53 protein-coding genes (1 of these 53 running past the window's edge) are annotated in these 57671 nt (G+C 39.4%); 42 read left to right on the top strand and 11 right to left on the bottom strand.

Features of this window, described 5'->3' with window-relative positions:
- The 7 genes from IEY42_RS13110 to IEY42_RS13080 all read right to left on the bottom strand — a co-directional run.
- A protein-coding gene (locus tag IEY42_RS13110; protein WP_188925651.1) for a DUF885 domain-containing protein crosses the window boundary here: on the bottom strand, positions 1-1665 show its 5' portion. The gene continues 186 nt to the left of window position 1, outside the view; 1665 of the gene's 1851 nt are visible here — the first part of the coding sequence; its start codon is at positions 1663-1665; the stop codon falls past the left edge of the window.
- Positions 1666-1867: 202 nt separating this feature from the next.
- Positions 1868-3007, bottom strand: coding sequence for a radical SAM family heme chaperone HemW (gene hemW, locus IEY42_RS13105; RefSeq protein WP_188925650.1), 1140 nt, complete (start codon positions 3005-3007; stop codon positions 1868-1870).
- On the bottom strand, positions 3007-3639 hold the full coding sequence (gene rdgB / locus IEY42_RS13100) for an RdgB/HAM1 family non-canonical purine NTP pyrophosphatase (RefSeq protein ID WP_188925649.1): 633 nt from the start codon (positions 3637-3639) through the stop codon (positions 3007-3009). The genes hemW and rdgB overlap by 1 nt, the downstream gene beginning before the upstream one ends.
- Before the next feature lie 169 nt (positions 3640-3808).
- Positions 3809-4216 (bottom strand): DUF4426 domain-containing protein, encoded by a 408-nt coding sequence (locus tag IEY42_RS13095; RefSeq protein WP_373292840.1) that lies wholly within the window; start codon positions 4214-4216, stop codon positions 3809-3811.
- Between the two features lie 173 nt (positions 4217-4389).
- Positions 4390-4938 carry a YggT family protein gene (locus IEY42_RS13090; RefSeq protein WP_188916691.1) on the bottom strand — a complete coding sequence of 183 codons (549 nt, stop codon included), beginning with the start codon at positions 4936-4938 and terminating at the stop codon, positions 4390-4392.
- Positions 4939-5062: 124 nt separating this feature from the next.
- The gene (gene proC, locus IEY42_RS13085) at positions 5063-5881 is read right to left on the bottom strand and encodes a pyrroline-5-carboxylate reductase (protein WP_188925647.1); all 819 of its coding nucleotides are present in this window, start codon (positions 5879-5881) and stop codon (positions 5063-5065) included.
- 217 nt (positions 5882-6098) lie between these two features.
- A complete protein-coding gene (locus tag IEY42_RS13080; RefSeq protein WP_188925646.1) occupies positions 6099-6785 on the bottom strand; it encodes a YggS family pyridoxal phosphate-dependent enzyme in 687 nt (228 codons plus the stop codon).
- A 27-nt stretch (positions 6786-6812) separates the two neighbouring features.
- Here IEY42_RS13080 and IEY42_RS13075 point away from each other — a divergent pair, with 27 nt between their 5' ends.
- From IEY42_RS13075 to IEY42_RS12995, 17 genes are all read left to right on the top strand, one after another.
- Positions 6813-7850, top strand: a complete 1038-nt coding sequence (locus IEY42_RS13075; RefSeq protein ID WP_188925645.1) for a type IV pilus twitching motility protein PilT — start codon at positions 6813-6815, stop codon at positions 7848-7850.
- An 11-nt stretch (positions 7851-7861) separates the two neighbouring features.
- Positions 7862-8974, top strand: a complete 1113-nt coding sequence (locus IEY42_RS13070; protein WP_188916684.1) for a PilT/PilU family type 4a pilus ATPase — start codon at positions 7862-7864, stop codon at positions 8972-8974.
- 116 nt (positions 8975-9090) lie between these two features.
- Positions 9091-10194 (top strand): hypothetical protein, encoded by a 1104-nt coding sequence (locus IEY42_RS13065; RefSeq protein WP_188925644.1) that lies wholly within the window; start codon positions 9091-9093, stop codon positions 10192-10194.
- A gap of 114 nt (positions 10195-10308) precedes the next feature.
- On the top strand, positions 10309-10842 hold the full coding sequence (locus tag IEY42_RS13060) for a glutathione peroxidase (protein ID WP_188925643.1): 534 nt from the start codon (positions 10309-10311) through the stop codon (positions 10840-10842).
- 181 nt (positions 10843-11023) lie between these two features.
- Entirely contained in the window at positions 11024-12037 is a 1014-nt protein-coding gene (hemH, locus tag IEY42_RS13055; protein WP_188925642.1) for a ferrochelatase, read from the top strand.
- Positions 12038-12195: 158 nt separating this feature from the next.
- Complete coding sequence (gene yciH / locus IEY42_RS13050) at positions 12196-12525, top strand: stress response translation initiation inhibitor YciH (protein ID WP_188925641.1); 330 nt, start codon at positions 12196-12198, stop codon at positions 12523-12525.
- A 28-nt stretch (positions 12526-12553) separates the two neighbouring features.
- Positions 12554-13114, top strand: a complete 561-nt coding sequence (locus IEY42_RS13045) for a YqgE/AlgH family protein (RefSeq protein ID WP_188925640.1) — start codon at positions 12554-12556, stop codon at positions 13112-13114.
- A 180-nt stretch (positions 13115-13294) separates the two neighbouring features.
- A complete protein-coding gene (gene ruvX, locus IEY42_RS13040) occupies positions 13295-13714 on the top strand; it encodes a Holliday junction resolvase RuvX (protein WP_188925639.1) in 420 nt (139 codons plus the stop codon).
- A gap of 1565 nt (positions 13715-15279) precedes the next feature.
- Positions 15280-16137, top strand: a complete 858-nt coding sequence (locus IEY42_RS13035) for an HAD-IIB family hydrolase (RefSeq protein WP_188925638.1) — start codon at positions 15280-15282, stop codon at positions 16135-16137.
- 1 nt (position 16138) lies between these two features.
- The gene (locus tag IEY42_RS13030) at positions 16139-17359 is read left to right on the top strand and encodes a glycosyltransferase family protein (protein ID WP_188925637.1); all 1221 of its coding nucleotides are present in this window, start codon (positions 16139-16141) and stop codon (positions 17357-17359) included.
- 20 nt (positions 17360-17379) lie between these two features.
- Positions 17380-19122, top strand: coding sequence for a sugar phosphorylase (locus IEY42_RS13025; protein ID WP_188925636.1), 1743 nt, complete (start codon positions 17380-17382; stop codon positions 19120-19122).
- 280 nt (positions 19123-19402) lie between these two features.
- Positions 19403-19960 (top strand): DUF4136 domain-containing protein, encoded by a 558-nt coding sequence (locus tag IEY42_RS13020; protein WP_188925635.1) that lies wholly within the window; start codon positions 19403-19405, stop codon positions 19958-19960.
- A gap of 353 nt (positions 19961-20313) precedes the next feature.
- On the top strand, positions 20314-20805 hold the full coding sequence (gene rfaH, locus IEY42_RS13015; RefSeq protein WP_188925634.1) for a transcription/translation regulatory transformer protein RfaH: 492 nt from the start codon (positions 20314-20316) through the stop codon (positions 20803-20805).
- A 724-nt stretch (positions 20806-21529) separates the two neighbouring features.
- Positions 21530-23989: an SLBB domain-containing protein gene (locus tag IEY42_RS13010; protein WP_275974609.1), complete on the top strand. Its 2460-nt coding sequence runs from the start codon at positions 21530-21532 to the stop codon at positions 23987-23989.
- A gap of 64 nt (positions 23990-24053) precedes the next feature.
- Entirely contained in the window at positions 24054-24203 is a 150-nt protein-coding gene (locus tag IEY42_RS13005; RefSeq protein ID WP_229780051.1) for a hypothetical protein, read from the top strand.
- Positions 24204-24257: 54 nt separating this feature from the next.
- Positions 24258-25220, top strand: a complete 963-nt coding sequence (locus tag IEY42_RS13000) for a Wzz/FepE/Etk N-terminal domain-containing protein (protein ID WP_188925632.1) — start codon at positions 24258-24260, stop codon at positions 25218-25220.
- 195 nt (positions 25221-25415) lie between these two features.
- Entirely contained in the window at positions 25416-25604 is a 189-nt protein-coding gene (locus tag IEY42_RS12995; RefSeq protein ID WP_188925660.1) for an NUDIX domain-containing protein, read from the top strand.
- Between the two features lie 15 nt (positions 25605-25619).
- Here IEY42_RS12995 and IEY42_RS12990 read toward each other — a convergent pair whose 3' ends face one another.
- Complete coding sequence (locus tag IEY42_RS12990) at positions 25620-26813, bottom strand: IS4 family transposase (protein ID WP_188925659.1); 1194 nt, start codon at positions 26811-26813, stop codon at positions 25620-25622.
- Between the two features lie 57 nt (positions 26814-26870).
- Here IEY42_RS12990 and IEY42_RS12985 point away from each other — a divergent pair, with 57 nt between their 5' ends.
- From IEY42_RS12985 to IEY42_RS12865, 25 genes are all read left to right on the top strand, one after another.
- Positions 26871-27179, top strand: coding sequence for an NUDIX hydrolase (locus IEY42_RS12985; protein WP_188925631.1), 309 nt, complete (start codon positions 26871-26873; stop codon positions 27177-27179).
- A gap of 58 nt (positions 27180-27237) precedes the next feature.
- The gene (locus IEY42_RS12980) at positions 27238-28650 is read left to right on the top strand and encodes a mannose-1-phosphate guanylyltransferase/mannose-6-phosphate isomerase (protein WP_188925630.1); all 1413 of its coding nucleotides are present in this window, start codon (positions 27238-27240) and stop codon (positions 28648-28650) included.
- 9 nt (positions 28651-28659) lie between these two features.
- Complete coding sequence (locus IEY42_RS12975; RefSeq protein ID WP_188925629.1) at positions 28660-30093, top strand: phosphomannomutase; 1434 nt, start codon at positions 28660-28662, stop codon at positions 30091-30093.
- 138 nt (positions 30094-30231) lie between these two features.
- Positions 30232-31356: a GDP-mannose 4,6-dehydratase gene (gene gmd, locus IEY42_RS12970; RefSeq protein ID WP_188925628.1), complete on the top strand. Its 1125-nt coding sequence runs from the start codon at positions 30232-30234 to the stop codon at positions 31354-31356.
- Positions 31357-31364: 8 nt separating this feature from the next.
- Positions 31365-32291, top strand: coding sequence for a GDP-L-fucose synthase family protein (locus IEY42_RS12965; protein ID WP_188925627.1), 927 nt, complete (start codon positions 31365-31367; stop codon positions 32289-32291).
- Positions 32284-33459: a DegT/DnrJ/EryC1/StrS family aminotransferase gene (locus IEY42_RS12960; protein WP_188925626.1), complete on the top strand. Its 1176-nt coding sequence runs from the start codon at positions 32284-32286 to the stop codon at positions 33457-33459. The genes IEY42_RS12965 and IEY42_RS12960 overlap by 8 nt, the downstream gene beginning before the upstream one ends.
- An 11-nt stretch (positions 33460-33470) precedes the next feature.
- Positions 33471-34577, top strand: coding sequence for a hypothetical protein (locus IEY42_RS12955; RefSeq protein ID WP_188925625.1), 1107 nt, complete (start codon positions 33471-33473; stop codon positions 34575-34577).
- Position 34578: 1 nt separating this feature from the next.
- Positions 34579-35994 carry an oligosaccharide flippase family protein gene (locus IEY42_RS12950; RefSeq protein ID WP_188925624.1) on the top strand — a complete coding sequence of 472 codons (1416 nt, stop codon included), beginning with the start codon at positions 34579-34581 and terminating at the stop codon, positions 35992-35994.
- A gap of 78 nt (positions 35995-36072) precedes the next feature.
- Positions 36073-37218, top strand: a complete 1146-nt coding sequence (locus IEY42_RS12945) for an O-antigen ligase family protein (RefSeq protein WP_188925623.1) — start codon at positions 36073-36075, stop codon at positions 37216-37218.
- Positions 37208-38389, top strand: a complete 1182-nt coding sequence (locus IEY42_RS12940) for a glycosyltransferase family A protein (RefSeq protein WP_188925622.1) — start codon at positions 37208-37210, stop codon at positions 38387-38389. The genes IEY42_RS12945 and IEY42_RS12940 overlap by 11 nt, the downstream gene beginning before the upstream one ends.
- A complete protein-coding gene (locus tag IEY42_RS12935; protein WP_188925621.1) occupies positions 38389-39492 on the top strand; it encodes a glycosyltransferase family protein in 1104 nt (367 codons plus the stop codon). The genes IEY42_RS12940 and IEY42_RS12935 overlap by 1 nt, the downstream gene beginning before the upstream one ends.
- A gap of 1 nt (position 39493) precedes the next feature.
- The gene (locus IEY42_RS12930; RefSeq protein ID WP_188925620.1) at positions 39494-40624 is read left to right on the top strand and encodes a glycosyltransferase; all 1131 of its coding nucleotides are present in this window, start codon (positions 39494-39496) and stop codon (positions 40622-40624) included.
- An 8-nt stretch (positions 40625-40632) separates the two neighbouring features.
- Complete coding sequence (locus IEY42_RS12925; RefSeq protein WP_188925619.1) at positions 40633-41670, top strand: polysaccharide biosynthesis protein; 1038 nt, start codon at positions 40633-40635, stop codon at positions 41668-41670.
- Positions 41671-42780 (top strand): UDP-2-acetamido-2,6-beta-L-arabino-hexul-4-ose reductase, encoded by a 1110-nt coding sequence (gene wbjC, locus IEY42_RS12920; protein WP_188925618.1) that lies wholly within the window; start codon positions 41671-41673, stop codon positions 42778-42780. It begins immediately after the preceding gene.
- A 15-nt stretch (positions 42781-42795) separates the two neighbouring features.
- On the top strand, positions 42796-43926 hold the full coding sequence (gene wecB, locus IEY42_RS12915) for a non-hydrolyzing UDP-N-acetylglucosamine 2-epimerase (RefSeq protein ID WP_188925617.1): 1131 nt from the start codon (positions 42796-42798) through the stop codon (positions 43924-43926).
- Between the two features lie 3 nt (positions 43927-43929).
- A complete protein-coding gene (locus IEY42_RS12910; protein WP_188925616.1) occupies positions 43930-45141 on the top strand; it encodes a glycosyltransferase family 4 protein in 1212 nt (403 codons plus the stop codon).
- The gene (locus tag IEY42_RS12905; protein WP_188925615.1) at positions 45141-46091 is read left to right on the top strand and encodes a UDP-glucose 4-epimerase family protein; all 951 of its coding nucleotides are present in this window, start codon (positions 45141-45143) and stop codon (positions 46089-46091) included. The genes IEY42_RS12910 and IEY42_RS12905 overlap by 1 nt, the downstream gene beginning before the upstream one ends.
- Before the next feature lie 9 nt (positions 46092-46100).
- On the top strand, positions 46101-46655 hold the full coding sequence (locus IEY42_RS12900; protein WP_188925614.1) for a sugar transferase: 555 nt from the start codon (positions 46101-46103) through the stop codon (positions 46653-46655).
- 24 nt (positions 46656-46679) lie between these two features.
- Entirely contained in the window at positions 46680-47846 is a 1167-nt protein-coding gene (locus tag IEY42_RS12895) for a nucleotide sugar dehydrogenase (protein ID WP_188925613.1), read from the top strand.
- 325 nt (positions 47847-48171) lie between these two features.
- Complete coding sequence (locus IEY42_RS12890; RefSeq protein WP_188925612.1) at positions 48172-50106, top strand: polysaccharide biosynthesis protein; 1935 nt, start codon at positions 48172-48174, stop codon at positions 50104-50106.
- Between the two features lie 45 nt (positions 50107-50151).
- Positions 50152-51030 (top strand): UTP--glucose-1-phosphate uridylyltransferase GalU, encoded by an 879-nt coding sequence (gene galU, locus IEY42_RS12885; protein ID WP_188925611.1) that lies wholly within the window; start codon positions 50152-50154, stop codon positions 51028-51030.
- Positions 51031-51294: 264 nt separating this feature from the next.
- Positions 51295-51678 carry a type VII toxin-antitoxin system MntA family adenylyltransferase antitoxin gene (gene mntA / locus IEY42_RS12880; RefSeq protein WP_188925610.1) on the top strand — a complete coding sequence of 128 codons (384 nt, stop codon included), beginning with the start codon at positions 51295-51297 and terminating at the stop codon, positions 51676-51678.
- Positions 51675-52106: a type VII toxin-antitoxin system HepT family RNase toxin gene (hepT, locus tag IEY42_RS12875; RefSeq protein ID WP_229780050.1), complete on the top strand. Its 432-nt coding sequence runs from the start codon at positions 51675-51677 to the stop codon at positions 52104-52106. The genes mntA and hepT overlap by 4 nt, the downstream gene beginning before the upstream one ends.
- A 308-nt stretch (positions 52107-52414) precedes the next feature.
- Entirely contained in the window at positions 52415-53764 is a 1350-nt protein-coding gene (gene glmM, locus IEY42_RS12870) for a phosphoglucosamine mutase (RefSeq protein WP_188925609.1), read from the top strand.
- A 377-nt stretch (positions 53765-54141) separates the two neighbouring features.
- On the top strand, positions 54142-54402 hold the full coding sequence (locus IEY42_RS12865) for a hypothetical protein (RefSeq protein WP_188925608.1): 261 nt from the start codon (positions 54142-54144) through the stop codon (positions 54400-54402).
- A 92-nt stretch (positions 54403-54494) separates the two neighbouring features.
- Here the strand turns inward: IEY42_RS12865 and IEY42_RS12860 are convergent, their stop codons facing one another.
- The 3 genes from IEY42_RS12860 to IEY42_RS12850 form a co-directional block, all read right to left on the bottom strand.
- Positions 54495-55823: a HipA domain-containing protein gene (locus IEY42_RS12860; RefSeq protein WP_188925607.1), complete on the bottom strand. Its 1329-nt coding sequence runs from the start codon at positions 55821-55823 to the stop codon at positions 54495-54497.
- Between the two features lie 2 nt (positions 55824-55825).
- A complete protein-coding gene (locus IEY42_RS12855; RefSeq protein WP_188925606.1) occupies positions 55826-56116 on the bottom strand; it encodes a helix-turn-helix domain-containing protein in 291 nt (96 codons plus the stop codon).
- Positions 56117-56580: 464 nt separating this feature from the next.
- On the bottom strand, positions 56581-57594 hold the full coding sequence (locus IEY42_RS12850) for a hypothetical protein (protein WP_188925605.1): 1014 nt from the start codon (positions 57592-57594) through the stop codon (positions 56581-56583).
- Between the last annotated feature and the right edge of the window lie 77 nt (positions 57595-57671).

Genomic DNA, 57671 nt, shown 5'->3' with positions numbered 1-57671 from the left:
TGGCATAACAATATGGCGCTCAACCATTTTTATCGCGTCAGATTCGGCGTTAGGCGTGTTATCGACGTAATAAGTAATGGCTTGCTCACGAGTCCACTTTTTATCATGAATACCTGTATCGACGACTAGGCGACACGCGCGCCATAGTTCCATTGATAAGCGGCCAAAATCTGAATAAGGGTCGGCATAAAGGCCCATTTCTTTCGGAAAGTACTCAGAATATAAACCCCAACCTTCAATATAAGCAGTGTAACCACCAAATTTACGAAATTCTGGAACGCCTTGCAGTTCTTGGGCAATGGCAATCTGCATATGATGCCCTGGTATACCCTCATGGTAGGCTAACGCCTCCATTTGATATTTTGGCATTGCTTCCATTTTATATAAGTTAGCGTAGTAAGTGCCGGGTCGAGAGCCATCAGGAGCGGGTTGATCGTAAAATGCTTTACCTGCAGATTTCTCACGAAAAGCTTCAACTTGTTTTACTAATAATGCCGCCTTGGGCTTTATTTTAAAGACTTCGTCGAGGCGAGTTTCCATATTGTCGATTAGCGCTTTGGCTTCGGTTAAATAAGCTTGTTTACCGGCGGCAGTTTCTGGGTAATAGAACTGCTTATCATCACGCATAAAGGTAAAAAACTCTTGCAGGTTACCGGTATAGTTAACCTTTTTCATAATGAGGCGCATTTCATTATGGATGCGTTTTACTTCTGCTAAACCTAAGTCATGAATTTGGTTTGCGCTCATGTCTGTGGTGGTGGTGCGGGATAGGGCATTATTAAAAAAGGCTTCTCCGTCTGGGAGTTTCCATGCACCATCACGCGTATCAGCTCGGGCTTCTAAGGTTTTGGCATAAGCAATAAACTGCTGGTAAGCGGGCTTTACTTTAGTGATTAAAGCTTGTTTAACTTCGGCCAATAGGGCGTGTTTTTTGTCTTCACTAATGTCGAGCTTATTGATTTTACGGTTGGCATCAGCCCACAACGCATTGTCTTTATCGGTAGCGTTAAAGGGGGCGCCAGAGATAATGTTTTGACTGTCTGCAATCACATATGCAAACACAAACTTAGGGGCAATAATCTTTTTGTTGGCACGGATTTCAAGCGCTGTTTGTAATTGCGCCAATAATGTTTCGGTGGCATTAAGGCGGCTGATATAAGCCTTAGCATCACTTTCGTCGGTTATTTGATGTTGGTTAATTAATATCGATGCCACCATAGAATGCACGCCGTACATTTGGTTTACCGGATAGGTGTGATAACGCCACTTATCATCGGCAATCGTTTGCTCTATGCGTGCTTTGAGTAATTCAAAGCTTAAGGTGGTTTGCTCGTCGAGTTGAGCAATATCTATGGCATTTATGCGGGCAAGTTGATCTTTAGCACGGGCAAGCTCGGCATCTGCAGTCGCTTCTGATAAGTCATTCCACTTATCGTAATCTTGCTTAATGCCTAAGTAAGTTTGGTTAACGGGACTGGCCATCACGTTTTCTATAAAGATGGCTTCAAATAGCGCGTTTGCCTTAGCAGACTCAGTATTGGCGGTCTCTGCTTTGCTCTGCTGTGGGCTTAACTCAACTGCAGTATGTGAGTGCGCAACAGCGTATGTACTTAATAAGCTTGATAATGCCACGGCAATTAAGGTTGTTTTAGTTTTAAGGGACATCAATATCTTCCTAAACGACACAATTTATAGGCTGACATCCTAATCAAGCTTTTACTTAATGTGTTAAATTAAATGTTATAAAGTGTGTATCTTGTTACATCGAGCGTAGAGAAAGAGCACAGATAAACAGCGCAAAGAGTCAAAGGCGAGAATAGCGGCCCACAGCTAACGCAAATGGGCTCTTTACAGGAGTAAAGTCGGGTTAAATAAATTGCGACAGTAAGTCGTTAACAAACATGTGGCCTTTGGGCGTAAGCTGCCAATGCGTGTCGGTTTCTGTTAATAAACCTCTTTCTATCGACTTTTGCATGCCAACCTTGACGACGTCGGCAGATTGGCCGGTACGTTGTTCAAATTCTGTTTTAGCAATCGGGGTCATTAATCGTAAGCGGTTCATTAAGTATTCTAATGGACGATCTTCTTCAATCACATCAGAGGTTTCAAAGGTGTAGTTTTGTGCCGCTAAATAGCCTTTAGGGTGCTTAATTTTAACCGTGCGGATAATACGGTTGTCAGACGGCAGAGTTATTTTACCGTGCGCGCCGCAGCCAATCCCTAAATAATCACCAAATTGCCAATAATTTAAGTTATGACGACATTGAAAGCCGGGTTTAGCATAGGCGGATATTTCATATTGCTCGTAACCCAACTCTGCCAGCTTCTTTTGCCCTTGTTCATATATCTGCCATAGGTTTTCATCATCGGGCAGTTGTGGCGGTTTTGAGTGGAACAAGGTATTGGGCTCAATGGTTAATTGATACCAAGATAAATGCGGCGGTGCCAATGCTGTTGCCGTGTCGATGTCGTGCATGGCTTCGTCAAAGCTTTGGTTTGGCAAACCATGCATTAAGTCGAGATTGAAACTTAAGTAGTCTGCTTGTTTGGCTTTTTGCGCCGCAATTTTGGCTTCATCTTCGTTATGAATACGTCCGAGCAAATTGAGCTTATCTTTAGAAAAACTTTGCACACCAATCGATAACCGGGTGACTCCTGCCGCGCGGTAGGCGCTAAAATCATCATGTTCAAGTGTGCCCGGGTTAGCCTCCATTGTGATTTCAATGTCATCTTCAAAGGGGATTAATGCGCGAGCACCGTCGAGTAAACGCTGTATTTGACTGGCATCAAATAAAGAAGGCGTGCCACCACCAATAAAAATCGTGTGAATTTTACGGTTTTGTACATACGCCAAGTCAGCCTGAAGATCGGCCAGCAATGCATCAATATATTGCTGCTGCGGCAACTCGCCGTTTTGCCCATGAGAGTTAAAGTCGCAATAAGGACACTTTTGCACACACCAAGGAATATGCACATAGAGGCTCAATGGTGGCAGCTGTAAGGTCATTATTGGCCGCCTGTTGATGGTGCACTAATGACACCCTGGGCTTTCATTGCGTTAATTAATAACTCAAGCGCTTTGCCACGATGGCTATGGGCATTTTTTTGCTCGGCGGTTAACTCTGCAGCACTGCAGTCAAACCCTTGTGGAATAAATACCGGGTCGTATCCATGGCCGTGCTCACCTTGTGGGGCGAGGTTAATACTGCCTTCCCAAGAAGCTTGGCAAATAATCGGTGTAGGATCTTTGGCATGGCGCATATACACCAATACACACTGAAAACGGGCAGCGCGTTGGGTTTCACCTTGCAGTGCATCTAATAGCTTGAGGTAATTGCTGCTTTCACTCGCTCCAATACCAGAGTAGCGAGCTGAGTAAATTCCGGGTTGCCCTTGCAGAGCATCGACTTCAATGCCTGAATCATCTGCAATTGCTGGTTTACCGGTAATTTCTGCCGCGTGACGTGCTTTTATAATGGCATTTTCAACAAAGGTCGTGCCGGTTTCTGCAACATCTGGCACGTTAAACTGATTTTGTGGCAGAACTTCAATGCCATATGTTGTAAACATTTGCGCAAATTCGGCAAGTTTACCCTTGTTGCCACTGGCAAGAACGATGTATTGAGTTGGAGATTGCATGAGAGCTCGACCTGAGGTAAAAATTTGCGACATTATACGCGAACAAAGCAGAGATGCACTATGGTTGTTCGGCTATGCTTCTAGCTTCTAGGAACTAGCAGGCTCGCTAGAGGACGTGACTTCGTCACTGCTATCAGCGCAGCGTTCTCGAGACCGCAGGTCGTTCTAGCTATTCAACGTAGAATTTTTGTTTGAATTTAATGGTGGTATTGAGTTGGTTGGTGTATTTGATTGCAACAGTAAAATTCACTTCTTGATCGTCACGAAAAGGCACTTCGGCAATGTAGTAAATGGCATTGCCTTCACGGATTTCTTTAAAATCTAGGTTCATGCGTGCATCAATTAAATTATTCGCTATACCGGATATTTCAACTTCAACAGCCGGGTTGTCTGGCAGCTGAGTATTAAGCACGGTGATATTGACTAAACCGTTGTAACCACTGCGTTCAATGCCATAGGTTTTAGCGACTTGAGGGGTAATAAAGGTGCTGTTAAGTGCCATGTAATGGATATCAAAATTACCCACTTGCTGTTTTTGTTCAGCATGTGCAACGCCTATTACACTCAGTAATGACATTAATAATACCGTGAATATATATCGTGTAGCTGAGATTGCTTTTAACATAGGGCCTTCCTGTAAATTGTTTGAGGCTTAGGTTCATACCAAGTCGCCTCAAATACAAAAAGAGCAGCTCATCATACCTTGGGTATAGGCTGCTCTTTTTTATGCGTTATGCTCAGTGATGTTGCTTAAATCATTGCCCAAAATGGGATGTATTGTGCAAATAACATGTTTAAAAAGTTCATCGCAATAAATACCACTAATACCGACAAATCTAAGCCACCCATCGACGGTAATATTCTACGCACTGGCGCCAAAATAGGTTCAGTGAGTTGAGTCATGATCATCACCACAGGGTTATAACCTTGGTTAAACCAGCTCAAAATTGCGCGGATAAGCAACATCCAAAACAATAATACACCGGCATTTTTAAACACTGACACAACGGCAAACAATAAAATGGTGAGCAAGTCAAAACTGGCCCCAGCGATGAAAGTAAGTACTGACATTTTGAGTACCACAACAATCAGTGCTAACAAAATTGATGAGGTATCAATGCTACCTATTGACGGTAACACTCGGCGCATAGGCGCAATAATCGGCTGAGTGGCTTTTACCACAAATTGGCTAAACGGGTTATAAAAGTCGGCTTTAGCCAATTGTAACCAAAAACGAAGAATGACGACCATGAGGTACAAGTCAAACAGCGTGTTGATCAAAAAAACCATTGCATTCATGAATATTGCCTTACATTTGTTTTATTGATGTGAATAGGGCTCAACGCCCAATTACGTACCACAATGTTATCACTAAGCATTATAAACTGAGATAAATAATCGTTCATCTCAGTTTAGTGCTTAATTAAAAGGTTTCTGCCATTTCTTGAGCGCGGGCAACACAATTGGTCATGGCTTTATCAACCAAACCACCTAGGTCACCTTGTTGTAATGTTTCTACGGCTCTTGCTGTTGTGCCGCCTTTTGACATCACATTTTGGCGTAATTCGGCTACCGATAACTGCTGGTTTTGAATGACCATTTGTGCCGCGCCTAACGCAGCTTGTTCAGCGAGCAGTCTGGCTTTGTCTTCTGCCATACCCATCTTAACGCCAGAGGCTATCATCGATTCAATAAACAAAAAGAAGTAAGCCGGTGAACTACCTGCTAATGCAATAACCTGGTTTAAGCCGTCTTCACTATCGACCCACACCACTTTGCCGCCGGTTTTCATTAATGTTTCGCAAATGGCTTTATCTTGATCAGAAATACCTTCGTCAGCAAAAATTCCTGTCATACCATAACCAATTTGAGTCGGTGTATTTGGCATGGTGCGAATGAGCTTAATGGGTTGTTTAAAGTATTGTTGATAACGCGCCGCTGGAATGCCTGCAGCGATAGTGATGATTAACTTACTTGATAAATCTAAATGACTAAGAGCATCACACACGGTTTCCATTAATTGCGGTTTTACGCTCAATACGATCACATCTGCGGCTTGTGCTGCTGCAGCATTGTCGTGTGAAACTTCAATCGAAAAATCTTCTACCAGCGCATCTAATTTGCCTTTACTCGGATTAGTCGCATGGATAAGGGCGCTTGGATAACCATGTTTGACCAAGCCACTGATAATACTGCGAGTCATGTTGCCCGCACCGATAAAACATACTTTTGCTTGAGTCATTTCAATTACATCCAATTAAAAGAGTGAATTTAAATCTTGTTGTATATGTTACCTAAAAGGTCGCTTCGCGGCTAGGTTCTAGGGCGGGACTTCGTCACAGCTAGGTTCTAGGACGCTACGCTGCTAGCTAGGACGCACGCTGCTAAGCCTAGAAACTAGAAGAACGAAGTCCGCCCTCAGGCGAGCTTGCGAGCTCCTAGAACCTAGACCCTAGAATCTATCTTTCACCAAATATCGCGCTGCCGATGCGCACCATGGTAGAGCCATTTGCAATGGCAATATCTAAGTCGCCGCTCATACCCATTGATAGTGTGTCGATACCCGGGTGTTGTTGCTGTAATTGATCGTACAAGCTTTTTAAGCTGGCTAACTCTTGTTGTTGAATGCGGGTATCGTCTGTGGCGGTTGGAATAGCCATTAAGCCCCGCAACTTAAGATTAGGCAGTTGACTAATGACTCTTGCTAACGTGGCAGCATCGTTAACGTTAACCCCAGACTTGCTATCTTCTTGGCTAATATTGACCTGAATGCAGACATTCAGTGGTGGTTTGTTACTTGGGCGTTGATCGTTTAAGCGCTGGGCAATTTTATCGCGGCTAACGGTGTGCATCCAATCAAAATGTTCGGCAACAATTTTGGTTTTATTTGATTGTAATGGTCCAATAAAGTGCCATTCAATATCTGGATAATCGTCTGCTAATGCAGTGATTTTTGTTTCGCCTTCTTGCACATAATTTTCCCCAAAGCGTCGTTGGCCTGCTTGATAAGCGGCAATGATGTCACTAATGGGTTTGGTTTTACTTACCGCAAGTAGGCTGATTTCACTTGGCGATCGCGAACAATTTTGCGCCGCTTGTGACATTCTGCTCTGGGCGATTGATATTCTGTCTGCTATTGTTGTCATAATGTTGGTTAAATGGATGTCTCTACAATGGAAATCACTGAATTACTCGCTTTTAGTGTAAAACACAAAGCATCAGATCTACACCTTTCTGCTGGTGTTTCTCCAATGATCCGTGTCGACGGTGAAGTGAGAAAAATTAACTTACCAGCGCTAGATCATCAAGGTGTTCATAGTCTTGTTTATGACATCATGAACGATAAACAACGAAAAGACTACGAAGAACACCTCGAAATTGACTTTTCATTTGAAGTGCCAAACCTAGCGCGTTTTCGTGTTAACGCTTTTAACCAGGCTCGTGGCGCTGGCGCAGTATTTCGTACCATCCCATCTGAAATTTTGTCATTAGAACAGCTTGGCGCGCCAGAGATTTTTAAGAAGATATCCAGTTATCCACGTGGTTTAGTGTTAGTGACAGGACCAACCGGTTCGGGTAAATCAACCACATTGGCAGCAATGGTCGACTACATTAATGAAAACCGCCATGACCATATCTTAACCATTGAAGACCCAATAGAATTTGTACACCAAAACAAGCAATGTTTGGTCAACCAACGTGAAGTACACAAACATACCCATAGTTTTAATGCCGCACTTCGAAGCGCACTGCGTGAAGATCCGGATGTTATCTTGGTGGGTGAAATGCGTGACCTTGAAACCATTCGCTTAGCCATGACAGCCGCAGAAACGGGCCACTTAGTGTTTGGTACTTTGCATACCACCTCAGCCGCTAAAACCATTGACCGTGTGGTTGATGTTTTCCCCGAAGGTGAAAAGGGCATGGTCCGTACTATGTTGTCAGAATCGTTGCAGGCGGTAATTTCACAAACCTTGATTAAAAAAATTGGTGGCGGCCGAGTTGCTGCACACGAAATTATGATGGGAACGCCGGCTATCCGTAACCTTATTCGTGAAGATAAAGTGGCACAAATGTATTCTGCAATTCAAACGGGTATGGCACATGGCATGCAAACGCTTGATCAATGCCTACAAAACCTGGTCAATCGCGGTATCATTACTCGTGAAGATGCCATGCAGAAAAGCTCGAATAAACAAGCTAATTTTTAAGGATTAGGATCATGGATGTTCGTCCGTTTTTAAATATTATGGTCGAGAAAAAGGCCTCGGATTTATTTATTACCGCCGGTTTTCCGCCGAGCGCTAAAATTGACGGTGAATTGCGTCAATTATCTGAGACTAAATTAACGCCGCAGCAGTCGTTAGAGTTTGTCGAATCGTTAATGACAGACGTTCAAAAGAAAGAATTTCATGAAAGTAGCGAATGTAACTTTGCATTCGCCGCTAAAGAATTAGGCCGTTTTCGTGTTAGCGCCTTTTGGCAACGAGAATCAGCCGGTTGTGTTATGCGCCGAATTGAAACGCAAATCCCAGAGGTCGATGACTTAAAGCTGCCAGCCATTTTAAAAGATTTGGTCATGAGTAAGCGTGGCTTAATTATTATGGTGGGCGGTACAGGTACTGGTAAATCAACGTCACTTGCCGCATTAGTTGGTTATCGTAATGCCCATGCGCGTGGGCATATTTTAACGATTGAAGACCCTGTCGAATTTGTACATAACCACCGCAAAAGTATTATCACCCAACGTGAAGTCGGAATTGATACTGACTCATTTGATGCAGCACTTAAAAGTTCATTACGTCAGGCGCCAGACGTTATCTTGATTGGTGAAATTCGAACTCAAGAAACAATGGAGTTTGCGCTCTCGTTTGCAGAAACGGGTCATTTATGTATGGCGACATTGCACGCCAACAACGCTAACCAAGCACTTGACCGTATTATGCATTTAGTACCTGAAAGTAAGCACAATCAATTGTTGTTCGACTTATCATTAAACTTACGCGGCATTGTTGCGCAGCAGCTTATTCCTAAGTCAGACGGTACCGGACGTCGCGCTGCGATTGAGGTATTAATTAATACTCCACGTGTCGCCAGTTTGATTGCCAAAAATGAACTGCATAAACTCAAAGAAACCATGTCTAAATCGCGCGAGCAGGGCATGCAAACCTTTGACCAAGCCTTACTCGACTTGTATATAGAAGGCGAAATTAGCTACGCCGATGCGTTACATCATGCCGATTCACCCAATGATTTACGCTTAATGATTAAATTACAAGGCAATGAAACCTCTTCTGCGGGGTCTATGGAAGGCATTACTTTAGACATGGATTAGTTTTTTAGCATTTACTTAACGTTTTACAAGGTTATAAGCAGCAATTTATGGCCTTTATTGCTATCATCCATTACTAAGTTACAACATGTTTATTTTAAACTTATCAAGGATGTCACATGTATTTATGGCAAAAAGCCGCTCTGGCTTCATCGTTAGTATTGTTTTCTGTTTCTGCTTCCGCGGCAAAAGTCACTGATGAATTAGACATCGGTGGTGCAGTTCGAATTAACTACGGTTGGAAAGATTACGATAGCAAATCAAAACTTGAATTTGAATTATTCCGTGCAGACGTAAATTACAAAACAAAAGATGGCCTATTCGCCTCAGCCCAGTATCGTTGGTATCAAGACATGGATGTAATACATCATGCTTACATGGGATATCAATTTGACGAAGCGCAATCTGTTCAAGTGGGGGTCACTCAAGTGCCATTTGGCTTACTGCCTTATGCCGCTCATTCATTTTGGTTTGGTGCGACGTATTATCTTGGTTTTGAAGATGATTACGATGCCGGTATTCATTATAAAAATGAACAAAATGGCTGGCGTTACGATTTAGCTTATTTTGTCAATGACGAATATGCAAACGGCGCGCGCGTTGACCGTTATTCATTTGACGTTGCCACAACAGGTGCATCGCCATATGAAGAAGCGGGTCAATTTAACGCACGTATTGAGCGAGAATTTACCACAGGTGATGCGACCCACAAATTAGGTGGTTCGTTACAATACAGCCAATTAGATTTTATGGCTGATGCCGCTACCGTAGAGGGTGAAGACACCAATGGGATTGCCGCTGCTGCACATTGGCAACTAGACTGGAAAAAGTGGCAATTACAATTACAATATATTCATTACGATTATGATATTGATAATAGTGAACGTATTGCGCTAAGTGCTTTCCAATATCCATTTGAAATTGCTGCAGAAGCTGATGTTGCTACTGTTAACATTGCTAAATCGTTTGATGTAGATTGGGGACCAATCACCAATATTAATTTTTACAACGACTACAGCCAAGTAATGGCTTCAGGTCAAGGGCTTGATGACTCTATCCAAAATGTGACAGGTTTTGCCGTCACAGCGGGTAAGTTCTATTCTTATGTCGATTGGATTGCCGGTAAAAATATGTGGTTTGTGAATGGCTCTGGCGTGGGTATCGATAATGGCGATACGTCATGGCACTCTAGATTAAACATTAATGTTGGCTTTTATTTCTAAGCTAAATTGATCTTAATTTTGCTCTAAAGCGTAATGTTAGACGTGATCTGCGAAGGTATTGATATGTTGATTATCAATACCTTTTTTATTGACTAAATAAAAGGATATTTCAAGATGATAAAGTCTCTCGCCGCTGTAGCGCTTATTACGAGTAGTTTTGGAATATCGGCGGCTAGCTGCCCTGATTATCTTAATGTTGAAGCGCGAAAGTTACATTCAAAAGAAAACGTCAACTTGTGCGAACTTACTCAAGGCAAGCCTGTGTTAATTGTTAATACCGCATCAAATTGCGGTTTTACGCCACAATTTGAAGCCCTCGAGGCGGTGCACAAACAATATGCCGATAAAGGATTAGTGGTGATTGGTTTCCCTTCAGATGATTTTTTTCAAGAAGAAAAAGACGAAGCTAAAACCGCCGATGTGTGTTTTATCAATTACGGCGTTAACTTCACTATGGTAGCAACTTCGCCCGTAAAAGGTGATGCAGCAAACTCGGTATTTAAATTTTTAGCAGATAAAAGTGCAGCACCTAAATGGAACTTCTATAAATACCTGGTTTCAGGTGATGGCCAAACGGTTCAACAATTTAATTCAAGAGTGAAACCTGACAGCGAACAATTGAAAAAAGCCATCGAGTCGGTTTTGTAACTGCTCAAAGGTAAAAAATCGCTACCTAGCACTCTTTTTGTTTATAAATAATAAGATACAATACTCACCCTAGTAATTACCTAACCTTTGCTAGGGTTACCGATAAGATAGGTCAAGTTAGCTAACAACAGCGCCTATTTTACAAAGCAAAGGCACCTTGACTGATAACGGAGAAGACATTTTGGCTAGATTTTCAGGGCTAGATAAAGACACTGGTCATAAAGCGCGTGGTAAAACTGGCGTATTACTTTTAAATCTAGGGACTCCAGATGCCCCAACTGCATCAGCGGTAAGGACCTACCTCGCTGAGTTTTTATCCGATCCTCGCGTAGTTGAAATACCAAAACTACTGTGGATGATTATTCTACATGGCATTATTTTACGTATCCGCCCTGCAAAATCAGCTGCGCTATACAAGCAAGTATGGACCGATGCAGGCTCACCATTGCTCGATATTAGTGAACGCCAACAAGCTAAGCTTGCACAAAGCCTACAAGCCCAAGGTCATGATGCTAGTGTGCATTTAGCCATGCGTTATGGTTCACCGTCGGTGGCCAGCACACTACAAACAATGCATAAGCAAGGCGTCGATAACCTAGTGGTATTGCCGCTTTATCCACAATATGCAGCACCTACCACAGGGTCTGCGTTTGATGCGCTCGCTAAAGAAATGATGAAATGGCGCTATTTACCGGCACTACATTTTATTAACACCTATCATGACAACCCCGATTTTATTGATGCCATTGCTGCGTCGATTCAAAAAGACTTTGACCTTAATGGCAAACCGCAAAAGTTAGTGATGTCATATCACGGAATGCCTGAGCGTAATTTACACCTTGGCGATCCGTATTATTGTTTTTGCATGAAAACCACCCGTTTAGTGGTTGAGAAACTCGGATTAAGTGAAGACGATTATGTCGCCACATTCCAGTCTCGCTTTGGTAAAGCCAAATGGTTACAACCTTATACCGACGCCACTATTGGCAGTTTGCCGGAAAAAGGCATTACGGATATCGCCGTTATTTGCCCAGCGTTCAGTGCTGACTGTTTAGAAACCTTAGAAGAAATCAAAGGTGAAAACCGCCATGTATTTGAAGATGCTGGTGGCAAAGACTTCCGTTACATTGAGTGCTTAAATGATAACGACGACCACATTAATATGATGGCAAACTTGGTCAAACCTTACTTATAAATCTGTTTAAACAATATTTTAAGAGGTTACTGATGATATCACCAGTAACCTCTTTTTCTTTTGACTCATCTCTCGTGATTTAATATCGTCACTTTATCTCCTCGCCTCAGCTTTTACGATTTGTTAAACTCAAACTACGGTTATCAAAAACAACGATTATGAGAATAGATCCAAATATTTCGCTGGTATATAGCACAGACAAAGGACGAATTGACGAGCCAAAAGCACAAGCCGAAGTGCCAACGGGTGACGGCATAGTACGAATTCATAAAGACACTAAAGGTCGAAAAGGTAAAGGTGTCAGTGTTATTAAAGGCCTAGGGCTCGACGAAAAAGCGTTAAAAGAATTGGCGCAAAAGCTTAAGAAACAATGTGGTTGTGGTGGTACAGTAAAAGACTTCAATATTGAGGTTCAAACTGATAATCGCGAGCAGATAAAATCCATATTAGAGAAAATGAATTTCACCGTGAAATTAGCGGGCGGATAAACGCTAACAGCACGATAGGGGAGAGCATATGGATAGCTTAAAAGATCATTTGTTAATTGCAATGCCATCATTAGATGACACGTTTTTTGAACGTTCAGTGATTTATGTTTGCGAGCATGACGAAAAAGGCGCAATGGGAATAATGGTTAATCGCCCAATTGGTGTTGATGTTGAAGAGTTACTCGACCAAATGGAACTCAACCCTTCTCCTGAGCACATGTTTACAATCAATGAACAAGTATTGATTGGCGGTCCAGTAGCTCCCGACCGCGGCTTTGTTATTCATACCCCTCAAAAAAACTGGATAAATAGTGTTGAGATAAGTGATTACTCGATGCTCACCACTTCACGCGATATCCTTAGCTCAATTGGCACCGGAAAATCCCCCGATAACTTTATTGTTGCCTTGGGTTACGCTGGTTGGGGAAAAGATCAACTTGAGCAAGAATTAGCTGAAAATACCTGGCTTACCATTAAAGCCTCACCTGAGCTTTTGTTTAATGGTGATCCAGAGCAATTATGGCAAAGTGCAACTCAAGCATTAGGGTTCGACTTTTGGCAAATGTCGACACAAATCGGGCACGCTTAACAGCAGTATCACTGCGGTTTTAGGACGCTTCGTAACTAGGTTCTAGGGCGTGACTTCGTCGCTGCTAGGACGCGTCGCTGCTAGAACCTAGAAGGGTGTATTCCGCCCTCAGGCGAGCTTGCGAGTTCCTAGCCCCTAGTATTTAACACCCAAATCTAAAGATTAAATAAAGAGAAATACATGCAACCTCAAACGGTTTTAGGCTTTGATTATGGCACCAAAAGTATTGGTGTTGCGATAGGCCAAGCCATAACGGCAAGTGCCACACCCTTGTTATCAATCAAAGCGGTTGATGGTATTCCAAACTGGGGTGATATTGAAAAGCTACTTAAAGAATGGCAACCCGATTTGGTGGTTGTCGGCTTACCATTAAATATGGATGGTACAGAGCAAGAAATGACCCAGCGCGCCCGTAAATTTGCTAACCGTATCAATGGACGTTTTGGAGTGAAAATTGCCACCCAAGATGAGCGCCTTACCACCGCAGATGCTAAAGCACGTTTGTTTGAGTTAGGTGGGTTTAAAGCATTAACCAAGGGGCAGGTCGATGCCGTATCTGCCGTATTGATTATCGAAAGCTATTTTGAAAACCAGTTTTAAAGCTTGTAATTGTACCTACATTAGCCGTCATCCCCGAGATCTTAGATCCTAAACTTATAAGAAATACCGGGACGATCCAGGTGTTTCTCTAATCTGTCATCCCTGAGATCTTAGATCCCGGATTTATAAGAGTTACCGGGACGATCCAGGTGTTTCTTGTCTCTCGTGTCTTGTGACGTTGACTGTTGCCTTACAGCATAAAAGCCAACACCTGGATTCCGGCTCAAAAGCATTGCCGGAACGACGTAGTAGTTGGCGTCATCTGAGTACGAATGAGCTAATGATGGAATAATAGGCGTGATTGGAGGCTGCGCTATGCCGTCATCCCTTAGATCTTAGATCCTGGATTTATAAGAGTTACCGGGACGATCCTGGTGTTTCTTGTGTCTTGTGACTTTGACTGTCGCCTTACAGCATAAAAGCCAACACCTGGATTCCGGCTCAAAAGCATTGCCGGAACGACGTAGTAGTTGGCGTCATTTGAGTACGAATCTCGTGACGTTGACTGTCGCCTTACTGTATAAAAGCCAACACCTGGATTCCGGCTTAAAAGCATTGCCGGAACGACGTAGTAGTTGGCATCATCCGAGTACGAATGAGCTAATGATGGAATAATAGGCGTGATTGGAGGCGGCTCTATGCCGTCATCCCTGAGATCTTAGAGCTTGGACTTATAAAAAATATCGGGACGATCCAGGTGTTTCTCTAATCTGTCATCCCTGAGATCTTAGATCCCGGATTTATAAGAGTTACCGGGACGATCCAGGTGTTTCTTGTGTCTTGTGACTTTGACTGTCGCCTTACAGCATAAAAGCCAACACCTGGATTCCGGCTCAAAAGCATTGCCGGAACGACGTAGTAGTTGGCGTCATCTGAGTACGAATCTCGTGACGTTGACTGTCGCCTTACTGTATAAAAGCCAACACCTGGATTCCGGCTCAAAAGCATTGCCGGAACGACGTAGTAGTTGGCATCATCCGAGTACGAATCTCGTGACGTTGACTGTCGCCTTACAGCATAAAAGCCAACACCTGGATTCCGGCTTAAAAGCATTGCCGGAACGACGTAGGAGTTGGCGTCATCTGAGTACGAATGAGCTAATGATGGAGTAGTTGGCGTCACTGACTGCGAATGAACTAATGACGGAGTAGTTGGCATTATCCGAGTACGAATGAGCTAACGACGTAGTAGTTGCCGTCATCCTCAAGTGCTTTTATTGGGGATCCATTCTTGGCATTTGATCTTGATTGTGCACCGACTTACCAAGATTGGCCATCTCAACCTTATAGTCTCTTTTTATCCATTTATTGCACCAAAATGGTGCGAAGCGCTTTGTTTGTTGCACATATGTAACTCGTTTAATCTCTAAAATACTATTCTTCATGTTCGGTTTAACAAAATAAAAAACTATAAATTACAGTGGCTAAAAAGTAGTTTGTTCCATTTCGGGGCAACACTTTTTTGCACTGGCACATATTCTGAATCTATTAATTTAGTAATATCGCAAAGTAACAACTAAGATTTTTCTTACCGCGCTATCCAGTATTAAGTTAAAGGGACAAGATATGACCAGTAGACCACTGATTTTCACTGATATTGACGGAACGTTACTCGACCACTTTGACTATAGTTTCAACCATGCCATTGATGTCATTGAAGCGCTCAATGAACGTCATATTCCCATTATTGCTAATACCAGTAAAACCTTTGCTGAAATGGAAAAGCTGCAGCAAACCATCGGCATTAACTCACCGTTTATTTCAGAAAATGGTGCCGTTATCTATATTCCAATCGGATACTTTGATCAACAACCACAAGACACCGTTACCCAAGGGTATTACTGGGTTAAAGAGTTTTGCCCACCACGTCAACATTGGCTTGATTTATTAGCTCAACAAGCCGTTGAGTTTGAAGATGAGTATGTTGGTTTTTCATCATTTAGCGTTGAAGAGTTGTGTGAGGTCACCGACCTAGCCCCCGACAAAGCAAGGCTTGCCCTAGTGAGACATTATTCTGAACCATTATTATGGAAAGGTGATGAGGCACGTAAGCAAGAATTTATTGCACATATGACATCACATGGCGCCCATATGTTACAAGGCGGTCGCTTTTTGCACATCGGTGGTGAAAGTGACAAAGGTAAAGCGATGAACTGGTTAGCTCAAGTGTATGCAAAACAATACCAAACACCGGTGACGACAATCGCATTAGGTGACAGCGGTAACGACAGTGCCATGTTAGAAGCAGCTGATATTGCCATTCAAATAAAATCTCCAACCCATGATTTTCCGGTATTACGTAAAAAACAAACCATTAAAAGCCAAGAGTATGGCCCAAAAGGCTGGGCAGAATGCATTACGGCAACACTATTAACGTCAACATTGGCAACACCTTCGGCATCTGCGTCATTAACAGGAGCATAATATGGCTGATTTTTATCAAAATGGCATTGTCACTACAATGCACAACCTAACTCGTCGTACCCATGATGAGCTTGAACAAGATCTGCTTAAATTTGCTAAAACTCGACCATTAGGGTTGATATTACCTTCGCTATTTTCTGAGTTAGAAGGCGATGCGTTAAAAGGTATCGTGACAAAACTTAAAGACGTGCCTTACTTATCTGAAATCGTCATTGGCTTAGATAGGGCAGACGAAGCGCAATACAAACATGCGCTGAGTTTTTTTGGTGAATTACCGCAACATCACCGTATATTATGGAACGACGGTCCGCGACTTCAAGCACTTGATGCTAAATTACAAAAGTTAGGCTTAGCACCCACTGAGTTGGGTAAAGGCCGCAATGTATGGTACTGCATGGGTTACATGTTGGCCTCAAAAAAATCAGAGTCTGTCGCATTACATGATTGCGACATCGTGACATACGAGAAGTCCTTATTGGCGAGATTGCTATACCCAGTCGCCAACCCGCAATTTAATTATGCATTTAGCAAAGGTTATTACGCCAGATTGTCTGATGGCAAAATTAATGGCCGAGTATCACGTTTGTTAGTCACTCCACTGATTAAAGCACTAAAAAAAGTAGTGGGTTATAACGAATATTTAGAATACATGGACAGCTTTCGTTACCCATTAGCAGGTGAGTTCTCATTCAGACGTGATGTGTTAACTGATTTACGTATCCCAAGTGACTGGGGCCTAGAAATTGGCGTACTGTCTGAAATGCAACGTAATTATGCCCCTAACCGTATTTGTCAGGTTGATATCGCCGATAATTACGATCACAAACATCAAGACTTGTCGCTAAACAATGAAGATGCCGGTTTATCAAAAATGTCGATTGATATTACTAAAGCGTTTTTCCGTAAACTAGCCACTCAAGGCAACACCTTCAGCACCGAATCATTTCGTACATTAAAAGCCACTTATTACCGTGTTGCACTCGATTATGTCGAAACCTATCATAATGATGCATTAATGAATGGCCTAACTACCGACATCCATTTAGAAGAAAAGGCCGTTGAAATGTTTGCCCAAAATATTGTGACAGCAGGGCAACGTTTTCTAGATAACCCAATGGAAACACCATTTATGCCAACATGGAGCCGAGTAGTGAGCGCAATGCCTGATGTACTTGAACAACTTAAAGAAGCGGTCGAGGCCGACAACGCTGAATTCAGTTAAGGATTAATATAAGGTTTTTTATGTCAGTAATGGATGGATTGCAACAAAAGCTACAGCATCAACTGGAGTGTATATATAAAGACATCGATATCGATCAATCGATAAACCAATTGGTGAGTCGGCTGATTGAAATCATGCGCATTAGCGAATTTAGTCAGGTACCTGAGCCTTTTGTAAACCATTGGTCAGAAAAAGACACCATAATGATTACCTATGGTGACAGTATATTGCAGCAAGGTGAGCGCCCACTCACCACCTTAGCGCAATTTATTGACAGCTACGTTGGCTGCATTAATAGTGTGCATATTTTACCATTTTTCCCCTACAGTTCAGACGATGGCTTTGCGGTTATAGACTACTCCAGTGTCAATGAAAGCCTCGGTGATTGGGCTGACATTAGTGCCATTGCCAGTAAACGTAGGTTAATGTCAGATTTAGTGATTAATCATTGTTCTAGCCGCAGCTTATGGTTCGAGAACTTTTGTAAAGGTGAGGGGCCTGGTCACGATTACTTTTTTACCGCGCAACCCAAAGATGATTTATCTGAAGTTGTAAGACCACGAACGTCAACGTTATTAAGACCGACTGAAACCCCAACCGGCACCCAACATGTGTGGTGTACGTTTAGCCATGATCAGGTGGATTTTGATTTTAGAAACCCACAAGTTCTCATCGAGTTTGTCACTATTATTCGCCAATACTTAGATGCCGGCGTCAGTATATTTAGGTTCGATGCAGTCGCATTTTTATGGAAAATAGTCGGAAGCAAATCGATCAACCTGGTGCAAACGCATGAAATTATTCGGTTACTGCGCACGCTAATTGAGCATGCACAAAACGATGCGATGATTATTACCGAAACCAATATACCCAATACCCAAAATTTAACCTACTTCGGTAATGCTAACGAAGCGCATTGTATTTATAACTTTTCCTTACCGCCCTTGCTCATCAATACTCTGATTACCAGTAACTGCTTGTACTTAAAGCGTTGGTTAATGAGCATGCCGCCAGCGCAAGATGGCACAACCTACTTTAACTTTATCGCCTCACACGACGGTATTGGGTTACGTCCGGCAGAAGGGTTACTCGACGATGATGAAATACAAACCCTTGTCGACACCATGAAAGATTTTGGTGGGAAAATATCAGCACGTACCACTGAAACTGGTGAGCAAAAACCTTACGAAATTAATATTGCCCTTTACGATGCCCTGCAAGGCACCACAAAAGGTAAAGATTTATGGGGCATGCAACGCTTTATGTGTGCTCATTCCATCATGTTGGCACTGGAGGGCATACCCGGAATATACATTCACAGTTTGCTGGGTACCCGTAATGACTATGAAAAATTGGCAAATACATCACACAACCGGGCTATTAACCGACATCGCTGGGAACTTGATGAATTAAAGCAACAACTGGGCGATGCGCAAAGCACTCACAGCCAAGTATTGTCGGCAATGACAAAGCTCATCAATATACGCACACAACAAGCTGCATTTCATCCAAGCGCGACACAATTTACCTTACATTTAGGTCTACAGCTTTTTGGTTTTTGGCGTCAAAGTCGAAACCGCAAGCAAAGTATTTTTTGTATCAGTAATGTCTCAGACCAAGTCACCGACTTACCAATCAATGAGTTAAATCTGGTGATTTCAGAACATTGGGTCGATTTACTCAGTGAGACCAAAATAGAAGACATTACCCAAACAATACAATTGCAACCATATCAAACTGTGTGGATCAGCAATAAGGGTTAGGTGAAGAATAGAGTCCGAGTAACAAGGGGCTAGGTAAAAGTGACAAGTGCCAAGGTCAAAAGTGTACTTCTTTAGGCCGTCATCCTTGACTGTTTTTATCGGGGAACCAGGTGTTTGCTCTTAAAAGCTAACAGCTGGATCCCGGCTTAACAGCATTGCCGGGACGACAAGTAAACTAAGTTCTTATCTTACTATAGGTTTATAAACCCTAGTTAACTTGACAACATTATTGCGCTCTATAAGCTTATGCTTATTACTCAATGCTATCTTGGAGTCTGTAATGAAAAAAGTTTTTATCGCCTTAGCGGTGTTAGCGTTAAGCGCATGCAGTACCTTAAAATCAAGTTCAGACTTCGATCCTTCAGTCGCATTTGAACAATACAAATCATACGCATGGATAGAAAAGAAAAATGATGATGCGGTATATCAATTAGACGGATTAATGGACCAGCGTGTCCGCTCTGCCATTGAAACCCAGTTAAGCCAAAAAGGTATCAGTAAAGTCGACAAACAAAATGCAGACTTACTGGTTAATTACATCACCAAAGTAGATAAAAAAATCAACATTGACACCTTTAACAGCCACTTCGGATATAACCCATATTATGGCCCTCGTTGGGGGCTAGCTGGTTCAATGCAAACTGAAACCGTGGTACGCGAATACGAAGTCGGCACCATGATTGTTGATTTAGTGGATAACAAAACGGGCAAGTTAGTATGGCGCGGTACAGTAGCCGACACAATAAGAGAGCAAAATACCCCGCAAGAGCGAACTGAATCAATCAATAATGCGATTGGTGAGTTGATGATCAATTACCCGCCAAAACTTGGGCAATAATCTAACGAATAAACCTCGCTTTATGTAGGTTTTTGCACATCAAACCTCGAGTTTATGTCGAGGTTTTTTTCTGCATAAAGCATTTGCGGTGACGTTATTTCCCATTACGCTCTTGCAATAACTGACCTTTATTGACCATGACACTTTAGCTCTAGTAGCGATAAATCAAAGCGTTAGATAGATTAGATTTTTAATATCATTCAGATGCAGTAATAAATTGACTATAAGTGACGTATTTATAAGCGTTCAGCATAGAAAATCATTCAAAATAATGGGGAAGTTTGCTAAAATTCAGTTGTGAATGGGATGTCACCTGCTCAGACCAATGAGCAAATTTAAACAAGCGAGTAATAATGAAATCTTGGTATCTACTGTATTGCAAACCACGTGATGAAGTACGTGCACAGCAAAATTTGGCTTTACAAGAAGTCGAAAGTTATTTACCGATGATCGCCCAGCAAAAAACGGTCCGTAATAAGAGCAAAATGGTCACGGTGCCGCTTTTCCCAAGTTATCTATTTATCTACTTTGACCCACAAGTCACTAGCGTGAGCAAAATCCACAATACTCGTGGTGCTAACCGCATAGTAGGCTGTCGAGAAGATATGACTCCCATTGACGACAGAATTATTTCCGCGCTTAAGAGGCGTGTTCAAGGTCATGTGCCTGAAGTTGAAAAAGCATTAGCTAAAGGCGATAAAGTGAAGTTTGTCGATGGTCCATTTAAAGACCTTGAGGCCATTTTCGATGAAAATAACCCAGACAAACGTTGCCATGTACTGTTTACCATTATGGGGCAGCAAAAACGCATTTTAGTTGAGTTGACTAACTTAGAGTCTGTTTGATTTGAGTCAATTGTTGCAAGTAACTCATGGTTACATTCAGTGTTTCGCCTACACCCTTGTGAGACATTGACCATAGCTCTGCACCAAAAAAACATAGAATAAGAGTTAAACAAGGTAAATTTGTTCGATATGTAAGCGTTTTGGGTGTTTTTATACGTTTATGTAACATGTTTAATGCGTATCGGAATTATAACTAAAGCATATCTGTGCTTTTTTAAGTATAATTCTGCGCTTAATTGCGGGTAATCTGCAAAAATGCCTCAATATAGGGCATAAAAAATTAGAGATTTCGCTAAGCGAAGGGCAAATTGGAAGCCGCAATCCATGGGCGGTAGCGTGCCTGAAAGGCAAAAGACAGAATAGTTTCTGTCTTTTAGTGAACGCCGAAGGGCGTCTCGCCCGCCACGCGGGTCGGTAGCGTGCCTGAAAATAATTGTCAGGAACAATTATTAACAGCTTCAGCTGGCCCGTAGGGTAAAATACAGGACGTATTTTATAAAGGCAAAAGACAGAATAGTTTCTGTCTTTTAGTGAACGCCGAAGGGCGTCTCGCCCGCCACGCGGGTCGGTAGCGTGTCTGAAATAGAATGCTACGCTGCTAGGACGTTACGCAGCTAGAACCTAGAAGGACGTAGTCCGCCCTCTGGCGAGCTTGCGAGTTCCTAAAATCAAACCTTTTTCAAAATAATATTGGAGATACCTGGTGTTGCATAAAACCAAAAACATGTTAATTGCTGGCTTGTCAGCCATTATTATTTTCAGTACACAAGTGCAGGCAGTTACGCCATCACCGCAAATGATTGAGCAATTTAAACAGCTGCCAAAATCAGAACAAGAGCGTATAGCAAAGCAATATGGCGTTGACCCATCAATGCTGTCAGCATCAAGTGCAACGACAACAGTATCAAATCCCCAAGTTGTAAAGCCTCGAAGCAAAGTAAACAATGTACTAGATCAATCTGAAGACGAAGCATTAACACAACAAACAAAAACGGCCGCCAAAGTAGACGCTATAGATAACAAAAAAGAGCAGCAATTAAAGCCTTTTGGTTATGATTTATTTGCCGGTTCGCCAACCACTTTCGCACCAGTATCTGATGTTCCAGTACCATCTGAATACATGGTAGGCCCCGGCGATACCATTAATGTTCAACTTTATGGTAAAGAAAACAATAACTACCAATTAATGGTAGGTCGCGATGGCGCAGTACAGTTTCCTGATTTAGGCCCAATATCATTAGTAGGATTATCTTTTGCTGAGGCAAGAAGCTTACTGCAAGATAAAATCGCACAAAGTATGATTGGTATAAATGCCAACATCACTATGGGTGAACTTCGTTCAATCCGTATTTTTGTTGCGGGCGACGCATACCAACCAGGTTCATATACCGTTTCAAGTTTATCAACCATCACTCAAGCGTTGTTCATCTCGGGTGGTATAAACCAAATTGGCTCACTTCGTAATATTCAATTAAAGCGTCAAGGTAAAACGGTTGGCTCTTTAGACCTTTACGACTTATTAATGCGTGGTGATGCGTCAGGTGACATTCGCTTACAATCAGGTGATGTAGTGTTTATCCCATCTACTGGTGGCACAGTGAGTGTCATGGGGGAAGTTCGACGCCCGGCAATCTATGAGTTAAAAAATAACGAAACCATGGCAGATATCATTAAAATGGCTAGCGGTTTAAATCCTGGTGCATTTCCAAAAGCCAGTGTAGTAGAACGTTTTAGCGATAAAGCGGTAAAAACAGTAATTAATGTCGATTTAACCGCACAAAATGGCTTAAACCAAGCGGTAAAAAACGGCGATGTGTTAAATGTAAAATCAGCCTCAAACCGTATCGATAATGCAATAACCATTGCAGGTGCAGTTATTCGCCCTGGCAAGTACCAATGGACTAAGCAAATTAAAGTCGCGGATTTACTTCCTTCAATTTGGGGTAACTTAACCATCTCCGCTGACCTTGATTACGCACTTCTAGTACGTGAAATAAATCAACGTGGTGATATAGAGGTCCATCGTATTGCCTTAGGTAAAGCTATCACAGAGCCTTTTTCAGAGTTTAACCTTACATTAAAACCACGCGATACCGTCTTAGTGTTTGACTATGACGACCGTAAGCAGCTACTCAATCCGATCATCAAACAGCTTAAAAAACAAAGTCGTTTTGGTGAAGCTGCCAAATTAGTCAGCATCAACGGTAATGTACGATTTCCTGGTCAGTACCCACTCACGGCCAATGGTAATGTTAAAGAGTTACTAATTGCAGCAGGCGGCCTTGAAGAAGGTTCATACACCATGTCTGCTGAATTAACCCGCCAGATTGTTTCACAAACAGACGGTGTGAGTATCGAGCATAAACAACTTAATCTTAATGAAATAATGACCAATCCATCTGCGGATGCAAGATTACAAAGCAAAGATATATTAACGGTGAGAATGCTTCCTGATTGGCAAGACACTCGTTGGGTTAAGATTAAAGGAGAAGTGAAATTTCCTGGCACTTACTCAATTCAACGTGGTGAAACTTTAAAAGATGTAATTGCTCGTGCTGGTGGCTATACCGAAGATGCAGCATTAAAAAGTGCGGTATTTTTACGTCAATCGGTTAAAGATAAAGAAAGGTTAGAACTCGCAAAACTATCAGATGAATTACGTCGCGATATCGCAGCAAAAGCATTAACAAACGATTCACCAACAGTTGGTTATGCTGATGCACAGCTTATGTTAAAAGAGCTCGAAAATATTCAAGTAGCTGGTCGTTTGGTAGTAGATTTAAACGCCTTGTCGCTTGGCATTGACGAAGCTAACCTTGATTTAGAAAGTGAGGATGCTTTATATATCCCACCTAAAAATCAAACCGTTTCAGTCATGGGCCAAGTCCAACATCCTAGTACTCACCGCTATAAAGAAGGTGTGACGTTCGACCAATATTTAGAATTATCTGGTGGTTCTCGTAAACGTGCCGATGATGACCGCATTTACATCATTAAAGCAGATGGTTCTGTCGCAATGCCTAACGAGTCAACCTGGTTTACCAGCAGCAGCCTAATGGAACCAGGCGACACCATCATCGTCCCACTAGACACCGAGTATAAAGACAGCCTAACGCTTTGGCAGCAAGTCACCAGCATTATCTATAACAGCGCCATCGCAGCTGCAGCAGTAGCAACCTTGTAAGAAGGCCCTAGGAACTAGGTTCTAGGGGGCAGAGCGAGAAACTTGCGAAACCAAGGATGGTTATATGAAAGGATTTAGCTTTAAAAAATTAGAAGTATGGAAAAAAGAGGCTAGAGAAATTTCAGCAATGCTTGGTGCGTTAATCAAAATAAGAAAAGGTTGCGTTAAAGAAGACGCTGCAAATTATGATGTTGACCTAGAACCTAGAACCTAGAACCTAGAACCTAGAACCTAGAACCTAGAACCCAAACAAAGAGACAAACGTTAAATGTCCAATGAATTAAACAAATACCAACAAGACTCTGAATTCGCCAATCGTCAGGACGACGAAATCGATCTCCGTGAGTTGTTTTCAGTTATCTGGCAAGGCAAGTGGCTTATCATCGCCATTACCTTTGTATTTGCAGTAGCATCTGTTGCTTTTGCTATCAGCCAACCTAACATTTATAAGTCAGAAGCTCTGCTTTCTCCTGCAGATGCTGAACAAGGTAGCGGTGGACTAGCAGCATTAGCTGGTCAATTCGGTGGTCTGGCATCAATGGCAGGTATTAACCTTGGTGGCGGAGGTGGCGTTGATAAAACTCAAATGGCCATCGAGGTCATGAAGTCACGCCAATTCACCAGTGAATTTATACAAAAACACAATATTTTGGCTGACTTAATGGCTGCCGAAAAGTGGAATATGACAGATAATACATTAGTTTATGATGCTGATATGTATGACGCAGCTCAAAGTAAATGGGTGCGTGAGGTTGAGCCCCCATTTAAACCAGAGCCTTCTATGCAAGAAGCATTTAAAGAGTTCTCTAAAATCATTGCTGTCAATGCTGCAAAAGAAACTGGCATGGTAACCGTTTCGGTAGAACATCTATCACCATCAGTGGCTCAACAGTGGGTTAACTGGCTAGTACAAGACATCAACAACGTAATGAAAGAGCGTGATGTCACAGAGGCTAGTAAAAGTATTAAGTTCTTAGAGTCTAAGATTCAACAAACAAATGTAGCCGACATTCGTTCTATTTTATTTAAGTTGGTCGAAGAGCAAGCTAAAACAATCATGTTTGCTGAAGTACGTGATGAATATGTATTTAAAACAATCGACCCAGCATTAGTACCAGAAGAAAAAGCCAAACCGAAGAGGGCGCTCATCTGTGTCCTAGGCACGATGTTGGGTGGTATGTTAGCAGTAATGTTTGTATTAATTCGTTATTTTCTAAAAAAAGAAGATTAAAAAAAAGGGCCTATTGGGACTGTTTTCAGAAAAAACATAAAACCTAGGCTCTATAAGGGATAGCGGAGATTCGACTGTCTCAAAATGGATTAAAAGTGTCTCAGCTTGGTTTTAAGGGCTGAGGTGAAAAGTTGAGTTAATTAATTTAACTTCAATCAAACCTAGTCAGAATTTTGTGATGTTACCTTCAAAACGATAATAGAAAATACCCCATTAGTCTCCATTGATTTTGTTGTATATAACCAAAAAGGTGAAGTCCTTTTGGGGAAACGCAACAACAGACCTGCGCAAGGGGGTTGGTTTGTACCTGGTGGAAGGATTAAGAAAGACGAATTAATGTCTGCAGCGTTTAAGAGGTTGGCAAAAAATGAACTCGGAGTCTGACGGATCCCCACGAATTTAATAGCATGCTTGTGGTTCCCGAACTAAGCCTTGTAGTGTCTTGATGGCTGTTAGCCAATGCGATTTCAACAACTTCAAATTCCTATCTTTGTATGCCCTCAAGCCAATGAACTGGTTTGAAAGAACGTTGCGGTGCTTTATTGAGTTCGCTTGATATTGCCAGTGCTTATCAGCAGCTTTGACGGCTAAGCCTAGCAGGTAAAGCACAAATTGAGATAGGCAGGCAATGAGTAACAATACACCGAGCTTGCTCCCTATTCGAGTACCACTATCATTCATTTTTAGGCCTGTTTTAACATCCCTAAAGCTTTCTTCTATCTGCATCCTAGTCGCATAAATCTTAATGATTCTTTTAGCGGTAGCACTTGAGTTACAAAGAGATGTCGCGAGTAACCAAGGCTCTTTTTCTCGCTCAGCACTTGCACGAGACCGCTTGCTCAGCCTAGCTTTATCACCTGTTGCAGTTCTATCTTTTCGTCCTTTAGGGTCACGTTTGAAGATAACTAAACGAGAATTGAAAGAGACCTGTTCACCTAAAAAGTATTCGCCGAGATTCTTCGCTCTAGAGCTTGCTTGAGCGTAAAGTTTTTTGACTGGATACCAATGATTAATCGCGATTTTTCTACAGTGCGTTCTATTTCTAAAGCGGCCTACATAATCCCACTCAAGAGACAAAATCTGTTTGAACCAAGGGATGCGAAAGCCAGCGTCAGTTACGATGATAGGCTTGCAGTTATTGGGCAGCATAGCCTTTAGTTTTGTCAAAAATAATAGGTGAGTTCTTGGCTTCTCTTTCTTATTCTGTGGGTGTATCTCTTCGTAAAGTGTTAAAGAGCGTCCTTGAGAAGCGAGTGATGCTCGGATAAGAAAATGTTGCTTTCGGTCATCAAGATCTGACCAATCGATATGAATGATTGGCTGTTTCACTGTCCCGACTAACAGGTAGGTCATACGGGTATAGATGAACTCAATATCGCGATGTAAGTTGGCGTTACTACAAAGTCTATCTACACGTTTAATCTTATGCTTTTCCATGACTTTACTATCAATATCGCGACCAAGGCCAGTGATTGATAAGGAGGCACCGTTCATTGAGCTTTCGATTGCTGAAAACAAACTTTGTCGGCGTGTTTTGTGCATTAACGGGGTGACAAGCGATAGGCATTTTGATAAAACTTGTTTCGCATTCATGGCATTTACTCGTGGTAATTTTTGTTTGGCGATAAATTTGATCACCAAATGCCATGAATGTTCCTCATACTTTCGCCTATCTCATTATTTCCGTTTGTCTTTTTGTGGGGATTCGTCAGACTCGGAGTGGAGTTCAATATTTCTCAAGCTGAGCTCATCGGACCCTTTGAACACCCTTATGTAGATAATGTGAGTGGTGAAGGTTTCAGTACTCACTACATAGCACTTGGTTATCGTTTGATCATCAATGATTCTTTGTTATCACTGCCGACAGAACAGCATAATCAATATATCTGGCTTCCAGAAATTGAATTACTTAAATACCCAAATATTCACAAACACACTCTTTGGTATTTCAATTTATAACCTAAATACACATTAGCTTTTATTTAGCTTAAACTGAAAAATTAAAACAGGACTTTTTATGATTTTACCCGTCATTATGGCTGGAGGTACTGGCAGCAGATTGTGGCCGCTTTCTCGTGAACTTTACCCGAAGCAGTTTCTAACGGTGACAGGTGAGCTGTCGATGCTTCAGCAAACTGTTACACGTTTATCAGGTATTGAACATACTCCTCCTGTTTTAATCTGTAATGAAGAACATCGTTTTATAGCAGCTGAGCAGATGCGATTAGGTGGTTTTAAGCATGGCGGTATTATTTTAGAACCTGTAGGTAGAAATACTGCTCCTGCAATAGCGCTTGCAGCACTGCAAGCTGTTAACAATGCTGCTAATGATGAAGATCCTATTTTATTAGTACTTGCAGCGGATCATGTGATTGAAAATATAAAAGCTTTTGAAGAATCGGTGGAAAAAGCTTTGTCGTTTGCAGCTGATGGAAAATTGGTTACCTTTGGTATCGTACCTAGTGCACCGGAAACCGGTTATGGTTATATTAAATCGGGCAGAAAAGAAGGGAATGCTTTTGCTGTTAGTGAGTTTGTTGAAAAACCTGATTTGAAAACTGCAAAAACCTATTTAGCAAGCGGTGATTATTACTGGAACTCAGGTATGTTCCTATTCAAGGCTAGTCGTTATCTTGAAGAGTTAGCTAAGTTTGCTCCAGATATGTTAGATGTTTGCAAACGTGCCATAGCTGCTCCATCACAAGACTTAGAGTTTGTTCGTGTAGACAAATCTATTTTTGAAACCTGTCCTGATGACTCAATTGATTATGTTGTAATGGAGCAAACAGATGGCGCTATGGTTGTCCCAATGGATGCTGGTTGGAGCGACGTTGGATCATTTTCTGCTTTATGGGACGTTTCTGTTAAAGATAAAAATGATAATGTCATCAAAGGGGATGCCATTACCGTTGATTCAAAGAATAACTATCTGTATGCAGAAGATAAGTTAATAGCCACTGTAGGTGTTAATAATTTCGTTGTTATTCAAACCAAAGATGCAATTTTAGTGGCTGATAAAGATAAAGTCCAAGATGTAAAAGCTATTGTCAATCACTTGAAAGAATCAGGTCGAACTGAACATAAACTACATCGTGAAGTTTATCGTCCATGGGGTAAATACGACTCTATAGATTTTGGGAAAAGAGATCAGGTTAAGCGCATAACAGTTAAACCTGGCGAGAAACTCTCAATTCAGAAACATCATCACCGCTCAGAGCATTGGATTATTGTATCGGGTACCGCGAGTGTACTTAATGGCGATAAAACGATATTACTTACTGAGAATGAATCTACCTATATTCCTGTTGGAGTTATCCATGCTTTGGAAAACCCTGGGAAAATACCACTTGAGATGATTGAAGTGCAAACGGGAAGTTACCTTGGTGAAGATGATATCGTTCGATTTGAAGATCGTTACGGTCGTCTATAAGGATCTGGCATGACTGTTAATTCGAAACTAATAAGCTCTACAGTAATTGCAGAAAGTGGTGTTGCTTTTGGTACCAGTGGCGCGCGTGGTTTAGTCTCACAATTTTCCCCTGATGTATGTGCGGCTTTTGTGGTTGCATTTATAGTAGGCATGAAGCGTCATTTTAGTTTTAAAATGGTAGCCCTAGCCATAGACAATCGTCCTAGTAGTTACGCGATGGCAAAAGCCTGTGCATCAGCATTACAACAACTAAATATAGATGTTGTTTATTACGGTGTTGTACCAACCCCTGCGTTAGCTTACGTTGCTCAGGAAGATAATATTCCCGCCATTATGGTTACCGGAAGTCATATACCTTTTGATCGTAATGGGCTTAAGTTTTACCGCCCAGATGGTGAAATTAGTAAAGCTGATGAGCAAGTGATCATCAACGAACAAGTTGAATTTTCTGAACTTGCTGACTTACCAGGGTTAACGGTGAGTGACCGTGCCGCAGAAAAATATATAACTCGTTATACTTCACTGTTTGATACAGCATGGTTAACCGGAAAACGTATAGGTATTTATGAGCATTCAAGCGCAGGCCGTGATCTTTACTACCGTATTTTTGAAAAATTGGGCGCTGAAGTTATTTCACTAGAACGAAGTGATGAGTTTGTGCCTATTGATACTGAAGCGGTATCAACTGAAGATGTCGCGAAAGCAAAAGTATGGTCAAAGCAATATGGTTTTGATGCTATTTTTTCAACTGATGGAGATGGCGATAGGCCATTAGTCTCTGATGAGAATGGAAACTGGTTACGTGGAGATATTCTTGGTTTATTAACTGCCGTTGAATTAAATATTCAAGCTTTAGCTGTGCCTGTCAGTTGTAATACAGCAATTGAAAATTGTAAAAAATTTAAATATGTAGAAAGAACCAAAATTGGCTCGCCCTATGTAATAGCTGAATTTGCTAATCTAGCAAAAAAATTTAGCACAGTTGCGGGTTTTGAAGCCAATGGTGGCTTTTTACTGGGCAGCGATGTGCACTTTAACGGTCAGCAGTTAAAAGCGTTACCAACACGTGATGCGCTACTACCCGTAATAATTGTTTTAGCTGCAGCAGGTGATAATGTAATTTCAGCATTGGTTAGTGCACTGCCGCAACGTTTTACACACAGTGATCGTATTCAAAATTTTGCTACTGAAAATAGTCAGACAATTATTGCGAAAGGCCAGCAAAATCCTGCAAAACTAATGGAGCAGCTGGGCTTTGCAAATGTAGACATTAAAAATGTTGATAAGACCGATGGGCTAAGAATAACACTAGCAGATGGTCTAATTGTTCACCTACGCCCATCGGGGAATGCACCTGAATTACGATGTTATGCCGAAGCTGATAGTTACACTCAGGCAAGTGATAGTGTTATAAAAAGTTTGAGTAATATTCATACGTTATAGACTAATTCACCAATGATAGTACAGAGATGCTTAGCACCACATTGAGAAAACAAAAGTATTTATTGGTTTCCTTAATGTATTAGGTGTTCTCTATGATTCATTTTTAGATTTAAATAAATAATTGTAATAGGAAAGACCATGACAAAAAATAAAGTAGCATTAATCACAGGTATTACAGGTCAAGATGGCTCTTATCTTGCAGAGTTATTATTAGAAAAAGGGTATGAAGTACATGGTATAAAACGTCGTTCATCAATGTTTAATACCCATCGTGTGGATCATCTGTACCAAGATATTCATGAGGACAATCCAAAGTTTTTTTTGCATTATGGTGACTTAACTGATTCGTCTAATCTGACGCGTATCATTAATGATGTGCAACCAGATGAGGTCTATAACCTCGGGGCGCAATCACATGTAGCAGTTTCTTTTGAATGTCCTGAATATACTGCTGATGTTGATGCCATGGGTACTCTACGATTATTAGAAGCTATAAGATTTTTAGGATTAGAAAAGAAAACAAAATTTTATCAAGCATCAACTTCTGAGTTATATGGTGAAGTACAAGAGATCCCGCAAAAAGAAACAACACCATTCCACCCTCGCTCTCCTTATGCGGTAGCGAAAATGTACGCGTATTGGATTGTTGTAAACTACCGCGAATCCTACGGTATGTATGCATGTAACGGTATTTTGTTCAATCATGAATCCCCCCGTCGCGGTGAAACGTTCGTTACACGTAAGATAACCCGTGCAGTTGCAAATATTGCTCAAGGTTTAGAGTCATGCTTATATTTAGGTAATATGGGTGCATTACGTGATTGGGGTCATGCAAAAGATTATGTTCGTATGCAATGGATGATGTTGCAGCAAGATGTAGCAGATGACTTTGTTATTGCAACAGGAAAGCAAATTAGTGTACGAGAATTTGTTACTCTTTCAGCTAAAGAAGCTGGTATTGAATTAGAGTTTTCTGGTGAAGGTGTTGATGAAATTGCGAAAGTAAAAGCAATTACTGGTGATAATGCACCAGCTTTAAAAGTGGGCGATGTGATTGTTAAAGTTGATCCTCGTTACTTTCGTCCTGCTGAAGTGGAAACGTTACTGGGTGATCCATCAAAAGCCAAAGCACAATTAGGTTGGGTTCCAGAAATTACAGTTGAAGAAATGTGTGCAGAAATGGTTGCTAACGATTTACAAAAGGCTAAACAGCACGCAATTTTAAAAGCACACGGTTTTGCAACCTCTGTATCAGTTGAGTAGTTAATAATATGAAAGTTTTATTAACAGGTGCCAATGGCATGTTGGGTAAAAATATTCTTGCAGTTTCAGCGAGCCATAATCATGAGTTTTTATCACCCACGAGCACAGAACTTAACTTGTTGGACGGCAATGCCGTCCGTCAGTATATATTAAAACATAAACCGGACATGGTTATACACGCAGCAGGTATTGTTGGTGGTATTCATGCTAATCTGGCTCATCCTGTTAAATTTTTAGTAGAAAATATGCAGATGGGAATTAATATATTAACAGCTTCAAATGCCTTAGGCGTAAGCCGTTTTTTAAACATAAGTAGTTCATGCATGTATCCACGTGATGGGATTAACCCCTTGTCAGAAGATATGATTTTTAAAGGTGAGCTTGATTCTGCCAATGAAGGGTATGCCCTTTCAAAAATCACTAGTACTCGCTTGTGTGAATACATTTGTAAAGAAAATTCGCGTCGAATGTATAAAACGATCATTCCATGTAATTTATATGGGAAATTTGATAAATTTGAACCAAAAAATTCGCATATGATACCAGCTGTGATTAGAAGGGTTGATGAAGCAAAAAGAAATAATCAATCAATAATCGAGATATGGGGAGATGGGGAAGCTCGTCGTGAATTTCTTTATGCCGAGGATTTAGCTGAATTTATTTTCTTTGCTTTAGAAAAGTTTGAAAGTATGCCTCAAAACCTAAATGTTGGTTTGGGGTTGGACTATAGCATAAACGAATATTATGAAGCAGTGGCTCGTGTAGTCGGTTACTCAGGGGCATTTAGCCATGACCTAAGTAAACCTGTAGGTGTTAGGCAAAGATTGATTGATGACACAAAACTAAAGTCGTTTGGCTGGAACTACAAGACGAGTTTAGAAGCTGGTATTAAAAAAACGTATGACTTTTATTTAGGAGAATATTGTAATGATTAATTATTCGTTAGCGAGTAGCACTTGGGATGAAAAAGAATATTCGGCGATTCAACGAGTAATTGATTCAGATATGTTTTCTATGGGTAAAGAAGTTGCCCAGTATGAGAAGGACTTTGCTCAGTTTTTTGGTTCTAAATATGCACTAATGGTGAGTTCAGGTTCAACCGCAAACTTATTAATGATTGCTTCCTTGTTTTTTACAAAAAATGAATCACTGAGATTAAAGCGTGGCGATGAAATAATCGTCCCGGCAGTTTCTTGGTCTACGACCTACTTTCCGCTTCAACAGTATGGCTTAAAAGTTAAGTTTGTTGATATTGACCGTTGTACGCTGAATATGGATTTAGATAAGTTAGAAGCAGCAATTACAGATAAAACCAAAGCTATCTTATCGGTTAATCTACTGGGTAATCCTAATGATTATGTTCGTATGAATGAAATCATTGGCGATAGAGATATTTTTATTCTTGAAGATAACTGTGAATCAATGGGCGCTACTCTTAATGGAAAACAGGCTGGCACCTTCGGTGTGATGGGAACTTATAGTTCATTTTTCTCTCATCATATAGCAACAATGGAAGGTGGTTGCGTCGTTACTGATGATGAAGAGTTGTACCATATTTTGCTTTGTATACGAGCTCATGGTTGGACTCGTAACTTACCTAAATTTAATAGGGTGACAGGTGAAAAAAGTGATGACCTTTTTGAAGAATCATTCAAATTTGTATTGCCTGGTTACAACGTTCGTCCCTTAGAAATGAGTGGGGCTTTAGGTATAGAGCAACTTAAGAAGTTACCTGGTTTTATTGAGATGCGACGTAAAAATGCAAAGTTGTTTCAAAGTCTATTTGAAAGTCATCCATATTTTCAAATTCAGCAAGAGACTGGTCAAAGCAGTTGGTTTGGTTTCTCTTTAATAATTAAGGAAAATGCTCCTTTCAATAGAGCAGAGGTTGTAAAGCTATTGACAGAAAATGGTATTGAGTGTCGTCCGATTGTAACCGGTAATTTTCTCAAGAATAAGGAAGTACTTGAACATTTTGATTATGAGACTAGTGGTACATTTGAAGCGGCTGAATATCTTGATGAGTATGGATTATTTGTGGGTAATCATCAAAATAATATAGAGAGTGAAATAAATTTATTAGCTTCTCTTCTAATTAAGTAACGTGACTATATATGAAAAAAATTGCACTTATTGAACCAGGTGTTAAAAACCATACTCCTATAATTCTTAATTGGGCTAGAATATGTGAATTAAAAGGTTGGGAATTCACTGTTTATACTACAAAAGACTGTTACGATCTAGTTGAAAATGATTTAGTTAAAATTAATTCATTTGTTGGTGTGGTTGTTTTGGGTGATTTATCTATATCTTCTATACCTAAGTATATAAAGGAGTTTAAAAAATTTGACGATGTACTTGTTGCCTCTTTATATAGTCAATATTTAGAATATTTTATATTATCTTTGTTTAGTCAAAACTTTTCTTTAACTGTACATAATATAAACAAATGGTTTAACTTTAGAAGTGATGCTGATGGGCTATATAAAAAAACTCGTGAAAATATTCATTATATTTGGCGAAAAGGAATAATAAAAAACCTTAATAAAGTTGTAGTTAATAGTAATAATCAAAAAGATTATTTGGTTTCGAAATATGAATATGTGAACGTTGATGTAATTCCTTTCAAAATGAGTTTTACTGATACTGATACTGATACTGATACTGATACTGATAGTATAAGAAAAAAAGTAGTTTATCCAGGGATTGTATGTTCTCAAAGGAGGAATTATAAAAACTTTTTGTTCCTTGTAGAAAGTTATCCCAATGTGGATTTTATTTTACTTGGTCAGCTTAAAAACAATGCAGATGGTAAATATATAAAATCAAATATTCTTGATAAAAAATTAAATAATATTACATGTTATGAAAGCTATGTTACGAATGAGTGTTTTGAGCTGCAAATGAGGAGGGCTGATGTTATTTTTTCAGATGTTAAAGTCGACTCTAATGGTGAAACTTATGGACAGTCAAAAGATTCAGGTGCTAGTTACTTAATGGCAGAGTATGCATTACCTTTTATTGTAAATGATGATTTTAATAATTTGTCTTGCTTGAATGTTGCGACTAGCTATTTTTCAGATAGAGAATCGTTGGTTAAAGTTTTTGAGGAATTAATTTTCAACGATATCAATATTAAAAGAAAAGTAAATTCCATATTAGAAAATAGAAAAACGATTTCTTTGAAATATATAGCTAACAGGTTTAATGGTTTGTCATAGTATGCAATTATATAGAGCTATAGCTAAAAGTGTTACCGGTCGTTTATCAATTTATATTGTACAATTTGCTTCTTTAGCAATTTATGCTCGTTTATTCACACCTGAACAATTCGGGATTATTGCATCAATTCAAGTGTTTGTGATTTTCTTTCAGATGTTGGCTGATGTAGGAATTGGTCCGGCTATTATCAATGAGGAGAACTTTTCTAGTGAAAAGCGTGACGGTATTTTTTCGGTTACAGCAGTAATAGGGTGTATTCTTTCCATTGTTTTTTTCTTTTTTTCATATGCTTTAAACTATTTTTATGGGGGCTATGAATATCAGGATATTGCTTTTTTTGTATGTATTGCAATTTTTTTTAATTCGCTAAATATTGTTCCTATTACAGCGATGAATAAAGATGCAAAGTTCATACATATCGCAATTGTTGATATTTTAGTAGAATGTATATCACTAGCATTAGTGTATGCACTTTTTACTAATGGCTATGGCTTATTATCTTTAGCCGCAAGACCTGCTGTTCAAGGTTTTACAAGATTTACATTTATTTGGATCATATCTATAAATACACAAATAGGTAGACCTTATTTTGGAATAGAATTACATCATATTAAATCTATTCTTAGCTTTTCATTATATCAATTCGGTTTTAACTTCATAAATTATTTTTCTAGAAATTTGGATAATATTTTAGTAGCTAAATATTTTGGTATGGTATCCGTAGGTATGTATGATAAGGCTTATCAATTAATGCGTTATCCTTTGATGGTCACTACCTTTGCGATGACCCCAGCTATCCAGCCTGTACTTACTAAATATCGAAATGATAAATCAAAAGTTATTAAAGAGCATAACCTATTAACTAGCAGACTATTAGCCTTATCATTACCAATAAGCGTATTTATATATATAAACTGCAATAGTGTTATTTTATTCCTATTCGGTTCGCAGTGGCTAGCAATAGAACCATTAGTAAAAATATTTACCTTTATTATACCTGTTCAGGCTGTGTTATCGACGACGGGTTCTTTTTTTCAAGTTATGAATAAGCCCAGACTCCTATTTATTTCAGGTTTTGTTTCAGCTATTTTAAATATTGCAGCCATCGTTGTAGGAGTTTACATTGGAGAAGTTGAATATTTAGCTTTGGGCTTGGTTTTTGCTTATTGTGTTAACTTTTTTCAAGCATACTTTATCCTTTTCAAGTTTTGTTTTAAGAATAGTCCTATTAATTTCTATTTATATCTGTTCAAAGGTATACTTGTAGTTTTACCACCTATTGGTTTTTATATATTATTTAATAGTTTTCTAGTTGACTTAGATTTATCTAGTTTTTTAGATTTATTTATTAATTTTATTGTTGGTAGTTTTTTAATGCTTGCTTTTTTTAATCCAATGAGAAAGGTTTTAAGTTAGATTTTATGAGTGTTAATTAAATAAGTTTACAGTTTATTGGTTTGTTTTAAAGTCAACTATTTTTACATGGAGAGTTAATTGAAAGTCTCTTATGAGTTAAAGAATTTGATGGTTTTGTTTGTTGTATTGATAGACCTATTATTTCTACCTAGGTTAACAGTTCCTTTTTCTATTCCAATTTCACTATTATTCCTAATTGTATGGTTTTTTTTAGAAAAAGGCATTAAATTATCAATTGTTAAATATATATTATTAGCAATGTTATCTTCTATAGTTCTTTCAAGTGTTTTATATGGTGAAGATATTAACAGAATTGATAATCTAAAGAGAGGTTTGCAATTAATCTCTTTATGGTTTTTTTATGTCTTTGCTATAAATTTAAAACAATTTAGTACGGAGCGTGTTTTAGTTATTTTGCTTAGGCTAACGTTTCTTCATCTTATTTTAATGAGTATTATCTTCTACCTTGATCCAACTTTTTATGGACGAATTATTAATTCAATTTATCCTGAAACTAGAGGAAATGTTGAAGATTTATTGATGCATCTGCGTTTTCCATATATATTTAAAGATCCAAACTCTGCATCTTATTTTGTTACGATATTGTTGTGTGGGATATTAGTAGTTGATAAATCTAAGTTGTTTCGTTTTTTAATTTCTATTGCAGCAGTTTGGCTTATATTATTAACTCAAAGTCGTGGAGGACTTCTATCACTACTTTGTATCTTTGTAACATATATTCTATTTATCAGTGAATTAAAATTAGTTTCTAAGTTGTTACTTTCTGTTTTTATCAGTCTATCTATTTTTATCGTAGTCATTCAAACTCAAGACTTATACTATATATACGAAAGTATTCTAGAACGGTTTAATCAAGAAGATAGTTTAGGTGGCGGCCGAGGTGAAAAATATAAATACTTTTTATCAAACTTCAATGTTTTACCATGGGGTAATGGTTATAATTTAGTTCAAGATGGTCATATATTTAGACCTCATTCAGATTTAATCAGATTTAATCTATCCTATGGCTTATTACTATTACCGTTGCTATTACTACCATTGTTACCAAAGAATACAAAAGAATTAATATTCTTTTATCCGTTAATTACTGCTTTTCTTATTAACACTATTTTTGATGATTATCGGTTGATCGCGGTGTACCTTGTTGTCTTTTTTGTAGCTAGAGACATTATAAAGAAAAAGGAAATATGCATTGAAAAATAAATGCGCAATTATAATACCTGCTTTTAGTAGGGCTAAATCATTAGAACGTCTTCTAAAATCTTTAAGTAGCTTAGACTTTACCGATGATTATTTTGAAATTATTATTTCATTAGATGGGGGAGCATCTGATGACGTATTATTAGTAGCTGATAATTTCAAGAGAAATTTCGAAATAATTGATGTAAGTGTTATAAAACGAACGAAGAATTTGGGTCTAAGAAACCATATTCTTTGGTGTGGAGATTTGACTGAAAAGTATAACTCAGTAGTTATTTTAGAAGATGATTTAGTTATTTCCAAAAATTTCATACTTTATATTAAAAATGCAATTAGTAAGTATAAGGGGGTCACTGACATTGCAGGTATTTCATTATATTCCCCTAAATACAATGAATATGCAAATTTGCCATTCGAAGCCTGCGAAAATGGCTATTCTAATTATTTCATGAAAGTTGCCTCTTCTTGGGGGCAAATATGGACATTTGAGCAATGGTCAGAATTCAAGAAATGGTATACAAGCAATTCAATGTTTAATTTGCAAGACAGGCATGATATACCTGTGCAACTCGCAAATTGGCCGAGTTCATCATGGAAAAAATATTATTCAACATATTTGGTGGATACTAATAAATATTTTGTCTATCCATACTCTTCTATTTCAAGTAACTGTGCTGACAGCGGTGGAACACATAATACGACAGGTACTTCAATTTTACAGGTTCCTATACCTGAGCAATTTAATTCCTTACCTGATTTTCAAGATTTTAATGAAAATGCTACTTGCTATGATCAGTTTATGGAAAGGGAGCAGTGTAGCCTTGAAGTAAATGGTAAAATAACACCAGTAGAGTTAGATATTTATGGACTCAAACCTATTAATTATTTGCAGTTATTTGATTACACCGTTACATCTAAATATTCATCGGATCCACTAAGTAAAATAAAACTAATGTTTAAGCCTATTGAAAATAATATATCTTTTTTAACTGAATATTCTCAAGACAATAATGAGGTTTTATCGTTGTCTAATTCCAAACACATTTATGAACCAACATGGTTTTCTTTAAGAGTATCAAGGTTTAAGTTAGCTCGTTTTCTTAATTACGTCGTTATAACAAATAAATCATACTATGTGTTTTTAATGCTGCACATACTTAAGGTTTTTAAGTAATGAATAATAAAGTCATTTTTGTAGGGCATTTCTCTAATGTTGGTGCTTTAAAAAATTCTGCAGCTTCACCTGCTGGAGATATTGTACAACAAAAAATAATTGATGATTCCAAAGACGTCTTCGGTGTAGAAAATTTTTATTACTTATCTATGGAACCCAGAGCTTGTTGGCCTAAAGGTTCTTTGTTTGAAAATGGTACATCTGATAGCTCTGGATGTTTTATTTCTTTTTTTAACCTGCCTATAATTAAAAATCTTATTTTTTCTTTACTTATATTCTATAAAATAGTCAAGGAAAGACCTCATAAAGTAATCGTTTTTAATAACTATCCTTTCGAATCTTTTTTTATCTTATTTAGTAGTTTTATAGTTTCCACAAAAACTGTTTTAATATTACAAGACCTAAAAGTCGGAGGTGAATTCAGTTTTTTATCTAAAGTGCAAGACTATTTGGCAAGTAAGTTGGCTAGGTTTTATAAAGTTTTTATACCGGTTAGCTCTACACTAACAAATTATTTGAAAGTGGATGTTAATAAAGAAATTGTATTTAAGGGAGGGGTAACTGATTTCGGATTTCAAGCTTCTAAATATCCGAAGTATGTAGATAGTATTGCAACTTTCGCTGGAGCGTTAGAAAAACACAATGGAATAGATAAATTAATAAAAGCTTGGAGTATGAATAAACAGCGAATGGATTTACATATATTCGGTAGAGGAAGTTTACAATCTGAAGTACTAAGATTCTCAAATCAGTTTGATAATATTATATATCATGGATTAGTAGAGCAAGATGTTGTGTTATCATTTCAAATGCGTTCTAAATTCAATTTTTGTCTTAGATATAGCGAAGGAATAAATGAAAAGTTTTTTTTCCCCTCTAAGTTCTTCAATGTCTCAATGTGTCCAGGTGCTATGGTTTGTAATGATTTTTATGGATTGCCCAATTATAGAGGTGGAGAAAAATTTGTTCTTAATCAAAACTTATCTAATTTAAATGATATTTTATCTTTGTCGGATGAAGAAATATCTGATGCTAGTTTAATTAGAAAGGATTATATTTTATTGAATCATACATGGAAATCATTACTAACAAGGTTAGTCTGAAATGAATAATATTTTAATTGTTTGCCCTAACTACTTACCATCCTTCAAATCAGGTGGTCCAGTAAGAAGTATTGCCAATTTGACAAATAATTTTGCAGGAAAACACGATTTCAAGATCCTTACCTCAGATCGAGACTTAGGCGATATATGCAAGTTTCCTAGTATTAATCAAGACTCTTGGGATAATGTGGTTAATTCTAGTTCAGTTTATTATTCTTCACCTTCTTTGGTTGGTTTATTTAAACTGATTTTTTCTATTTATAAAAAGAAATATGACTTAGTTTATCTAAACTCATTTTTTAATTTTAAATATTCAATATTTATAATGCTTCTTTTAGTATTAAAAGTTTTTAATTCCAAAAAGATTTTACTTGCGCCCAGAGGGGAGTTAACAAACGGAGCACTAAAGTTTAAAGGTTTTAAAAAGAGGGTTTATATATTTTTTTTTGAAAAAGTCATTGCTAAGTTGGTAGATGTAGATTTTCACTTTACAAGTGATGAGGAATATAGTGAATGTCCTAATAGCTTAATAAATAAAGGCTATATAATAGCACCTAATATGCATGAGCCATTTCCAAGTTTCTCTCGAAAAATAAAATATAATGGTATGTTAAATATTCTGTTTTTATCTAGAATATCTCCAAAAAAGAATTTGGTTACTATTTTAAAATCGTTGAAAAAGATCTGTTCTGGAACTGTAAAATTGACAATAGCAGGCACTGTTGACGATGATGGGTACTGGGGAAAATGTAAAAAATTAATTGAGCAGTTACCTGATAATATTACTGTAATTTTCTTAGGACCAGTTTCAAGAACTAAGGTGAAAGAACTTTTTAAAAGTAATCATTTATTTTTTTTACCTACATATAATGAAAATTATGGTCATGCAATAGTAGAAGCAATGATTCACTCCAACATTGTTTTACTATCAGACCAAACTCCATGGTCTAGTGTTAAGAATAATGGTGGTTATATTGGCGATGCTGATGATGAAAGTTTTTATGTGAATTCTTTAGAAGAAATTTTATTATTTGATGACGAAAGCTTTAATAAACGATCTGAATCAATATATAATTTTTGTCTACAAATCCTAAAGAAAAATGAATTGGCAATTAACAAAATGTTTAAATAGGTGGAATAATGTTTCAAGGTAAAGTTTTATTAATCACTGGTGGTACAGGTTCTTTTGGCAATGCTGTTCTAAATAGATTTTTAGAAACTGATATCAAAGAAATTCGTATATTCTCACGTGATGAGAAAAAACAAGATGACATGAGAAAGAAGTACAGCAACGATAAATTGAAGTTTTACATTGGTGATGTGCGTGACCCTCAAAGTATCTCAACTGCGATGCGTGGTGTTGACTATGTTTTCCATGCAGCAGCTTTAAAACAAGTACCTTCTTGTGAGTTCTACCCATTGGAAGCTGTCAAAACAAACGTCATAGGTACTGAAAATGTCTTAGAATCAGGTATTTCACATGGTGTAAATCGAATAGTATGTTTAAGTACAGATAAAGCTGTTTATCCAATAAATGCTATGGGTATATCTAAAGCAATGATGGAAAAAGTAATTGTAGCTAAAAGTCGTAACTTGGAAGGTACTAATACTGTTATCTCCGGTACTCGTTACGGTAATGTCATGGCCTCTCGTGGTTCAGTAATTCCTTTATTTATTCGTCAGATTATAGAAGATACACCACTGACTTTAACAGACCCTTCTATGACTCGCTTTATGATGACTTTAGATGATGCCGTTGACCTTGTTTTGCACGCTTTTGAACATGGTGAAAATGGTGATATTTTTGTACAAAAAGCACCTGCTGCTACAATTGAAGTGATGACACAAGCCATCCTCGAAATGATTGGCAAACCTGACCATAAGGTGAATGTTATCGGAACACGTCATGGCGAAAAATTATTTGAAGCACTATGTAGTCGTGAAGAGATGTTTGTAGCTCAGGATCAAGGGGATTACTACCGCATTCCTGCTGATAATCGTGATTTAAATTATGCTCAGTACACTGAAGAAGGTGAAAAAGATTTATCAGTAATCGAAGATTATAATTCACACAATACCGAACGTTTAGATGTTGAAGGTATGAAAAAGCTATTGCGTAAGCTTGATTTTATGCGTGAGATTGAGGCTGGTAACCTAGTTGTACCAGAAGGTGTGTAGATGAATATTTTAGTGACAGGCGCTGCAGGTTTTATAGGTCGAAACTTATGCGTTTTTTTACAAGAGGCTGGTTTTGATAACGTTGACAAAATCACACTTGATGATAGTGAAGACAGTGTAGTCGAAAAGGTTAAATCTGCCGACTTTATCTATCATCTTGCAGGTATTAATCGCCCCAAAAACGATGATGAATTTAGAAAAGGCAACACTGATTTAACACAGAAAATTATTGATACACTTATAGAATCGGGGCGTAAGACACCAATCCTATTAACATCATCTATTCAAGCTGAGTTAGATAACCCTTACGGTGTAAGTAAGGCGGGTGCTGAGGAGGCTGTCGCGACATACAAGCAGCAAACAGGTGCTCCCACCCATATTTATAGATTACCTAATGTATTTGGTAAATGGTGCCTTCCAAATTATAACTCTGCTGTTGCGACGTTCTGCTATAACACGATAAATGATTTGCCAATCACTATTCATAATCCAGATGCAGCACTTAACCTCGTATACATTGATGATGTTTGTCAATCATTTGTTGAGTTACTAACTAACGTACCTCAATCAACCGAGATGTATAGTATTGTTGAGCCGGTTTATAAAACCACCGTCGGTGAAGTTGTTTCGTTACTTACAGAGTTTAAAGACAGTCGAAAAAGTTTGATTACGGCTAAAGTAGGAGAAGGCCTTGTTAGAGCGCTTTACTCTACTTACGTCAGCTATCTAGTGCCTGACCAATTTGCTTACTCAGTTTCTCGTCATAGTGATGAGCGTGGTACTTTTGTGGAGATGCTTAAAACTAAAGACTCTGGTCAGTTCTCATTTTTTACTGCTCACCCAGGTATAACTCGTGGTGGACATTATCATCATACTAAAACAGAGAAGTTTTTGGTTATTAATGGAAAGGCCTTGTATAAGTTTAGGCATATTGTAACGGGTGAATCATACGAACTTACTGTCGAAGGTGAAGATTCTCGTATCGTAGAAACAGCTCCAGGCTGGACGCATGATATAACCAATATTGGAGAAAATGAGTTAGTCGTTATGCTATGGGCTAATGAAATTTTTGATAGAGATGCGCCTGATACAATCGCCAATCCACTGTAAGCAAGAGTAAATAAAATGAAAAAACTAAAAGTAATGTCAGTGGTCGGTACTCGCCCTGAAATCATTCGTCTTTCTAGAGTTTTAGCTAAATTAGATGAACACTGTGAACATATCTTGGTTCATACCGGTCAGAATTATGATTTTGAATTAAATGAAGTTTTTTTCAATGACTTAGGGGTTCGCAAACCAGATTATTTCTTGAACGCAGCAGGTAAAAATGCGGCAGAAACGATAGGTCAAGTCATAATTAAAGTGGATCAAGCATTAGAGGAAATTCAGCCGGATTCTATGCTCGTTCTTGGTGATACCAATTCTTGTCTTTCAGCTATCCCTGCTAAACGTCGCAAAGTTCCAATCTTCCATATGGAAGCAGGCAATCGCTGTTTTGATCAACGAGTTCCAGAAGAAACCAATCGCCGTATTGTCGATCACACAGCAGATATCAATCTAACCTACAGTTCAATAGCAAGAGATTACCTATTAGCAGAAGGTTTACCTGCTGATCGTGTAATTAAAACGGGAAGCCCAATGTTTGAGGTATTAAATCATTATATGCCTCAAATTGACGCTTCGGATGTATTGTCACGTCTTGGGTTGGAAAAAGGCCAGTTCTTTGTGGTGAGTGCCCACCGTGAAGAAAATGTTGATTCACCGAAGCAACTGGCAAAGTTAGCGGAGACCTTAAATACAGTTGCTGAACACTACAATATGCCTGTAATCGTTTCTACGCACCCAAGAACACGTAACCGAATAGAAGCGCAGGGCATTAAGTTCCACTCAAATATCCAGTTGCTAAAGCCGCTTGGTTTCCATGATTACAACCATTTACAAAAGCATGCTAAAGCATGTTTGTCTGACAGTGGTACGATCAACGAAGAATCTTCCATTATGAACTTTCCAGCATTGAATCTACGTGAAGCGCACGAGCGTCCAGAAGGTATGGAAGAAGCGTCTGTCATGATGGTTGGTCTTGAAGTTGAGCGTGTAATGCAAGCGTTACAAGTGCTTGAGTCACAACCTTGCGGGGAAGAACGTCTTCTTCGGTCTGTATATGATTATAGTATGCCGAACGTATCCGATAAAATGGTGAGAATTATTCACTCTTATACCGACTATGTTAAACGTGTAGTCTGGAAAGAGTATTAAGTCTTGCGTATTGCATTATTCCCCGATGACTATCTACCTTCAAGTACGTTAGTTCATGCGAAAATGTTCCATGATCTAGCTTTAGAGCTTAAGTTATGTGGACATGACCCTATTATCATAACTCCTAGCCATGGACCTCAAAAAGAACGACTCGAAATTGAGTTTATTGATGGGATCGAGGTGTGGAGATTTAGAAATCCACCAATGCGCGGAGTTGGTAAGCTAAAGCGAGCTTTGAGTGAGACTCTTATTTCTTTCAATGCTTACTTGGCCATTAAGAAAAAAATTATGGATAAGCCAGTTGATGCTTGCATCAATTATTCTCCAACAATTTTTTTCGGACCTTTATTACTATGGTTCAAAAAGAAACATTGCACATACAATTACCTGATTCTAAGGGATATGTTTCCGCAGTGGATAATTGATGAGGGTCTCATTAAAGGTGGGTCTCTCATTGCTAAATATTTTCAACTATTTGAAACACTTAATTATCGTAGTTCAGATAAGATTGGCTTAATGTCGGACGCTAATGTTAAGTACTTTTCTAAAGTTCAACCTCGATACAGTAATACTGAGGTTCTTAGAAATTGGGCTGATATAAAACCCTACTCAACATCTGAGCTAGTGAAAGGTATAAGGTGTGAATATCAACTAGAGGATAAGTGCATTTTTTTCTATGGAGGAAATATAGGCCACGCTCAAGATATGAACAACCTTTTGCGATTAGTTGAATCCATGAAATGTTATCAGCAAGCTCATTTTTTATTTGTAGGGCAGGGGGATGAAGTGGAATTGGTCAAGACTATGAAGACAGAGCGAGGACTGGACAATTTGACTTTCCTATCTTCAGTTAGTCAGGATGAATTTAAGCAACTACTAACTCAAGTTGATGTTGGGTTGTTTTCTTTAGCTGCTAGTCATAAAGCACACAACTTTCCTGGGAAATTATTAGGCTATATGGTTCAGTCTTTACCAATTCTTGGTAGTGTAAATCCTGGTAACGATTTGATTGATTTAATTAATGAGAAAGAAGCTGGAATTGCTTTTGTGAACGGTGAAGATGATGAACTTTTGAAATCGGCTGTTAAGTTATTGAATAATGAAACTGAACGGAGGAGGTTAGGTTCTAATGCTTACAAAGTATTAACCAATCATTTTTCGGTGCAGTCTGTTGCGAAACAATTGATCAGACACATAGCTTTAGGAAAAAACTGATGAAAATTATGGTAACAGGAGGCAGCGGTTTTTTAGGAAGCCACTTAATAGGAAGATTAGATTCACATAATGTTTCGGTTTTAGGTAGAAACCAGCCTAAATTAGCGAAACTTGCCGCATTTTTTTCTGGTGTTATTGATAGTCATTCAAGTTATGGACTGGCACTACTAAACAACACTGTAATAATTCACTGCGCTGCTCGTGTACATATTATGGATGATGAATCCGAAGACCCTCTAGATGATTATCGTGAAGTCAATACAGCAGGAACTTTAAACCTTGCCCGTCAGGCTGTAGTCGCAGGTGTTCAACGTTTTATCTTCATAAGCAGTATCAAAGTCAACGGTGAAGCAACAGAGTTGGGGCACCCGTTTAAATCTACTGATAAACGTTCACCTGAAGACTTTTATGGGCAATCAAAATCAGAAGCTGAAGAGCAACTACTGCAGCTTGCACAAGAAACCGGTTTAGAGGTTGTCATTATTCGTCCTACATTGGTTTACGGACCGGGTGTTAAGGCTAACTTCGCTTCGTTATTAAACCTGGTATCTAAGGGGCTACCATTACCGTTTGGATGCATCAAGCATAACAAGCGCAGCTTAGTTTCCGTGCAAAACTTGGTAGACTTAATTGTTACTTGCATTGATCACCCCAAAGCTCCTAATCAGGTATTTTTGGTTTCTGATGATCACGACGTATCTACTGCGTCAATGGTAAATCATATGTCTCAAGCGCTTGGAAAATCGAGCAGATTACTGCCGGTACCTTTATGGTGCTATCGCTTAGTTGGTAAGTTAACAGGTAAGACCGATGTAGTAGATAGGCTCATAGGATCTTTACAGGTCGATATATCACATACCAAAGATACGTTAGGCTGGGTTCCTCCACAAACGCTTGAACAAGGTTTTAAAGAAACCGCAGAAGCATTTATTCTTAATAAAAATAAATAGAGTATTTACATGATTCGTTTTATCGATTTTTTAGCTGCTTTCTTTGGCTTGTTGTTGCTTTGGCCTTTGTTACTTATGGTGACAATTATTGGCATGTTTGATACTGGCTCACCGATTTTTGTTCAAAGCCGTGTAGGTCGAAATAAAAAGCCGTTTAAACTGATTAAGTTTCGCACTATGACTGTTGAAACCAAATCAGTGGCTAGTCACTTAGCGAGTAATGCTTCAATTACAAAGTTAGGTAATTTTCTGCGTAAAACTAAGATTGATGAGTTGCCGCAACTGATTAATGTGGTTAAAGGTGAAATGAGTTTGGTTGGTCCGCGTCCAAATTTATTTAACCAAGAAGAATTAATCAAAGAGCGTGATGCTTTAGGTGTTTATGATGTTCTACCTGGTGTAACGGGTTTAGCTCAAGTTCAGAACATTGATATGTCTACACCTGCATTGTTAGCCAAAACTGATAAGCAGATGATTGATAGTCTAACTGTTAAAGATTACTTCAAGTATATTATAATGACTGTTACAGGCAGTGGTTCAGGTGACGCTGTAAAGCGTAAATAGTTTCTAGTTGGAATATAAATAATTATGAAAGTTGCAGTTGCTGGTACAGGTTACGTCGGTTTATCAAACGCAATGCTTTTAGCACAAAATCATCAAGTTGTTGCGGTTGATATCGTTCCTGAAAAAGTTAAGATGCTGAATGAAAAAAAAGCTCCGATTGTTGATATAGAAATTGAAGACTTCTTAGCCAATAAATCTCTCAATTTTAAAGCTACTCTTGATAAAGAAATCGCATATAAAGATGCCGAGTATGTCATTATTGCCACACCGACAGATTACGATGCTGATACTAATTATTTCAACACATCATCTGTAGAGGCGGTAATAAAAGATGTCATGGAAATTAATCCTAATGCGATAATGGTTATTAAATCCACAGTCCCAGTGGGTTATACAGCGCGTATTAAAGAAAAGTTGGGTTGTGATAACTTAATATTTTCACCAGAATTTTTGCGTGAAGGCCGAGCTTTATATGACAACTTGCACCCATCCCGTATTATTGTAGGTGAGCGTTCAGAACGTGCTCAAGTGTTTGCGAACCTATTGGTGCAAGGTGCAGTAAAAGAAAACATAGAAGTATTGTTTACTGATTCAACAGAAGCTGAAGCAGTTAAGCTTTTCTCTAACACTTATCTTGCACTACGTGTCGCTTACTTTAACGAATTGGATTCTTACGCTGAATCACACGGTTTGGATTCACGCCAAATTATCGAAGGGGTGGGTTTAGATCCTCGTATTGGTAACCACTACAACAATCCTTCATTTGGTTATGGTGGTTATTGTTTACCTAAAGACACGAAACAATTACGTGCTAACTATGCCGATGTACCTAACAACATCATTAGTGCCATTGTTGAATCTAATACGACTCGTAAAGATTTTGTAGCGGAGTCAATTTTAAAGCGTAACCCTAACCGAGTAGGTATTTATCGCCTAATAATGAAGTCAGGTTCTGACAATTTTAGAGCATCGAGTATTCAGGGGATCATGAAGCGCTTAAAGGCAAAAGGCATTGAAGTGGTTGTTTATGAACCTGTTTTAGAAGAAGATGAGTTCTTCCACTCTAAAGTCATTAAATCTCTTGAAGAGTTTAAAGCGACTTGTGATGTGATTGTATCAAACCGTATGGTTGATGAAATTCGTGATGTTGCAGATAAAGTATATACTCGCGATTTATTCGGTTCTGATTAATATTACTTATGTTTATGCTGGCCTAATATAGCTATCTATCTATTATGCTCACTCACTAAGTGATTAACTTGATTAGGGTTGTTTGCATTCACGATGTCTCAATATCTCCGATACAGTGAATAATTTGTTTCAGCCCTTTTTATTTTACACAAGATGAGTGAGCATTCACTGTGTATGATATTTTTCGTCAGCAGCACGTTTGCATCGTGTTAATAGTGCATCGAAAAAAGTAACTTGTGCTACACTATCCCACCTCAGTTTTGCCAATCATCTAGCCTTGATTAAGCTGTAATCGATTATGAATTTATTAAATTTGGAGCGGAAAATGGATTTTTTGCAGCATGTGTTTTCTTTACCTCGTTCACAAAAAAGAATATTGAGTGTCTTCATTGACTCTGTGTTTCTGTTACTTGCTTTTTGGTGTGCCTTATTGGTGCGTTTAGATGATACCAGTGTGTTAGGTAATAGTGCTTATTGGAGCGTGATCCTACCCGTTTTACCGCTTAGTTTATTTGTGTTTGCTAAGTTGGGCTTATACCGTGCGGTGTTGCGCTACATGGGATTACAAGCCCTTGTAGCCATCATTATTGGTGTCGTTGTTTCTACAATAGCCCTGATTTCTGTTGCATTTTACGCTGAAGCGAATTTACCTAGAACGGTACCGGTTATTTTCGCTGCTTTTGCGCTTGTTTTTGTGGGTGGAACTCGTGCTATTGTGCGCTCTTTTGTTGGCACGGGTATGAAGCGTGTTGGTGAGCCGGTCATTATTTATGGTGCGGGTGTGAGCGGTAGGCAATTATTGACGTCTTTAATGCAAAGCCATGAATATCATCCTTTTGCGTTTGTCGATGATGACATTTCATTACAAGGTAATGTTATACAAGGTGTGCATGTTCATTCGCCTTCTATTATTAAAAAACTGATTAAGCAAAAGCCTGTTAATAAAGTCTTGCTTGCTATACCAAGTGCCACTAGAGCTAAACGACAAGAGATATTAGCCCGGTTAGAGCCTTTATCTGTGCAGGTACTCACCATTCCTGCAATGTCTGATTTAGTTAATGGCACAAAGTTGTATAGTGACATTAAAGAAGTTGAAATTGACGATCTGTTAGGTCGTGATTCAGTTGAACCAAGACAAGACTTACTTGCCGCTAACATAAAAGCTAAAGTAGTTATGGTAACAGGCGCTGGCGGTTCAATCGGTTCTGAGTTGTGCCGTCAGATTTTAAAACAACAACCATCCAAATTAGTATTGTTTGAGCTTTCTGAGTTTGCTTTGTATGCCATTGACCGTGAACTAAACGCGACTGCAAACGAACTTGGGTTGTCAGTTGAAATTATTCCTATGATGGGGTCTGTGCAGCGGGAGAATCGTGTACAGGCGGTTATGGAATCGTTTGGTGTGCAAACGGTTTACCATGCTGCTGCATATAAGCATGTACCGCTAGTTGAGCACAATGTAGTTGAGGGCGTCCGTAATAACGTTTTTGGTACGCTTTATACAGTCCAAGCTGCTATTGCTGCTAAAGTGGAGACATTTGTATTAGTCTCAACAGATAAAGCGGTTCGACCCACAAATGTGATGGGTACCACCAAGCGTATGGCCGAATTAGTGTTGCAAGCATTTGCAAGAGAAAACAACCAAACCCGTTTTTGTATGGTCCGCTTTGGTAATGTACTTGGCTCATCTGGCTCTGTAGTCCCGTTATTTAGAAATCAAATTGCTAACGGTGGCCCTGTGACTGTAACTCATCCTGAAATTACTCGTTTTTTTATGACAATACCTGAAGCATCACAGTTAGTTATTCAAGCTGGGGCGATGGGCAAAGGCGGCGATGTATTTGTGCTTGATATGGGTAAATCTGTAAAGATTGTTGATTTAGCCAAAAAAATGATCCGATTAAGTGGTTATGAAGTGCGTAGTGATAAAAATCCTGAGGGTGATATCGCGATAGAGTTTAGTGGTTTACGCCCAGGTGAGAAGCTATATGAAGAGCTACTTATTGGCGATGATGTAACCGGCACTGAACATGAGCGTATTATGACTGCTAACGAGTTATATTTACCTTGGTCTGAATATTCAAACATTTTGAATCGTCTAGATGTTGCTTGCCATGAGTTTGATCATGAGGCCATTCGTGATATTTTGCTTTCAACACCGACTGGTTTTGCACCTACTGATGGCATTTGTGATTTGGTTTATCAGCAAAAAGCTAAAAATTCCACAGCTGCAAAAAAGGTTATTAATTTAGTATCGTAGGCTATTTTTAAGCCGCGCTGAACATTAAAATTTAAAGGATTATTGATGAAAGTTGTTATTCCTGTGGCGGGCCTTGGGACTCGCATGTTACCTGCAACCAAAGCGATACCTAAAGAGATGTTGCCTTTGGTTGATAAGCCGTTAATTCAGTACATTGTTGATGAGTGTGTAGCTGCTGGGGTTAAAGAGATTATATTGGTGACGCATGCCAGTAAAAACGCTATTGAAAACCACTTTGATAAGTCTTTTGAGCTTGAGTCAACGCTAGAGAAACGTGTTAAACGTCAGTTACTTGAAGAAGTTCAGGCCATTTGCCCTAAAGATGTGACCATTATGCATGTGCGTCAAGGTGAGGCGAAAGGCCTTGGTCATGCGGTATTATGTGCGCAACCTTGTATTGGTAATAATCCGTTCGCTGTAGTGCTGCCTGACGTGATTTTAGATGCCTACACAGCTGACCAAAAACATGAAAACCTAGCGGCGATGATTGCCCGTTACAAAACCAGCTTTGCAAGCCAGATTATGGTGGCTCCTGTTCCTGACGATGAAGTGAACAAGTATGGTATTGCCGATTGTAATGGTGTTGAGATTGCCCCTGGAGATTCGGCAAAAATTTCTGCCATGGTAGAAAAACCAGCCGTTGGCGAAGCACCATCTAATTTAGCGGTAGTTGGCCGTTATGTATTGTCAGAAAAAATCTGGCGATTATTGGCTAAAACCCCAGCGGGCGCAGGTGATGAAATTCAGCTAACTGATGCCATTGATATGCTGATTGAACAGGACACAGTTGAAGCCTTTAACATGACCGGCAAGTCACACGATTGTGGTGACAAGCTAGGTTACATGGCCGCATTTGTTGAATATGGTTTACGTGACGCCAAGCTAGGCGCAGAGTTTAAAAACCGTATCGCTAAAATGCTCTAATTGGGAGGCCTAGGGTGCTTCGCTTATAGGTTCTAGGTCCTAGGACGTGACTGCGTCACTTCGAGGGCGCTATGCTTCTAAGACGCTTCGATGCTAGAAGGACGAAGTCCGCCCTCAGACGAGCCTGCGAGTTTCTAGCTCTTAGACCCGTAAGCGAAGCGTTCTGTAATCCGTAATCCGTCAACGCATTTAGAACCTAGAACCTACTACCCGACTTTGTCACTGCTAGAGGCTTCGCTTATAAACGGCATAAATAGAATGGGTATGATAGACTTTATCGTTAACATAGCAAAGCTTAATGAAGACATTGAGCTTATTTGGTTATATGGCTCTCAAGCTCAGGGAACAGCGCACTCAGAAAGTGATGTTGATATAGCCATTGCGTTTAAGAATCATACTCTCCCAGCTTTATCACTTCAATCTCGCCCCGAGTGTTTAGCAATAGAGTGGGCAGAAGAGTTAAACATGCCTCTCGATAAATTGAGTATCGTTGATATTAATCGTATACCTATTGCGCTTGCTTTTAATGTGATTGAATATGGCCAATTGGTATATAACAATAACCCATTGCGCGTTTATCAAGAAGAAAACCGCATTCGTTCTATGTTTGAGTATCAATTGATGCAAAGCAAACGCGAGGCTGAATGATGAACAAAGGTATTGAGCTATACCTCAATGAAGTCAAAATGCACAAAGCAATGTATCTCAAAGAACTCGATGAACTTCGCTTTGATTTAATACATTCAGAGCTTAAAAAGCGTGACTTCATAGCGACTGAACGGTTACTGCAAGTTTTCACTGAAATGTGCATAGGGCTAGCCAAGCATATGGTGAAAAAGATACAGGGTCACAGTGTGACCGAAGCTTATCAATCATTCTCTGTTTTAAAGGCGCATAATCTGATATCCAGTGATGAATTACGCACTTGGAAACAGATCATTGGCATGCGTAATGGTTTGGTGGACGATTATTTGAATATCGATTTATTGATTATTGAAGATATTTTGCGCCAAAAGCATTATCAATCCTTGGCTGAATTTACGGATAAGGCTATTCCTTTTTTGCTTTCCGAGTAACCCTCTCAGGCGAGCCTGCGAGTTCCTAGAGCCCGTAAGCGAAGCGTTCTGTAATCCGTCAACGCATTTAGAAGCTAGAACCTAGAAGGACGCAGTCCGCTCTCAGGCGAGCCTGCGAGTTCCTAGCACTTAAACCCGTAAGCGAAGCATTCTGTAATCCGTAATCCGTCAACGCATTTAGAACCTAGAAGGACGAAGTCCGCTCTCTCGCGAGCTTGCGAGTTCCTAGAGCCCGTAAGCGAAGCGTTCTGTATTCCGTAATCCGTCAACGCATTTAGAACCTAGAACCTTTTTACATTGGAGTTTTTATGAGTCGTAAATATTTTGGTACCGACGGTGTGCGTGGAAAAGTGGGGACGTTTCCTATTACACCTGATTTTGCAATGAAATTGGGTTGGGCGGCGGGTACTGTACTTGCCTCAACGGGTACCAAGGAAGTATTGATTGGTAAAGATACCCGCAGCAGTGGTTATATGTTTGAGTCGGCCATTGAGGCGGGGCTTTCTGCTGCCGGTGTTAACGTGGCGTTAATTGGCCCTATGCCAACGCCTGCGGTGGCGTATTTAGCCTCAACGTTTAGGGCTGATGCGGGGGTGGTAATTAGCGCATCGCACAACCCTCATTACGATAACGGCATTAAGTTTTTCTCTAACTCTGGCACTAAGCTCAATGACCAACAAGAGCTTGAAATCGAGGCGCTACTCGACCAGGCGTTAAACCATAATGCGATGCAGTGTGTGTCTTCTGAGTTACTCGGTAAAGTGCGTCGTATTACCGACGCCGCTGGCCGTTACATTGAGTTTTGCAAAGGCGTATTTGCCAAAGACTTAACCTTAGCGGGATTAAAAATTGTGGTCGACAGCGCCAATGGTGCGGCTTACCACATTGCCCCAAATGTGTACCGCGAGTTAGGTGCTGAAGTTATAAGCATTAACGATAAACCTAATGGTGTGAATATTAATGACCATTGCGGTGCGACTCACCTAGACAGCCTACAAACGGCGGTGATGGTGCACGAGGCTGATTTAGGTATTGCGCTTGACGGTGATGCCGACCGCATCATGTTTGTAGATCACAACGGCCATGTGGTCGATGGCGACCAAATTTTATACATATTAGCCCGTGCTGCTAAACATAAAGGGACATTACAAGGCGGGGTGGTTGGCACGTTAATGTCTAACCTTGGCCTTGAATTGGCGTTAAAAGAGATGGATATTCCATTTAAACGTGCCAAAGTAGGCGATCGCTATGTGGTTGAGCAATTAAAAGAAACCGGTTGGAAGTTAGGCGGCGAAGGCTCTGGCCATATTTTACACCTTGACCATGCTTCAACGGGTGATGGTGTTGTGGCATCTTTGTTAGTGCTTCAAGCGGTACTTGAGTCTAAACAGTCATTAGCTGAACTTGTTTCTGGCATGCAAAAGCTACCACAGGTATTGCTTAACGTTCGTTTAACTGCAAACAATGCAGATGAGATTTTAGCCTCTGCCGCGGTTAAGCAAGCTGTAAAAGAAGCGGAAACCGTTTTAGGTAACAATGGTCGAGTGTTACTGCGTAAATCTGGCACTGAGCCATTAATTCGCGTAATGGTTGAGTCTACCGACCCAGAAATGTCGCAAACACAGGCTGAGCACATCGCCAACGCGGTTCGCAGCTAGGTGCTAGGGCGCTGCGCTGCTAGGTTCTAGGACGCTACGCTGCTAGGGCGTGACTTCGTCACTGCTAGGACGCTTCACATAAAACATAAAAACAGGTGATTGCTTAGCAGTCACCTGTTTTTGTATGTGTGCTTTTTTAACAAACAATCTATTTCGATTGTATCCGCACATTCAGTTGCCAATAGTGAAACGATAGTGCAATTTTTCGGGCAATTAAGAGGTAAGTACCCATTCAATTACAAGTATCACACTTCGTCATCTTTACATGAGCGAATCGAAACTTAGCGCAGATCTGATCATGCCCTTAACTTCAGAACAGTGCAAAATTAACAGTGTTAGCCGGTTATAAATATGTACTTCTCTTGCAAGGTTTACAAATGAAAGATCTTCACTATTGCGACAACATGAAATTAGTCGATGCTTGGTATGAATATGTCGAAGGTTGCTTCATTTTAAATTTAAATAGGGTGGCAACAGAAATTGATCTTCAGGAAAATCACTACTTAGAAGAAGTTGGCCAAATTATCGAAACAATAGCAATAAAAGTACGCTATTGTCCCTATTGTGGAAAAAAGTTTGATGGAGCCAACACTTCATTGTCACCTTCATTCGTGCACTATGACTTTTCTAAGTGGTAACATTAAATAATGTGTGTAATCCGCAGCTATGTTTGTTGGCTACGCCGTTGGTCATCCCCTCTAAAAAAAACGATTTCACTAAGTTGACGTCTCTATACTTCAATATTAGGGATTTCAACTGCTTGAGCTTTTAAATACTCGGTTCTTGTCAGTATGTTGTCACTCAGTTGCTGAAAATACTTAATATCATTATCAGAAAAATGAGATTGAGTTTGTAAACTTTTAATCAACGACCCAGTCGATAGTTGTTTTATCAATTTATTTGCTAATTCAATCAATAGCCTAGATAACAGTTTCTTATCGATATCACATGTTTCTGCGAAATAAGCCAGTTGATACGCATGAATATGGTCGGGGTAAAACTCATCACCTATAGCCATCGCTAACCTGTGTTTAAATTGAGGGAACAAAGCGATATTGACGAGATCATAAGCTGGAGTGAATCGTGCATTATTTCTATCAAAGAATAATGAAACGTTCTTGCCATGACTGTCGTAGTTGCTGATCATTAAATTAAGCAGTTGCCAGTTTATAAGCCATTGCTTACTTTCAATTGGCGAAGACATATGTCCAGTGAAATCAAATAGCTTTACTAAGCTAGCGCCATCTCGAATATGTTGAACATCTCTTCCATCACCCAAGTTTCGCTCATATTTGTAGTCTCTTGGTAAATTTAATGCCTGGCAGCCATCGATAACATGGCGCCTCATTACTTTGTTGGCGTCGGCAACATATTTGCGATCGAATCGTTTTACGATGAGCGAAGGGTGCGGTCCAAAATGTCTATACTCAACATCAGCAGTTGGCAATCCAACTGCACTAGAGAGCTTCATACAAAAAAATTCGTTTAGGACGAGATTTGGACAGTTTCTCTTTTCAAATTTTATAATATGGGTAGAGCAGAGTGACCCATCTCCAAAGCCAATATTGCCTTTCTCATCAATAAAAACATTTAGTTTATCTTGAACTCCGGCCACGCTGAGACGTGGCTTATCGTCCCATGTGAGTAGGCCCAATTCTTCTTTATTGTCGAGTCTTGTAATGAGCTCTTCTTCAAGTATTCTAAAAGACGGCTGGTTGTGTCGGTGTTCTTCTAATGACGGTAAAAATGTCACTGCGCCTGCTAAGTCATTTCCAATGGCACTGACTTGTGAATAAACATTTTTCTCTGAAACACCCAGATTTTCAGCCAAAAGTTTTCTTGCTTCACCTTCAGGCAAGGCATTATCTAGAAAGCTGTACGCGACTTCTGGTGAGTGTTGATTATCCAGTGATAAATGGGGGGAGATAGCAAAACCTTCGGTTTGCCACAGTGGTGAATAACTCAGTTTCAATAAGTTGGTCTTGTTATCTAAAGATAAATTTCCAATCACTTGATCAGCGTATTTGATGTCTAGCCTGTATGCGTCAGCTTTTGTCATATCTAAACCCACTCATCAAAAGGTGATGATATCTTTTCTAAAGGGGTTAATTCTTTGGAGGTTAGCTTAATACCTAATCCGTTTAAAACAGAAAAAACCGCTGATAAAGTACAGTTTGAATTTCCGTTTTCAATACGTGATAAAGTATTAATACCAATTCCGCATAGCGCGGCGCAGTCTGCTAACTTTAGGCCGAGTTCAGTTCTTTTTGCTTTGATGAGTTGGCCTAGAACGGCTGCATTATCTATGAATGCAGCGCTAGGCATTTTTGAAGAAGTTACTTTCTTAGCCATCAATCGAACCTTACTAAAATAATCACCGATATCAGTGATTATAGACCGATTTCAGTAACTTTAAAATATATTCACCGATAAGGGTGATTATATTGCGCTCGTGAAATGCACTACCAATAAATAACCGATAGTGGTGATTATTTGGCTGTTCAACAAATAATCACTCCAGCGGCAATCTATTTCAATGTAGATTTTTGTTGAGTTGCTTCAATATGTGAGAGGGAAGAGGCGGCAACGCCTCACCCTACTCGATGAGCGCTTTTAATAGCAATCAGCACAAAAATGTGATCATGCTTACTGGTTAACATTGCTTATAACTTCGTTAGAAATTTTGAAGCTAGAACAGCTACCTCGCTGTAATTTCTGCCTTGTTCTAAGCGATTTTTCCTACGCAATCTCTGATCACTTATTTATCCTGATGGTATAAACACAAGAATCAATTAAGAGGTTATCTGCTTGTATTGTTACTTTGGAACGGGATACTCCTCACCTCTCGCGTTTTCAAGATCGATAAAGCCGATTGATTGAGCATGTTCCATTGTATTAACGTAGTTTTTGATAAATGGAATAACAAACAGTCTTCTATGCCAGTCGTTGCACATGATCTCAGTGGGATTGCTGCTGAGCATGCTATTTTCAGGCACATTGTCATTACGCATTAATAAGGGATTTTTGTTTGGATCTTTTAGCCCATTTTCTAATCGACCTAACGCGCTATTAGCCCAACCGTCATCAAAAGGCATTGGGGTTGAAATCAACTCCACTTTTGCCTCATTCGCCATAATTTGATGTGAACGGCAATAGTCCAATTGGCGGCTCATCACGGATTGCGTTAATTCTTCAATGTTGTACTTTTCTGTATCAGACCAGTCAAAGCGGCATACCCCAAATTTATAAATCACTTCTCTTGTATGCGCGGTTTCAATAATGCCACTCCAGACATAAAAAATAATATGGGTATGGGTGAACTTATGGTAAATACGGCTGATTTTTTCTTCAGAAGGCAACAATAATGTGGGTTGCTCGACGCAGGGGGTATTTGAAAAGTTTCTAAGGTAGCACTGCTGACCATTGTTGTAGGTAATTTTTACATGGATCCGCTGTTTACCTGTGCTTTCTCTTTCACCGCGTTCAACCGTTGCCCACTTTATCGGGAAAGGTTTTAGCTTATTCGGTATTTTGTAAAGATCATTAATGATAAGGATATCGTTGCACATCATGTCTGTCACTTTTCGGCCTGGGTTTCTTTTTTGGAGTGAAGACAGGCATGTTCTGGCAATAAATCGATCTGCGATGACGATATCGATAGGGTATTTGTCTTTTTGCTTATAATCACGCCGAAAATTATTGCGCTGTGACTCGGGGAAATATTCAGACGTATACACTTTAATGTCTGTAACAAATTCGCTGTCTCTGAACTTTTGCAGTTCATGGTAAACCTGTGCTTTAAAGTCGGTAATTTTTTCTTCGGTATCCATGTCTTGTAGATCATACGGCGTTTTTCAAGGTAGTTGTCGCCTAAGCTGTTAAGCTGCTTCTTTTTTGTTCTCTGGGT

The organism is Shewanella algicola, assembly GCF_014648035.1.
Lineage (GTDB): Bacteria > Pseudomonadota > Gammaproteobacteria > Enterobacterales > Shewanellaceae > Shewanella > Shewanella algicola.
This window is presented reverse-complemented; position numbering and strand designations above follow the sequence as displayed.

What these genes read in the sequence shown, in the direction of transcription:
- IEY42_RS12890 (WP_188925612.1), top strand. Translation starts at nt 48,172, where the DNA reads ATGGATTTTTTGCAGCATGTGTTTTCTTTACCTCGTTCACAAAAAAGA.
- yciH (WP_188925641.1), top strand. Translation starts at nt 12,196, where the DNA reads ATGAGAATAGATCCAAATATTTCGCTGGTATATAGCACAGACAAAGGA.
- proC (WP_188925647.1), bottom strand. Translation starts at nt 5,881, where the DNA reads ATGACTCAAGCAAAAGTATGTTTTATCGGTGCGGGCAACATGACTCGC.
- IEY42_RS13025 (WP_188925636.1), top strand. Translation starts at nt 17,380, where the DNA reads ATGTCAGTAATGGATGGATTGCAACAAAAGCTACAGCATCAACTGGAG.
- IEY42_RS12965 (WP_188925627.1), top strand. Translation starts at nt 31,365, where the DNA reads ATGAAAGTTTTATTAACAGGTGCCAATGGCATGTTGGGTAAAAATATT.
- IEY42_RS12865 (WP_188925608.1), top strand. Translation starts at nt 54,142, where the DNA reads ATGAAAGATCTTCACTATTGCGACAACATGAAATTAGTCGATGCTTGG.
- IEY42_RS13045 (WP_188925640.1), top strand. Translation starts at nt 12,554, where the DNA reads ATGGATAGCTTAAAAGATCATTTGTTAATTGCAATGCCATCATTAGAT.
- IEY42_RS13095 (WP_373292840.1), bottom strand. Translation starts at nt 4,216, where the DNA reads ATGTCATTACTGAGTGTAATAGGCGTTGCACATGCTGAACAAAAACAG.
- rfaH (WP_188925634.1), top strand. Translation starts at nt 20,314, where the DNA reads ATGAAATCTTGGTATCTACTGTATTGCAAACCACGTGATGAAGTACGT.
- IEY42_RS13090 (WP_188916691.1), bottom strand. Translation starts at nt 4,938, where the DNA reads ATGAATGCAATGGTTTTTTTGATCAACACGCTGTTTGACTTGTACCTC.
- IEY42_RS12975 (WP_188925629.1), top strand. Translation starts at nt 28,660, where the DNA reads ATGACTGTTAATTCGAAACTAATAAGCTCTACAGTAATTGCAGAAAGT.
- IEY42_RS12990 (WP_188925659.1), bottom strand. Translation starts at nt 26,813, where the DNA reads ATGAATGCGAAACAAGTTTTATCAAAATGCCTATCGCTTGTCACCCCG.
- IEY42_RS13030 (WP_188925637.1), top strand. Translation starts at nt 16,139, where the DNA reads ATGGCTGATTTTTATCAAAATGGCATTGTCACTACAATGCACAACCTA.
- IEY42_RS13075 (WP_188925645.1), top strand. Translation starts at nt 6,813, where the DNA reads ATGGAAATCACTGAATTACTCGCTTTTAGTGTAAAACACAAAGCATCA.
- IEY42_RS13005 (WP_229780051.1), top strand. Translation starts at nt 24,054, where the DNA reads ATGAAAGGATTTAGCTTTAAAAAATTAGAAGTATGGAAAAAAGAGGCT.
- IEY42_RS12860 (WP_188925607.1), bottom strand. Translation starts at nt 55,823, where the DNA reads ATGACAAAAGCTGACGCATACAGGCTAGACATCAAATACGCTGATCAA.
- IEY42_RS12925 (WP_188925619.1), top strand. Translation starts at nt 40,633, where the DNA reads ATGTTTCAAGGTAAAGTTTTATTAATCACTGGTGGTACAGGTTCTTTT.
- IEY42_RS13080 (WP_188925646.1), bottom strand. Translation starts at nt 6,785, where the DNA reads ATGACAACAATAGCAGACAGAATATCAATCGCCCAGAGCAGAATGTCA.
- IEY42_RS12905 (WP_188925615.1), top strand. Translation starts at nt 45,141, where the DNA reads ATGAAAATTATGGTAACAGGAGGCAGCGGTTTTTTAGGAAGCCACTTA.
- IEY42_RS13020 (WP_188925635.1), top strand. Translation starts at nt 19,403, where the DNA reads ATGAAAAAAGTTTTTATCGCCTTAGCGGTGTTAGCGTTAAGCGCATGC.
- IEY42_RS13010 (WP_275974609.1), top strand. Translation starts at nt 21,530, where the DNA reads ATGTTAATTGCTGGCTTGTCAGCCATTATTATTTTCAGTACACAAGTG.
- hemW (WP_188925650.1), bottom strand. Translation starts at nt 3,007, where the DNA reads ATGACCTTACAGCTGCCACCATTGAGCCTCTATGTGCATATTCCTTGG.
- IEY42_RS13035 (WP_188925638.1), top strand. Translation starts at nt 15,280, where the DNA reads ATGACCAGTAGACCACTGATTTTCACTGATATTGACGGAACGTTACTC.
- IEY42_RS12960 (WP_188925626.1), top strand. Translation starts at nt 32,284, where the DNA reads ATGATTAATTATTCGTTAGCGAGTAGCACTTGGGATGAAAAAGAATAT.
- ruvX (WP_188925639.1), top strand. Translation starts at nt 13,295, where the DNA reads ATGCAACCTCAAACGGTTTTAGGCTTTGATTATGGCACCAAAAGTATT.
- IEY42_RS12935 (WP_188925621.1), top strand. Translation starts at nt 38,389, where the DNA reads ATGAATAATAAAGTCATTTTTGTAGGGCATTTCTCTAATGTTGGTGCT.
- mntA (WP_188925610.1), top strand. Translation starts at nt 51,295, where the DNA reads ATGATAGACTTTATCGTTAACATAGCAAAGCTTAATGAAGACATTGAG.
- IEY42_RS13060 (WP_188925643.1), top strand. Translation starts at nt 10,309, where the DNA reads ATGATAAAGTCTCTCGCCGCTGTAGCGCTTATTACGAGTAGTTTTGGA.
- IEY42_RS13070 (WP_188916684.1), top strand. Translation starts at nt 7,862, where the DNA reads ATGGATGTTCGTCCGTTTTTAAATATTATGGTCGAGAAAAAGGCCTCG.
- IEY42_RS12950 (WP_188925624.1), top strand. Translation starts at nt 34,579, where the DNA reads ATGCAATTATATAGAGCTATAGCTAAAAGTGTTACCGGTCGTTTATCA.
- IEY42_RS12895 (WP_188925613.1), top strand. Translation starts at nt 46,680, where the DNA reads ATGAAAGTTGCAGTTGCTGGTACAGGTTACGTCGGTTTATCAAACGCA.
- IEY42_RS12850 (WP_188925605.1), bottom strand. Translation starts at nt 57,594, where the DNA reads ATGGATACCGAAGAAAAAATTACCGACTTTAAAGCACAGGTTTACCAT.
- rdgB (WP_188925649.1), bottom strand. Translation starts at nt 3,639, where the DNA reads ATGCAATCTCCAACTCAATACATCGTTCTTGCCAGTGGCAACAAGGGT.
- glmM (WP_188925609.1), top strand. Translation starts at nt 52,415, where the DNA reads ATGAGTCGTAAATATTTTGGTACCGACGGTGTGCGTGGAAAAGTGGGG.
- wecB (WP_188925617.1), top strand. Translation starts at nt 42,796, where the DNA reads ATGAAAAAACTAAAAGTAATGTCAGTGGTCGGTACTCGCCCTGAAATC.
- IEY42_RS13000 (WP_188925632.1), top strand. Translation starts at nt 24,258, where the DNA reads ATGTCCAATGAATTAAACAAATACCAACAAGACTCTGAATTCGCCAAT.
- IEY42_RS12985 (WP_188925631.1), top strand. Translation starts at nt 26,871, where the DNA reads ATGTTCCTCATACTTTCGCCTATCTCATTATTTCCGTTTGTCTTTTTG.
- IEY42_RS13065 (WP_188925644.1), top strand. Translation starts at nt 9,091, where the DNA reads ATGTATTTATGGCAAAAAGCCGCTCTGGCTTCATCGTTAGTATTGTTT.
- hepT (WP_229780050.1), top strand. Translation starts at nt 51,675, where the DNA reads ATGATGAACAAAGGTATTGAGCTATACCTCAATGAAGTCAAAATGCAC.
- IEY42_RS12930 (WP_188925620.1), top strand. Translation starts at nt 39,494, where the DNA reads ATGAATAATATTTTAATTGTTTGCCCTAACTACTTACCATCCTTCAAA.
- galU (WP_188925611.1), top strand. Translation starts at nt 50,152, where the DNA reads ATGAAAGTTGTTATTCCTGTGGCGGGCCTTGGGACTCGCATGTTACCT.
- IEY42_RS12900 (WP_188925614.1), top strand. Translation starts at nt 46,101, where the DNA reads ATGATTCGTTTTATCGATTTTTTAGCTGCTTTCTTTGGCTTGTTGTTG.
- IEY42_RS12855 (WP_188925606.1), bottom strand. Translation starts at nt 56,116, where the DNA reads ATGGCTAAGAAAGTAACTTCTTCAAAAATGCCTAGCGCTGCATTCATA.
- IEY42_RS12955 (WP_188925625.1), top strand. Translation starts at nt 33,471, where the DNA reads ATGAAAAAAATTGCACTTATTGAACCAGGTGTTAAAAACCATACTCCT.
- gmd (WP_188925628.1), top strand. Translation starts at nt 30,232, where the DNA reads ATGACAAAAAATAAAGTAGCATTAATCACAGGTATTACAGGTCAAGAT.
- wbjC (WP_188925618.1), top strand. Translation starts at nt 41,671, where the DNA reads ATGAATATTTTAGTGACAGGCGCTGCAGGTTTTATAGGTCGAAACTTA.
- IEY42_RS12980 (WP_188925630.1), top strand. Translation starts at nt 27,238, where the DNA reads ATGATTTTACCCGTCATTATGGCTGGAGGTACTGGCAGCAGATTGTGG.